The sequence below is a fragment of the Ruegeria sp. genome (assembly GCF_040830605.1).
GTDB lineage: Bacteria > Pseudomonadota > Alphaproteobacteria > Rhodobacterales > Rhodobacteraceae > Ruegeria.
Genome location: NZ_JBFOMD010000018.1, coordinates 1 through 49,836, shown reverse-complemented (window position 1 = coordinate 49,836; position 49,836 = coordinate 1). Strand labels below are relative to the sequence as shown.

The 49,836-nt window shown below is 62.9% G+C and carries 42 protein-coding genes; 8 read left to right on the top strand and 34 right to left on the bottom strand.

All coding sequences use genetic code 11. From position 1 onward, the window contains the following. Window positions 1-448 precede the first annotated feature (448 nt). The 13 genes from AB3N21_RS21275 to AB3N21_RS21215 all read right to left on the bottom strand — a co-directional run bounded on the left by AB3N21_RS21275 (window position 449) and on the right by AB3N21_RS21215 (window position 12,498). Window positions 449-1,225, bottom strand: coding sequence for a DeoR/GlpR family DNA-binding transcription regulator (locus AB3N21_RS21275; RefSeq protein ID WP_367937082.1), 777 nt, complete (start codon window positions 1,223-1,225; stop codon window positions 449-451). Between the two features lie 28 nt (window positions 1,226-1,253). Next, window positions 1,254-2,144: an HAD-IIA family hydrolase gene (locus AB3N21_RS21270; RefSeq protein ID WP_367937081.1), complete on the bottom strand. Its 891-nt coding sequence runs from the start codon at window positions 2,142-2,144 to the stop codon at window positions 1,254-1,256. Window positions 2,145-2,201: 57 nt separating this feature from the next. Next, complete coding sequence (ugpC, locus tag AB3N21_RS21265) at window positions 2,202-3,281, bottom strand: sn-glycerol-3-phosphate ABC transporter ATP-binding protein UgpC (protein ID WP_367937080.1); 1,080 nt, start codon at window positions 3,279-3,281, stop codon at window positions 2,202-2,204. A gap of 3 nt (window positions 3,282-3,284) precedes the next feature. Beyond that, the gene (ugpE, locus tag AB3N21_RS21260) at window positions 3,285-4,133 is read right to left on the bottom strand and encodes a sn-glycerol-3-phosphate ABC transporter permease UgpE (RefSeq protein WP_171180568.1); all 849 of its coding nucleotides are present in this window, start codon (window positions 4,131-4,133) and stop codon (window positions 3,285-3,287) included. Next, window positions 4,133-5,014 (bottom strand): sn-glycerol-3-phosphate ABC transporter permease UgpA, encoded by an 882-nt coding sequence (gene ugpA, locus AB3N21_RS21255; protein WP_171180570.1) that lies wholly within the window; start codon window positions 5,012-5,014, stop codon window positions 4,133-4,135. Before ugpA ends, ugpE begins: the two co-directional genes overlap by 1 nt. A gap of 98 nt (window positions 5,015-5,112) precedes the next feature. Continuing rightward, on the bottom strand, window positions 5,113-6,429 hold the full coding sequence (ugpB, locus tag AB3N21_RS21250; protein ID WP_171180572.1) for a sn-glycerol-3-phosphate ABC transporter substrate-binding protein UgpB: 1,317 nt from the start codon (window positions 6,427-6,429) through the stop codon (window positions 5,113-5,115). 335 nt (window positions 6,430-6,764) lie between these two features. Then, on the bottom strand, window positions 6,765-7,130 hold the full coding sequence (locus tag AB3N21_RS21245; RefSeq protein WP_367937079.1) for a cupin domain-containing protein: 366 nt from the start codon (window positions 7,128-7,130) through the stop codon (window positions 6,765-6,767). 29 nt (window positions 7,131-7,159) lie between these two features. Beyond that, window positions 7,160-8,563: an NAD(P)/FAD-dependent oxidoreductase gene (locus AB3N21_RS21240; RefSeq protein ID WP_367937078.1), complete on the bottom strand. Its 1,404-nt coding sequence runs from the start codon at window positions 8,561-8,563 to the stop codon at window positions 7,160-7,162. Window positions 8,564-8,592: 29 nt separating this feature from the next. Beyond that, window positions 8,593-8,979, bottom strand: a complete 387-nt coding sequence (locus AB3N21_RS21235) for a nuclear transport factor 2 family protein (protein WP_367937077.1) — start codon at window positions 8,977-8,979, stop codon at window positions 8,593-8,595. A 26-nt stretch (window positions 8,980-9,005) separates the two neighbouring features. Then, window positions 9,006-9,500, bottom strand: a complete 495-nt coding sequence (locus AB3N21_RS21230; protein ID WP_171180576.1) for a universal stress protein — start codon at window positions 9,498-9,500, stop codon at window positions 9,006-9,008. Between the two features lie 18 nt (window positions 9,501-9,518). After that, on the bottom strand, window positions 9,519-10,859 hold the full coding sequence (locus tag AB3N21_RS21225) for a TRAP transporter large permease (RefSeq protein ID WP_171180577.1): 1,341 nt from the start codon (window positions 10,857-10,859) through the stop codon (window positions 9,519-9,521). Between the two features lie 17 nt (window positions 10,860-10,876). Then, a complete protein-coding gene (locus AB3N21_RS21220) occupies window positions 10,877-11,413 on the bottom strand; it encodes a TRAP transporter small permease (RefSeq protein WP_171180578.1) in 537 nt (178 codons plus the stop codon). Between the two features lie 71 nt (window positions 11,414-11,484). Then, on the bottom strand, window positions 11,485-12,498 hold the full coding sequence (locus tag AB3N21_RS21215) for a TRAP transporter substrate-binding protein (RefSeq protein WP_367937076.1): 1,014 nt from the start codon (window positions 12,496-12,498) through the stop codon (window positions 11,485-11,487). Window positions 12,499-12,655: 157 nt separating this feature from the next. Between AB3N21_RS21215 and AB3N21_RS21210 the strand changes: the two genes are divergently transcribed. Further along, window positions 12,656-13,576 carry a LysR family transcriptional regulator gene (locus AB3N21_RS21210; RefSeq protein WP_367937075.1) on the top strand — a complete coding sequence of 307 codons (921 nt, stop codon included), beginning with the start codon at window positions 12,656-12,658 and terminating at the stop codon, window positions 13,574-13,576. 12 nt (window positions 13,577-13,588) lie between these two features. On the opposite strand, the gene AB3N21_RS21205 is transcribed toward AB3N21_RS21210, so the two are convergent. The 9 genes from AB3N21_RS21205 to AB3N21_RS21165 all read right to left on the bottom strand — a co-directional run bounded on the left by AB3N21_RS21205 (window position 13,589) and on the right by AB3N21_RS21165 (window position 23,468). Next, window positions 13,589-15,139 carry a polyamine aminopropyltransferase gene (locus tag AB3N21_RS21205; RefSeq protein ID WP_367937074.1) on the bottom strand — a complete coding sequence of 517 codons (1,551 nt, stop codon included), beginning with the start codon at window positions 15,137-15,139 and terminating at the stop codon, window positions 13,589-13,591. Between the two features lie 75 nt (window positions 15,140-15,214). Further along, window positions 15,215-15,841 carry a hypothetical protein gene (locus AB3N21_RS21200; protein ID WP_367937073.1) on the bottom strand — a complete coding sequence of 209 codons (627 nt, stop codon included), beginning with the start codon at window positions 15,839-15,841 and terminating at the stop codon, window positions 15,215-15,217. A 106-nt stretch (window positions 15,842-15,947) separates the two neighbouring features. Further along, on the bottom strand, window positions 15,948-16,535 hold the full coding sequence (locus tag AB3N21_RS21195; RefSeq protein WP_367937072.1) for a hypothetical protein: 588 nt from the start codon (window positions 16,533-16,535) through the stop codon (window positions 15,948-15,950). A gap of 29 nt (window positions 16,536-16,564) precedes the next feature. Further along, window positions 16,565-17,857 carry a GNAT family N-acetyltransferase gene (locus AB3N21_RS21190; RefSeq protein WP_367937071.1) on the bottom strand — a complete coding sequence of 431 codons (1,293 nt, stop codon included), beginning with the start codon at window positions 17,855-17,857 and terminating at the stop codon, window positions 16,565-16,567. A gap of 7 nt (window positions 17,858-17,864) precedes the next feature. Then, window positions 17,865-18,251 carry an adenosylmethionine decarboxylase gene (speD, locus tag AB3N21_RS21185; protein WP_367937070.1) on the bottom strand — a complete coding sequence of 129 codons (387 nt, stop codon included), beginning with the start codon at window positions 18,249-18,251 and terminating at the stop codon, window positions 17,865-17,867. 512 nt (window positions 18,252-18,763) lie between these two features. Next, the gene (katG, locus tag AB3N21_RS21180; protein ID WP_367937069.1) at window positions 18,764-20,971 is read right to left on the bottom strand and encodes a catalase/peroxidase HPI; all 2,208 of its coding nucleotides are present in this window, start codon (window positions 20,969-20,971) and stop codon (window positions 18,764-18,766) included. A gap of 364 nt (window positions 20,972-21,335) precedes the next feature. Continuing rightward, complete coding sequence (locus AB3N21_RS21175; RefSeq protein WP_367937068.1) at window positions 21,336-22,055, bottom strand: hypothetical protein; 720 nt, start codon at window positions 22,053-22,055, stop codon at window positions 21,336-21,338. A gap of 39 nt (window positions 22,056-22,094) precedes the next feature. Continuing rightward, complete coding sequence (locus tag AB3N21_RS21170; RefSeq protein ID WP_367937067.1) at window positions 22,095-22,874, bottom strand: hypothetical protein; 780 nt, start codon at window positions 22,872-22,874, stop codon at window positions 22,095-22,097. Between the two features lie 42 nt (window positions 22,875-22,916). Next, window positions 22,917-23,468, bottom strand: a complete 552-nt coding sequence (locus tag AB3N21_RS21165) for a hypothetical protein (RefSeq protein WP_367937066.1) — start codon at window positions 23,466-23,468, stop codon at window positions 22,917-22,919. Window positions 23,469-23,801: 333 nt separating this feature from the next. On the opposite strand from AB3N21_RS21165, the gene AB3N21_RS21160 reads away from it, so the two are divergent. Next, complete coding sequence (locus tag AB3N21_RS21160; RefSeq protein ID WP_367937065.1) at window positions 23,802-24,590, top strand: thioesterase II family protein; 789 nt, start codon at window positions 23,802-23,804, stop codon at window positions 24,588-24,590. Further along, window positions 24,556-29,850 (top strand): beta-ketoacyl synthase N-terminal-like domain-containing protein, encoded by a 5,295-nt coding sequence (locus tag AB3N21_RS21155; protein WP_367937064.1) that lies wholly within the window; start codon window positions 24,556-24,558, stop codon window positions 29,848-29,850. The genes AB3N21_RS21160 and AB3N21_RS21155 overlap by 35 nt, the downstream gene beginning before the upstream one ends. On the opposite strand, the gene AB3N21_RS21150 is transcribed toward AB3N21_RS21155, so the two are convergent. From AB3N21_RS21150 to AB3N21_RS21115, 8 genes are all read right to left on the bottom strand, one after another. Then, the gene (locus AB3N21_RS21150; RefSeq protein ID WP_367937063.1) at window positions 29,843-30,634 is read right to left on the bottom strand and encodes a hypothetical protein; all 792 of its coding nucleotides are present in this window, start codon (window positions 30,632-30,634) and stop codon (window positions 29,843-29,845) included. The two genes, AB3N21_RS21155 and AB3N21_RS21150, sit on opposite strands and share 8 nt — an antisense overlap. Before the next feature lie 55 nt (window positions 30,635-30,689). After that, on the bottom strand, window positions 30,690-31,805 hold the full coding sequence (locus AB3N21_RS21145; protein WP_367937062.1) for a radical SAM protein: 1,116 nt from the start codon (window positions 31,803-31,805) through the stop codon (window positions 30,690-30,692). Window positions 31,806-31,894: 89 nt separating this feature from the next. Continuing rightward, window positions 31,895-32,752, bottom strand: coding sequence for a fumarylacetoacetate hydrolase family protein (locus tag AB3N21_RS21140; protein ID WP_367937061.1), 858 nt, complete (start codon window positions 32,750-32,752; stop codon window positions 31,895-31,897). Window positions 32,753-32,820: 68 nt separating this feature from the next. Further along, on the bottom strand, window positions 32,821-33,765 hold the full coding sequence (locus tag AB3N21_RS21135; RefSeq protein ID WP_367937060.1) for an ABC transporter substrate-binding protein: 945 nt from the start codon (window positions 33,763-33,765) through the stop codon (window positions 32,821-32,823). A 93-nt stretch (window positions 33,766-33,858) separates the two neighbouring features. Further along, window positions 33,859-34,866 carry an ABC transporter permease gene (locus AB3N21_RS21130; RefSeq protein WP_171180611.1) on the bottom strand — a complete coding sequence of 336 codons (1,008 nt, stop codon included), beginning with the start codon at window positions 34,864-34,866 and terminating at the stop codon, window positions 33,859-33,861. Window positions 34,867-34,869: 3 nt separating this feature from the next. Beyond that, on the bottom strand, window positions 34,870-36,390 hold the full coding sequence (locus AB3N21_RS21125; protein WP_367937059.1) for a sugar ABC transporter ATP-binding protein: 1,521 nt from the start codon (window positions 36,388-36,390) through the stop codon (window positions 34,870-34,872). A gap of 18 nt (window positions 36,391-36,408) precedes the next feature. After that, complete coding sequence (locus tag AB3N21_RS21120) at window positions 36,409-37,152, bottom strand: SDR family oxidoreductase (RefSeq protein WP_367937083.1); 744 nt, start codon at window positions 37,150-37,152, stop codon at window positions 36,409-36,411. Further along, window positions 37,152-38,678, bottom strand: a complete 1,527-nt coding sequence (locus tag AB3N21_RS21115) for a UxaA family hydrolase (RefSeq protein ID WP_367937058.1) — start codon at window positions 38,676-38,678, stop codon at window positions 37,152-37,154. Before AB3N21_RS21115 ends, AB3N21_RS21120 begins: the two co-directional genes overlap by 1 nt. A gap of 111 nt (window positions 38,679-38,789) precedes the next feature. Here AB3N21_RS21115 and AB3N21_RS21110 point away from each other — a divergent pair, with 111 nt between their 5' ends. The 5 genes from AB3N21_RS21110 (at window position 38,790) to AB3N21_RS21090 (ending at window position 43,464) form a co-directional block, all read left to right on the top strand. Beyond that, on the top strand, window positions 38,790-39,518 hold the full coding sequence (locus tag AB3N21_RS21110) for a GntR family transcriptional regulator (protein ID WP_367937057.1): 729 nt from the start codon (window positions 38,790-38,792) through the stop codon (window positions 39,516-39,518). Continuing rightward, window positions 39,518-40,570, top strand: a complete 1,053-nt coding sequence (locus AB3N21_RS21105; protein ID WP_367937056.1) for an aldo/keto reductase — start codon at window positions 39,518-39,520, stop codon at window positions 40,568-40,570. The genes AB3N21_RS21110 and AB3N21_RS21105 overlap by 1 nt, the downstream gene beginning before the upstream one ends. Continuing rightward, window positions 40,560-40,991, top strand: a complete 432-nt coding sequence (locus AB3N21_RS21100) for an RbsD/FucU family protein (RefSeq protein WP_367937055.1) — start codon at window positions 40,560-40,562, stop codon at window positions 40,989-40,991. Before AB3N21_RS21105 ends, AB3N21_RS21100 begins: the two co-directional genes overlap by 11 nt. Then, a complete protein-coding gene (locus AB3N21_RS21095) occupies window positions 40,988-41,818 on the top strand; it encodes an amidohydrolase (protein ID WP_367937054.1) in 831 nt (276 codons plus the stop codon). The genes AB3N21_RS21100 and AB3N21_RS21095 overlap by 4 nt, the downstream gene beginning before the upstream one ends. 110 nt (window positions 41,819-41,928) lie before the next feature. Next, window positions 41,929-43,464 carry an alkaline phosphatase family protein gene (locus AB3N21_RS21090; RefSeq protein ID WP_367937053.1) on the top strand — a complete coding sequence of 512 codons (1,536 nt, stop codon included), beginning with the start codon at window positions 41,929-41,931 and terminating at the stop codon, window positions 43,462-43,464. A 50-nt stretch (window positions 43,465-43,514) separates the two neighbouring features. Here AB3N21_RS21090 and AB3N21_RS21085 read toward each other — a convergent pair whose 3' ends face one another. From AB3N21_RS21085 to AB3N21_RS21070, 4 genes are all read right to left on the bottom strand, one after another. Further along, window positions 43,515-44,153: a 2'-5' RNA ligase family protein gene (locus AB3N21_RS21085; RefSeq protein ID WP_367937052.1), complete on the bottom strand. Its 639-nt coding sequence runs from the start codon at window positions 44,151-44,153 to the stop codon at window positions 43,515-43,517. A 93-nt stretch (window positions 44,154-44,246) separates the two neighbouring features. Next, on the bottom strand, window positions 44,247-45,188 hold the full coding sequence (locus AB3N21_RS21080) for a peptidoglycan-binding protein (RefSeq protein ID WP_367937051.1): 942 nt from the start codon (window positions 45,186-45,188) through the stop codon (window positions 44,247-44,249). A 50-nt stretch (window positions 45,189-45,238) separates the two neighbouring features. Next, the gene (locus AB3N21_RS21075; RefSeq protein WP_367937050.1) at window positions 45,239-47,557 is read right to left on the bottom strand and encodes a hypothetical protein; all 2,319 of its coding nucleotides are present in this window, start codon (window positions 47,555-47,557) and stop codon (window positions 45,239-45,241) included. A 9-nt stretch (window positions 47,558-47,566) separates the two neighbouring features. Beyond that, complete coding sequence (locus tag AB3N21_RS21070; protein WP_367937049.1) at window positions 47,567-49,483, bottom strand: cytochrome P450; 1,917 nt, start codon at window positions 49,481-49,483, stop codon at window positions 47,567-47,569. Window positions 49,484-49,836 lie beyond the last annotated feature (353 nt).

Below are 49,836 nucleotides of genomic sequence, written 5' to 3'. Positions count from 1 at the left end.
TGCGCCAATACCCTCAGCGCGCCCGCCTAACTCCGTCCCAAGATGCCCCCAGTCTCTCCTGAGCGTCCCAACCGTCTCTCCAGTGTGTCCCGCCGTCTCTCCAGCGCGCCACCAGCAAACCCTCAAGCGCCGGTGAAGGGCGTTCTAAGACTAACTGCAAACCACCGCAAGCGGAAAATTCGAAATCGGCGCTTTTTTTTGCAAAGTCGCGCTTTTTCTTTTAAAATCAAGCGACTAACTCCGATCTGACCAATCGTCCAATACCCCAACACCCACCAAACCCGTAACCCCTCCTAAGTCCGAACCTGAGCACGTCGAGTCGTGCCACAACATGTTGTTGGCGAACTTTCGGATTCCACAAGCCATCAGACCCCACAGCGCACAGAAACGACTCGCCGCGCCCAGAGAGACCCGCTTTCAGGCCACAACTATCACGAAGCGGAAACCTTCAGACTCCGTTAAAGGCTTCGATCAACTCAACATCGTCCGGGAAACCTGGCGAGCCGGTTGCTTCGGCCTCAGGCAATCTGTCGGTCACGAAACTGTCGAACCGCCCCCAGCCTGCGACCGTGCATTTCGCGGTCTTGGCCCATTTGCTCTGATCGGCAACCAGAATGGTGTGGCGGGCGTGATCCAGCAGCACCCGACCGATCTCGGCATCAAAATGCTTGAAATCCAGAACCCCGTGCACAGCGTCCAGCCCGCCGGCACCGATCAGGGCGAAATCGGCCAGAAACCCGGAAAAACCGCGCAGCGTTGCCGGGCCGGCGACGTCGCGATCCTCAGCCCGCAACTGGCCGCCGACCAGATGCACGTCATGGTCGGTCCCGCTGCACAGCAGCCGCGCGACTTCGAGGTTGTTGGTCACGATCGTCAGGTTGGATTTGTCCAACAGCGCCTCGGCCACATATTGCACCGTCGTGCCGATGCCCAGCAGCACGGTGGACCCATCGGGAATACGCGCGGCGGCGTATTGGCCGATGCTGCGCTTGGCCTCTTCGTTCAGGATGCGCCGGGCCGAGAAGGTCAGGTTCACCGGGTTGCTCGGCGGGGCCACGCCGCCGTGCACCCGCCGCGCCACACCCTGTTCGCACAGCGCATTTATGTCCCGGCGAATGGTTTGGGTCGCGACGCCGAAATGACTGGACAGCGCGTTGATCGACAACAGGCCGGATCCGCGGATCATCTCGACGATCTGCCGTTGCCGGTCGTTCAGCTCCATCATCTCTTTCTCCCTGCGCCGAATGACGGCGCTAAATGGACGGCACGATCCAGTCCGGAGACAGGCCGCTGCGCCCGATGAACGCATCCACGTCGAGGCCGGCAAAGAGCCCGTGCGCGCTGACGAGGACTGAGCTCCAGCCGCGCGCGTTGGCACCCAGCACATCCGTGTGCAGCGTGTCTCCGATCATCGCGATGCGGGCACGCGGCACGCCGTCCAGCCGCCCTTCGATCTCTTCGAAAACCGAAGGAAACGGCTTGCCATGGTACTCCGCCTCGATCCCCAGCCTGTCTTGTAAGGCATGCGCAAAATAGCCGGGCTCCAGCGTCAGGCCCGTCTCGCGCGGGGCCACCAGATCGGGGTTGGCAACCACCACCGGGCGAGGGCGGGCGCGTAGGCTGTGCTCCAGCAGGGTCTGCCGGGCTTCGGTCCAGATTGCCGAGCTGAGCAGCAGGACACCGTCGACCCGGTCATAGTCGGCCCGCGCATCGCCCAGAGGCAGGTTGGTCACGCCCAATTCGGACGGATCGAAACCCGGCGGCGCGGCCACGCCCCAGAGCGAAACGGCCCGCCGAGACAGGTGCGCCTCGCACACGTCGCGGCTGGAAATGATTTCGGCGGGCGTGAAATCGAACCCGAGGCCGCGGAACTTGGCCAGTGTGGCGGGGCGGTCATAGCTGGCGGCGTTGGTCAGAACAAACAGCCGCTTGCCCGCCGCGCGCAGCATCGCCACACGCTCGGCGGCGCCTTGGATCGGGCGTTCGCCCACGTTCAGAACCCCGAAGGCGTCGAAGACAACGGCGTCGAATTCGCCGGCCAGGTCCCCGAGATGAGCCGCAGACCGCGCCGCACCGGGCCGCCGCATATCGGGCAGGCGATGGCGGATGGCCTCGTACCGGTCAAAGGCGGCTTCGGGTGTCATCGTCCACCTCACTGTCTCGCACGCCATTGCCATTTCCGGGTTCCGATCCTTTCGCGCTCAGTTCAGCCGGGCACCGTTCTGCGCGTCGAACAGGTGCACGTTCTCCATCGCGAAGGTCAGCGGCAAGCGGGTGCCAGGGGCGCTGGTCTGCACCCCGTGCAGGCGGATCGACAACACGCTGTCGCCACCGTTCAAAGTGCCGTGCACCACCGTGTCGGCGCCGAGCTGCTCCAGAAAGCCCACGGTCAGGTCCATCTGGCCCTGCCCCTCGGCGGCGTGTTGCAGATGTTCGGGGCGCACGCCCATGATCACCGATTGCCCGGCGGACACCGGCAGTTCGGCGGCGAAATGCACCTGCTCGGCGCCGTGATAGACCAGCGACTGGCGGTCCTCGCCCACTGTGCCCTCGAACATGTTCATGGCGGGGCTGCCGATAAAATCCGCCACGAACCGGGTGGCGGGGCGCAGGTACAGGTCCATCGGGGTGCCGATCTGTTCGACCCGGCCCGCATTCATGATGATGATCCGGTCGGCCAGGCTCATCGCCTCGACCTGATCGTGGGTCACGTAGATGAAGGTGGCGCCCAGCCTCTGGTGCAGCGCCTTGAGTTCGGCACGCAGCTGGGTTCGCAGCTTGGCATCAAGGTTCGACAGCGGCTCATCGAACAGGAACACCTTGGGATCGCGCACGATGGCGCGGCCCATGGCGACGCGCTGACGCTGACCGCCCGAGAGCTGGCGCGGCTTGCGGTCGAGATAGTCCTCGAGCCGCAGGGTCCGCGACGCCTCGGCAATACGTTTCGCGATCTCGGCCTTGGGCAGGCCCTCGTTCTTGAGCCCGTATTCCATGTTCCCGCGCACGCTCATATGCGGATAGAGCGCGTAGTTCTGGAACACCATGGCGATGTCGCGGTCGCCCGGCTCCAGCTCGTTCACGCGGCGGTCGTCGATCTGCAACTCGCCCTCGGTTATGGTTTCCAGCCCTGCGATCATCCGCAGGATGGTGGATTTGCCACAGCCCGAGGGGCCCACCAGCACGATGAACTCGCCATCGTCGATATCCATATTCACGTCCGATACCGCGGTCACCCCGCCCGGATAGACCTTGCCCAGCGATGAGATATTCAGAGTGGCCATTTATTACTTCTCGCTTTCAACCAGCCCTTTGACAAAGAGCTTCTGCATTGCAACGACGACCAGCACCGGCGGGATCATGGCCAGCACGGCGGTGCCCATGATGTAGTGCCAGACCGGCAGGCTCTCGCCCGAGTTCACCATGCGCTGGATGCCCATGACGACGGTGTAGAGCCCTTCGTCGGATGTGATCAGGAACGGCCAGAGATACTGGTTCCAGCCGAAGATGAAGAGGATGATGAAGAGCGCGGCAATATTCGTCCGGCTCAGCGGCAGCAGGATGTCCCAGAAGAACCGCAGCGGCCCTGCCCGGTCGATCCGCGCCGCCTCGACCAGTTCGTCGGGAATGGTCAAGAAGAACTGCCGGAACAGGAAGGTGGCGGTGGCCGATGCGATCAGCGGCACGGTGAGGCCCGCATAGGTGTTCAGCATCCCCATCTTCACCACCACGTCATAGGTGGGCAGGATCCGCACCTCGACCGGCAGCATCAGGGTGATGAAGATCATCCAGAAGAACCCCATGCGGAAGGGGAAGCGGAAATAGACGATGGCATAGGCCGAGATGATCGAGATGGCGATTTTGCCGAAGGTGATACACAACGCCATGATCAGGCTGTTGAACATCATCCGCCCGATCGGCACGCCGCCCGCCTCGGGCAGGCCGCCAGCCAGAAGTTGCGAGTAGTTCTCCCACATCTGGCCACCGAACCACATCGGAATCGGCGACCGGCTCAGCGCCTCGGGGCCGTGGGTCGAGGCGACCAGCGCCATCCACACCGGAAAGCACAGGAACACCACGCCAAGGATCAGAACCGCATGGGTGAGGAAGGTCAGGAAGGGGCGATTTTCAACCATCAGTACTGCACCTTGCGCTCGACATAGCGGAACTGGACGAATGTCATCGCGATCACCAGCCCCATCAGGATCACCGACTGGGCAGCGGACGAGCCATAGTCCTGCCCGATGAAGCCGGTGTTGTAGACACGGAAGACCAGGATCGAGGTCGCATCGACCGGCCCGCCCTCGGTGGTGGCGTGGATCAGGGCGAAGGTGTCGAAGAAGGCGTAGACCAGATTGACGACCAGCAAAAAGAATGTGGTGGGTGTCAGCAGCGGGAACACGATGGTCCAGAACCGGCGCACCGGGCCCGCGCGGTCGATGGCGGCGGCCTCGATCATGGATTTCGGGATCGATTGCAGCCCGGCCAGGAAAAACAGGAAGTTATAGCTCACCTGTTTCCACGCCGCCGCAACGATCACCAGGAACAGGGCTTGATCGCCATTTACGTAGTGGTTCCACTCAACACCCACACCGCTCAGCCAGTAGCTGACGATGCCCAGGCTGGGGTTCATCAGAAAATACCAGATCACCCCGGCCAGCGCGGGTGCAACCGCATAGGGCCAGATCAGCAATGTCCGGTATCCGGTGGCCGCCTTGACCACACGGTTCGCCGCCACCGCCAGACCCAGCGAGATCGCCATGGCCAGAAACGCCACCGAAATGCCGAAGATCAGCGAGGTGCGGAAGGATTTCAGATATCCAGGGTCCTTGAACAGTTCGAAGTAATTCGTCAGCCCCACCCACTCGCGGGAAAAGCCGAACGCGTCCTCGATGAAGAACGAGCTTTCCAGCGCCTGATAGGACGGCCAGAAGAAGAAGATCACCGTGATCGCGATCTGCGGCAACACCAGAAGATAGGGCAGCAGCCGGGACCGAAAGACGACACGCTTTTGCATTCATGTCCCCATGTGGAAGCGGCAGAGCAGGCTCTGCGGAGATGGATGCGGAGGCCCCGTATGTCACAGGACCCCCAATCAACATGGATCGAAACCGATCAGCTATTGGCGTTTTCGAACTTGCGTAGCAGGGCGTTGCCGCGCTCGACCGCTTCGTCCATCGCCTCTTTGGCGGTTTTTTCGCCGGACCAGACGGCCTCGAGCTCTTCGTTGATGATGTCGCGGATCTGCACGAAGTTGCCGAAGCGCAAGCCCTTGGAGGCCGGGGTCGGCTCGTTCAGGCTCAGCTGCTTGATCGCGGTGTCGGTCATCGGATCGCTTTCATAGAACCCGTCCGCCTGCGACTTTTCATAGGCCGCCGTGGTGATCGGTACATAGCCGGTCTGCTGGTGCCAATAGGCCTGTTGCTCCTGGCTGGACAGGAACTGGAAGAAATCGGCCACACAGGCATATTCCGCCTGCTCCTTGCCATTCAGCACCCACAGCGTCGCGCCACCGATGATCGAGTTCTGCGGCGCTTCGGCCACGGCAGTGTCCAGCGGCAGCATGGTCTGGCCGAACTCGAACTCGGTGATGTCCTTCTTGAACCCGCCGTAATAGGCCGACGAGTTGATCCACATCGCGGTTTCGCCGTTCACGAACTGCCCACGCGAGTCGCCCCGGCGGCCGCCATAGACAAAGAGACCTTCCTTGCCCATGTCCCCGATGCGCTGGATGTGGTTGACCACCGCGTCATTGTTGAAGGTGAACTCGGTCGAGAGCCCGGCAAAGCCGTTCTCTTCGGTGCCCAGCGGAATGTTGTGCCAGGCTGAGTAGTTTTCGATATTCGACCACGACTGCCAGCCGAACGAGAACGGCTTGGGCACGCCGTTTTCCTTGAGTTTACGCGCGGCTTCCTCAACCTCGTCCCAGGTGGTCGGCACGGCCACACCGGCGGCGTCCAGCGCGGTCTTGTTGTACCACAGAACCGGGGTCGAGCTGTTGAACGGCAGCGACAGCAGGCGGTTCTCGGTGTCGGTGTAGTAAGAGATCACGGCAGGCAGATAGACCGACTGATCGAAATCGATCCCGGCATCTTCCATCAGCTTGTAGACCGGATAGATCGCGCCTTTGTCCCCGGCGGCCATCATGGTGGCGGTGCCAACCTCGAACACCTGCACGATATGCGGCTGCTCACCGGCGCGGAAGGCGGCGATGGCGGCGGTCATGTTCTCGGTATAGTTGCCCTTGTAGACGGCGTTGATCTGGCAGGTCTCGCTGCCGGCATTGTAATCGGCGGCGAACTTGTCGGTGATCTCGCCCAACTGACCGCCCATGGCGTGCCAGAACTGGACTTCGGCCTTGTCAGCGGCAAAGGCCGCGCTGGCCGCGACGGATGCGATGGCAGTCGCGGAAAGAATGGATTTAACGGTCATTTCGGTCTCCCCAGAGCCTGAAGGGCCATGTTCCCAGCACGTCAGGCGCCTCTTGTTGGATCATTGCGATGCGCGATTCGAACGCGCACTGTGGCAATAATAGTCCCTTGTAACGTTCATATGAATAAAATTTGCGGTTCATATGAACATTCGCATGCGTTTACGCCTGCGATCCGGTTCAGGCGGGCCCATGCCACGGGACGCGTTGCTGCCGAGGCCGTGGCACAGCGGTGTCGCCCGCTTTGCGGGCAGCTTTATGGCGTGGAACAATGGCGAAAAATGGCTGGCACGGCGATGACGCCCAGCCAGCCTTTCAGACGCGCGCGAGGGGCGTGTTAAGCCGACGTGTCCCGGATAACGAAATGCTTGGTGGTGGTCTCGATCACTTCCCAGAACCCGCGAAACCCGTCGGGGATCAAAAAGGACGCGCCGGTGCGGAACTCTTGCCGGGTGCCGTCCTCGTGGATCAGCGCGCAATGGCCCGAGATGATGTAGCAATACTCATCCTTGTCAGTGAACGCGTGCCACTTGCCGGGGGTCGAGGTCCAGGTTCCGGCGGACAGGCGGCCATCGGGGCTGGTGAAATGCATGCCGACCTTGTGGTGCGGGTCACCTTCGACCACGCGGTCCGGCAGATCGGCCAGACGCCTTTCGCTTTGCTTTTCGGCTTCGCCGTTCAGATCAATGACATGGGTGGTCATTCGGTGTCTCCGTGAGTGCAGTGCGCCATTCAGGCCACTTCGTCCTTGAGGTAGTACCAGACATAAGCGATGCGCTGGCCGAGCCGCCGGAAGGGTGTGAGCAGTCCGTGGCTGGGCAGCGGCGAGGTGAAGATGGGCAGGTTGAACACCTCGTCCTTCACCCCGGCGATCTGCTGAGCCATGCGGCGTCCGGCTTGCGCCGAATACATCACCCCGTTGCCGCCATAGCCCATCGCGTAAAAGATCCGTTCGTCCGGATTCGGCTGGAAAATGCGGGGCATCATGTCGTGGCTCACGTCGACCCAGCCCCACCAGGAATAATCGAGGTTGATATCCTCAAGTGCCGGGAATTTTCGCGCAAGCCCCTTCCTCAGCTGAGCCAGATGCTTGTCATTCTCGGCATCGCGCCCGGTCACCGCCGAGCGGCTGCCGATCTGCATCCGGTTGTCGGGCAGCAGGCGGTAGTAGTGGCGCAGGGTGCGGGTGTCGGTCAGCGGCGATTTGGTCTGGATGCCGCATTCCGCCAGCTCATCCTGCGTCAGCGGGCGAGTGACGATGGAATTCGACAGGATCGGCATCAGGCGATGCTTGGTCTTGCTGTTGAGCCCCGGCGGCGTGTACCCGGCGGTGGCGAGCGCCACCGTCTTGGCCCGCACGATGCCGCCCGGGGTGCGCAGGTGGTGCACGCCGTTCTTGGTCTCCCACCCCATCACCGGGCTGCCGGTGTGGATCTTGACGCCCAGACGGCGGGCCATGTTGACATAGCCGAAGGCCAGTTTGCCTGCGTGGATGCAGGTGCCGTCAGGCTCCCACAGCGCGCCTTGCGCCTCTTGATCGCGAACATGTTCGGCGTGCAGTTCGTCGCGCGAGATGATGCGCGAGGCATATCCGAAGGTCTCGTTCAGCAGCGCGCTTTCTTTCTCCAGCCCCGGCATCACCTTGGCGCGGTGGGCGATGTAATAGTGCCCGCCCGGCTGCGGATCGCAGTCGATGTCGTCGCTGGCGATCAGGTCGTTGAACAGCTCGAACGCCTCGGAGACCTCGCGGTGCATGCCCTTGGCGGCCTCGACGCCCCAACGCTCGATCCATTGCGACCGCTTGAGGCGCCCGGACGAGATCTGGGCCTGCCCGCCGTTGCGGGTCGAGCAACCCCAGGCCACGGTATTTGCTTCCAGAACAATGGCTTGGATGCCGTGTTCCTTGGCAAGGTGAATGGCGGTGGACAGGCCGGTATAGCCCGAACCGACGACAACGACATCCGCGTCCATGTCACCCGACACGGGACCGTCATCGGCGGGCGGCTGGCCCGCCGTGCCGATCCAGTAGGTCGGGGCATGGTCGCGGTTATGACCGGGACCCGCATCCATGATCGGGTCGTATTTGGGGTCATAGCTGGCCTTGGGCCAGTGCCGAGGGATGGAGTTGTCCACCATTCTTGTCTCCTCCGGTCGCGCGTGGCGGATCAGGCTTTGAACATCGGGCGCGTCTTTCGAAGCGCCTGTTTCACAACGATTTTTCCGTCCCGAAGGGTGAAGAGATCGGCCCCCTCGGCCTCGATCCGCATGCCGTTTGCGTCGGTGCCCGAGAAGATCCATTCCGACACCGCGCGGTCACCATGCACGAAGTGGCTGTGGTGATCCCAATGGGCATCCTTCATGCCCGCCCACACGCCCGAGAACGCGGCGGCGATGGCCTCGGCGCCTTCGACCTTGTTGCCGTATTTCTCGTCACCGGCGACGGTGTAGAACACGCAGTCGTCGGCGAAGTGGGTCATCACACCGTCAATGTCATGACGGTTGAACGCGTCGAACGTGTCGGACAGGTCCTGCGCGGTCAGGGTTTTGTTCATTTTGTACGTCCTTTTGAGGGGGGTTGTTACGTTTTGTCCTGATGTGGAACGATCAGTGTCGGGATCTTCGAGCGCCGCAGAACGCGCTTGGCCACGGTGCCCAGGAAGGTGTGCGAGAAGCCGTGGTCATGCGCGCCCAGCACGATCAGGTCGCAGCCCAGTTCGGCCGAGCGGCGCAGGATCACCTCGGCCGGGTGGCCGTCGGTGACCTCGACCGAGGTCACCTGTTCGCGGATCTTTTCGTCGTCGCCTTCGAACTGCGCCCAGAACTTGGCCTGCCGCTCGGCCAGCACCTTGCGCACCATCTCGTGACGGCGTGCAACGGCGGTCTTGCGGGTTTCCTCGTTCAGGATGAACATCTCCATCGTGATCTTGGCATCGTCCGACAGCGGCTCGTTCACGTGCAGCACGTGAATCTCCGCCCCGGTGGCCTGCGCGATGCTGGCCGCGTGGCGCATGGCGTGACCCGAGTTCTCTGACAGATCGGTCGCAAACAGGATGTTCGTCACCAGCTGTTTCATGTCGTCATCCTTTCCGGGTCAGTAGCCAAAGACGCGTGGCAGCCACAGCGACAGTTCAGGGAAGAAGGCGATGATGAAGATCGCGATCGTGTTGGCCGCGGCAAACGGCAGGGCGCGCAGCGAGATTTGCTCGATCGAGATGTTCGATATCCCCGAGGCGATGAACAGGTTCTCACCCAGCGGCGGCGTCTGGAAGCCGATGCCGAGGGTACAGACCATCACCACGCCGAAGTGGATCGGGTCGATGCCCACCGAATAGGCCACCGGCAGCATCACCGGTACCAGGATCAGGATGGTGGCCAGCGTCTCCATGAACATACCGACAAACAGCAGGAAGAAAATGATCAGCGCCCAGATCACGTAGAGGTTCGAGGTGAAGCTGAGCATGCTTTCCGCGATGATCGCCGGGATCTGGTTTTCAACCAGCAGACGCCCGAACACGGTTGCGGTGAACAGGATCAGCAGCACGCGTCCGGTCAGCCATGTGGTCGCTTCAAGGGCCTGGAACAGCGAGTTCCAAGTCAGTTCGCGGTAGATGACGACGCCCACGACCAGCGTGTAGAAGATCGCCACGATGGCGGCCTCGGTCGGAGTGAAGAAGCCGGTATAGATACCGCCCAGGATCACCAGCGGCGCCATCAGCGACCAGAAGCCGCGATACATCTCGCACATCACATGGCGGAAGGACCAGCCATCGGCAACGCCCTTGTAGCCGCGCTTTTTCGACATGATGAAGTTCAGGATCAGCAGGCTGGTGGCGATCAGGAAGGCCGGGACGAAACCTGCGATGAACAGTTTCGAGATCGAGACCGACTGGAAGGTGCCGAATTTCTCGACCGCTTCCGGCGGCGGCGCCATGCCGAGCGCGGCGATGCCGAAGATCACCATCGGGATCGAGGGAGGAATGATGATCCCGAGGCCGCCCGAGGAGGCCGTGATCGCAGAGGCATAGCCGCGCTCATAGCCGCGGTCGATCATCGCGGGGATCATCAGCATCCCCACAGCCGCGGTTGTTGCCGGGCCCGAGCCCGAGATGGCGCCGAAGAACAGGCAGGCCATGACCGTGGCCGCCGAGATACCGCCGGTGAACGGCCCGGCCAGACTTTCGGCCACGTTGATCAGCCGTTTCGAGATGCCGGCGGCCTCCATCAGCGCGCCGGCCAGAATGAAGGCAGGAAGCGCCATCAGCGGGAAGGCCCCCACCGAGGTAAAGGCGATCTGCACGAATTTGATGGGGTTCTCGTCCAGATAGAGGAACGAGACCAGCGATGCCACACCCAGCGCCACGGTGATCGGTGCGCCGATGAACAGCAAGAACAGAAAGGATCCGAACAGGATGCCTACGATTTCCGTTTCCATGATTTCTACTCCCTACCTCAGTTGTGCTTTGCCGCTTCGGTGGCGGCTTTGATCTCGTCCAGGTCGATCTGGTCGGGATCATGGATGTCCTCGCCCTTGACGAGCTTGAGGTAGTTCACCTGAATGATGCGGATGGTCATCAGCGCAAAGGCGATGGGGAGCACCATGTAGATGTATTTCATCTCGATGCCCAAGGTCTGGGATTTCCAGAACTTGTTCATCTTGTTGAAGACGAAATCGGTGGCCAGGTAGAGGAAGTAGACGTTGAAGAAGAGCCAGAAGAGATCGGCGAAGGCTTCGATGTATTTGATCGCGCCGTCCGGCAGGAACTTGAACTGGAAGGTCACCCGGTTATGCGCGCCTTTGAGCGCTGCGTAGCTGGCACCGAAATAGACGAACCAGACGAACATGTAGACCGACAGTTCCTCGATCCAGCTGATCGAAAAGCCAAACACCTCGCGCGCGATGATCTGCACGAACAGCAGGATGACAAAGCCGGACAGCAAAATCCGGCAGATGATACTTTCTATATTGTCCAGGAATTTCCAGAACATGATGATTTTCCTCCTCCCTAGGGGGGAAAGAGCGCCGGAGCGCTCTTTCCAATCTTTTTGTGTTCCGGAAGTTACTGGACCGGGTCGCGGCCGATGGCGGCCAGAACCGCATTCAGCTTTTCAACACCGCCGATGGACTCGTAGAACTGCGGCCAGACGGCATCGGTGGCGAGCTGGATGAACTCGGCCTCGTCGTTTTCAGGATCGACGATTTCCATGCCCTTGGAGGTCAGCTCTTCCTTGATCGCGGCCTCACTGTCGCGCAGGAACTGGGCCGAGGCGAGGGTCGCTTCCTGACCGGCGTCGAGGAACATCTTCTGCTCGTCTTCCGAGAGATCCTGGAAGACCGCCTCGGAGACGATCAGCGGCTCGATGGAGAAGATGTAACGCAGGTTGGTCACGTGGTTCTGGACCTCGTAGAACTTCATCGCGTTGATGGTCAGGTACGGGTTGTCCTGACCGTCGACCACCTTGGTCTGCAGGCCGGTGAAGGTTTCCGACCAGGCCATCGGCGTCGGGTTGATGCCCCAGGCCTTGTAGGTTTCGATCATGATCTCGTTCTTGGGAACGCGGATGATCAGGTCCTGCAGGTCGGCGACCGTTGTGACCGACTTTTTCGAGTTGGTCAGGCGGCGGAAGCCGGTATAGGTCCAGCCGATGATGCGCACGCCGGCGTCACGGATGGTGTTTTCAACCAGTTCCTGGCCGATGGGGCCTTGGGTCAGGGTTTCGGCGTCTTCCAGGCTGAGGATCACGTAAGGCAGGGTGAACACGCCAACGCTGGGCGAAAACGGCGTGATGTTGTTGATCGCCAGCAGCGACATGTCCAGCGTACCGATTGCGGCCTCGTTGACGGTGTCCTGCTCTGAGCCCAACTGACCGTTCAGAAACAGGGTTGCGGTGTGTTCGCCGCCCGACTTCTCCTCCAGTGCCTTGACGAAGGCCAGACCAAGAGCTTCCTGTGCGCTGCCCGCGCTGTCGCCTACGGCGATCTTGAAGTTCTTTGCGTCTGCTGCGCCCGCACCCATCAGCGCCGCCACGGAAACGGCGGCGGTGAAGGTGCCGAGCTTTTTGATGAATGACATGGATGTCCTCCCATTTGTCGGTTTTTCGAGGTGCGCGCTGCCCTGGGGAGAGGTGGGGCAATCCGATTCTACCTCGGCGGCGCAAACCTACATTGCGGATAATGTTTCAAGAATGTAATCTTGTGCGCGTTAGGTTTCACAAATAGCGAACCTTGGAATGAATCAGAGAGCCCTGGTCGCGCGCATTGGCGACGCCGATATCAAGCTGTTGCGGATCTTCAAATCGGTGGTCGAAAGCGGCGGGCTGTCGGCGGCCGAGGTGGACCTGAACATCGGCAAGTCCACCATCTCGAAACATATCGCCGATCTGGAGCATCGGCTGGACCTGAAACTGTGCAACCGGGGACCGGCGGGGTTTTCACTGACCGAGGATGGCGACAAGGTGCTGCGGGCGGCGGAGAACCTGCTGGCCTCGGTGTCGCATTTCCGGACCGAAGTGAATGATATCAAGCAGAAACTAGTCGGCACCATCCGCGTTGCCTTGTTCGACCAATGCGCGTCGAACCCGGAATCCCACCTGGCGCAGGCGATCCACCGCTTCAACAGAGCGGCCCCCGGGGTCGAGATCGAGCTGTCGCTGGAGCCGCCCAATATCATCGAAACCATGGTGATCGGCGGACAGCTCGACCTTGGGATCGTGGCGCTGCACCGGCCCTCGTCGAGCCTGGATTACGCGCCGCTTTATGGGGAGAACATGTACCTCTATTGCGGCAAGGGGCACCGGTTCTTTGGCGACCATCAGACAGAGCTGGGGATGCAGGATGTGCGGGCCGCGAACTATGCGGGCATCAGCGTAAATTCGCCCAACCTCTATATCGGTCAGAAACTGGGCCTGCGCCGGGCGGCCAAGGTGCAGAGCGAGCAGGCGCTGGCGATCCTCATCATGTCGGGCCGGTATCTGGGATTCCTGCCGGATCATCTGGCCAAGGAGTTCGTTCGGAGGGAGCTGATGCAGGCGGTGCTGCCCGATCACATCCACTATCGCACGCGGTTCGCGGCCATTACCCGCAAGCGCCCGGTGCCAACGCGGACCACGAAACTGTTTCTGGAAACGCTGCTGGATCAGCACGCGGGCTGAGTGCGCCGGGCTTCAGTAGCCGGACACGTCGCGGGCGTATTCCTGGTAGATGCCGGGGTTGAAGATCGAGTTCACCGCCAGTTCGCGCCGCGGCAGCAGGTCGTCGGGGAACACCCGGGCCGAGGCAAAGACCTGCGTGGTGAGGAACCGCAGCCCCTCGGGCAGGTCGCCCAGTTCGGTGCCGGCGCGGTTGCTGGCCAGGTTGAAGCCCCAGACCCCGAAGGAGGGGATCGGCATCTGATAATTCACCACCTGCGGGAAAATCTCGGACAGGGTTTCGGACACGGTCCAGTAGGTGTGGGGCGAGAAAAACGGCGAGCTGCTTTGGGTCACCAGCACGCCGTCCTCGGCCAGAATGCCTTGGACCATGGCGTAGAACTCGATGGCATAGAGCTTGGACAGCGCCTCGTTATGCGGGTCGGGAAAGTCGATGATGATCCGGTCATAGGTCCGGTCGGTGGATTTGACGAAGTTGAAGGCGTCGGTGTTGTGCACGGTCAGCGCTGGCGAGGCCATGGAGTTGCCGTTGAGCTGCACGAGCGGGGCGAAGTCTCGGCCCAGATCGGTCATCGCCGGGTCGAGATCGACCAGATCGATGCGCGTGACACTGGGGTGTTTGAGAACCTCGCGCACGGCCAGACCGTCGCCGCCGCCCAGCACCAGCACCGTCTCCGGCGCGTCCTCACCCCAAGACAGGACGGGATGCACCAGCGCCTCGTGATAGCGGTATTCGTCCACTTCGGCGAATTGCAGATGGCCATCGATGAACAGGCGCACATCGTTTTTCTGCCAGGTGTTGGTGACGACCAGCGACTGGTATTGCGACTGCTTGCGCCACACGATGCGATCGAAATAGAGGTGATCCTGCGCAAAGGCTGTGATGCGGCCCGCCAGCAGGGTCAGCACGAACAGCAGGACGATGGTGCCCACCGCGCAGGCCAGCATGCGCTTGGGTGCATCCAGCCGATCCCACAGCCAGAGCACGCTGAGCAGCCCCACCATGGCATTGGTCAGCCCGATGGCAAATGAGGACGAGATCAGCCCCAGCGACGGCAGCAGCAGGATCGGGAACAGGACCGAGCCGCCCAGCGCGCCGATATAGTCGAGCGACAACACATCCGAGATGGATTCGCGCGTCGTCGTGCGCTCGGACAGAACCCGGGTGAGCAGCGGAATCTCCAGCCCCACCAGAAACCCGATGGCCGAGATGAAGGTGAACATGCCCACCGTGTAGAACCAGGGCGCGAAGGGAAACAGCAGGAACAGCGAGATGCTGCACAGCCCGCCGATCAGCGCCAGCACCAGCTCGACCCAGATGAAGGCCTGAATCAGATTGCCGAAGATAAAGCGCGAGACATAGGAGCCCACCCCCATGGCGAACATGAAAAAGCCGATGGTCAGCGAGAACTGATAGACCGAGTTGCCCAGCAGGTAGCTGGATACGGTGCCGATGATCAGCTCGTACACGATCCCGCACAGGGCCACGACCAGGATGGCGCCCAAGAGAACCGCCGCCTGTTTCTGCGGCAGATCGGCGTAGCGGAGCGTTTGGGTTTCGGTCATCTTGGTGTCTCTGAGTGCTTCGGGCCTTGCGGTGTCTGCAATTCGGCCCGGGTTTGGAAGCTGCGTCGTGACAGGTTACTTGCCCGCCCGCAATCCCCCCGACCGCAGCCGGGCCCAGATGCCTGTGCGGCTGCCTTGCGAACCGGTCGCCTTGGGGGCGACATAGCTGCTTCGGGGTGTGGTCGAGCGTTCCTGAAAGCTGGAGGCCGCGATCCCGGCTGCCCGTTGCCGGCCGATCAGGTGGCCCAGCAAGGCGCCTGCGATAAATCCGGAGCCGGCAAAGCGTTTGTCCGCGGCCCAGCCGGTGACGTCGGTGGCGATCAGCCGGTTGTCGGCCTCGTCGATCTCGACGGTAAAGACGTCGCGCTCGCCGGTGTCGCGGTTTCCGTTGGCGTTGCCGTCGGCGTAGCCGGTGAACTTGGCGTCAGTCCCGATCTCGATCCCCAGCTGCTTGTCGTAGAACCGAGGCTCATTGTTCAGAACCTCGGTCAGAAAGACGGCAAACTCGTCGAGCTGCGCGTCCGAGGCTTCTCTGATCTTCGCTTTGGACAGTTTCTGCTGGTACTTGACGATGGCAAACTCGGTCCGGTCCAGAACCTGACCCAGATCTACCCTCTGCTCTCCTGCCGGAGCGTCCGGGCCGGGCAGCAAGACCCATCCCAGGACCAGAACAACGATTATCGTCGCTATTACGCGCAACATGCGAAAACCCCTTTTGGTCAGTGCTCCCTGCCCTTTTTCATCTTATGCGGGGGTGCGCCAGACCCGATGCACCCCCGCTGGCATTGCTGCCGTCACGTCCGTCGGATCACTTGCCCGCGCGCAGACCGCCCGAACGTGCGCTGCGCGGTGCGGTGTAGCTGCTGCGCGGCGTGACGGAGCGGTTGTTGAAGCTGGCGGCCGAAACCCCGGCCGAGCGCTGGCGGCCGATCAGGTTGCCCAGCAGCGCCCCGGCCAGAAAGCCCGCGCCCGAGAATCGCAGACCCGCCGAGGACCCGGCGGTGTCGGTGGCGATCAGGCGGTTATTGGCCTCGTCGATCTCGATGGTAAAGACATCACCCTCGTCGCTGTCCTTGATGCCGTTCGTGTTGGCATCGGCAAAGCCCAGGAACTTGGCGTCGTTCTGGATCTCAAGCCCCAGTTGCTTGTCGTAAAAGCGCGGATCCGAGTTCAGGATCTGGGTCAGAAAACCGGCGAACTCGTCCACCTCATTGTTGGTGGCTTCGGCGATGCCGTTCTGGTCGAGATATTCCTGATACTTGACGATGGCGAACTCGGTCCGGTCCAGAACCTGTCCCAGATCGGCGGTCTGCTCGGACTGGGGCGCCAGAAAGATCGAATAGGCAAAATATCCAAGAACGCCGAGGATGACGATCCCTTTGAGTTTTCCGAACATGTAATACTCCTACTAATTCAGGTCCGTTTTCATTTTTGGATCAGGTCGCAGGTCCACCAGTCCTGGTGCAGCCCGGTTCCGTAATAGTCCTTGAGGTGGCCGCAGCGGCGAAAGCCCTGCGTTTCCAGCGCGGCGCTGTTGGCCGCCGACAGGTCCGACGGGATGGCCAGAACCGCCATGCGGAATTTCTGTGTCCGCGCCTGTGTCAGTTGCTGCTCCATACCGGTCAGGCCGCCGGGGGTTTCGGTCCAGTGCAGCCCGGCCACGTCCTCGGTCTCGGCGGCCTTGTGCAGTTCGGTGATGGCCAGCCCGGTGGATTGGCCCGGTTCCGGTGCGGGGGTGGCGGGAGCTTCGGGGTTGTCGAGCCCGTAGATGATCTTGGCCTCGCGGGGGCCGTGATAGGCGGGCACGGTCAGTTCGACGCTGGCGCCGAATTCTTCGTAGAGCTTGTGGGCATTGGCGTAGATCTTCTTGCCGAATTCCTCGTAGTCGCTGGTCTCGATAAAGATCTTGCGGATGCCCTTCTTTGCCAGCTTGCCCAGCAGGTCGTTGAGCATCTGCCCGCCCAGCCCCTTGCCGGTCTGCGCCTTGTCCAGATAGGTCCAGGACAGCCAGGCGAGATCCGGCACCTGCTCGTCGAGGCCGAAGCCGATCACGCCCAGCACTTCGCCCCGGTCCTGCAGGACGAACATGTTGTCCATGCCGTCGTCCAGAAAGGTGCTTTCGGCCTCGATGGCGTCGTCCTCATCGGTCTGCGCGATGATCTCGATGACGCGGGTGGTATGGCGCCATTCCATGGGTTTCAGCGACGGGCCCTTAGTGCCGAACAGTGAGCCGAACATGGCAAACCCTCCTCCGATGGCAGCTGCTGTGATGTGGGTGAAGACGGCGATCTGGGGCCGCAGAAAGAAGACCTCGGCGGTCAGCGCCAGCGCGATCAGGACGACCGTGTAGCCGCGCCGGTCGGGCGGGGTCGAAGCGAGGATGCCATAGGCCGCCAGCCCGTAGGCGATGGCGGAAAGGCCGACGAAGCCCGGACCTGCAAGCGTGAGTTCCGCCACCGTGCCCAAGATCGCGCAGAGCGCGGCCAGCAGCGCGGTTCCGGCCGGTCCGAGGCGCGGTTCGGTCAGCGCGCCGCCGATGCCGATCAGTACGCAGTTGAGCGCCAGATGCCCGGCATTGCCGTGCCGAAAAACCCCGATCAGATGATCGGTCAGGGACAGGACGCTGCCCGCGCCCCGCGCAGGTCCCCAGACCGCATAGACCGCGATCCCGAGGAGGATGAGTGATACCGTGACCGGACATCTCGATAGCTCTCTCATTCCCCGTTCAGAAACCCGCGGCGAGCCGACGCTCGGGCTGGCCGAGCAGGCCGCGCGAGATCACCTGCACGTCCGTGCGGGCGGGCGCGAAGTAGGATTCCAGCACCTTAAGGCTGGCCTGCGGGTTGGCATCGCCGCACATGAAGATGTCGATGGCGGCATAGTCGTGTTCCGGCCAGGTGTGTACCGAGATATGGGACTCGGCCAGCAGGGCAACGCCGGTAAAGCCCGCGCGGTCGCCGAAATCGTGGGTGTTGACCTCAAGCAGGGTGGCGCCAGCGGCATTGGCGGCACGGGTCAGGGCGTCTTGTGCGGGGAGTGGGTCAAAAAGGGCGCTGGCATCGAATAATTCAGCTATTAAGTGCAATCCCAACGGGGATGGAGAGCTATACATGCGAACCCGGCTTCTCGGTAACGGTACTGATATGGGAACGCTGATAACAGACTGGTTTGGCGGGGCAATGCGGAAGTTTCGGGATGAGACGCGCGCGTGTGGCCTGTGGCAGAAATGCACAACCTTACCGTGAGTCCCGCTGGTTTCGGACCGATCGCTTTTCTGTGCCGTCAAGCGCTCAGCAGAGGGCCGCGCCCTCCCTCGGGTGGGCGCATGGTCGGCATGTGGTCAGCGGTTTATCTCAAAAGTTCCGGACGACGGATGGGCGGCGCGCAGCATCGCCAAGGCGCCCTCCGTCACGCCGGAGGCGTGCCAAACATAAAGTGGCGCACCTTCGGTGCGGCGGGGAGGGAGGGCGCGGCCCGGCGGCACTGCGTGCCTTTGTTCCGGGCCATGGGGTCAGATATGAAAACGGGCTGCGCGATCCTGACGTGAGGGCGCGCGCGCACCGTGTTCCGAACAAAAAAAGCGCGGCCCCGTCGGGCCGCGCCTTGGTCATTGCTTCAAAAAGATCAAGCCAGATCGAAGCGATCCGCGTTCATGACCTTGGTCCAGGCGGCCACGAAGTCCCGCACGAACGCCTCTTTCGAGTCGTCCTGGGCGTAGACCTCGGACAGCGCCCGAAGCTGCGAGTTCGAGCCGAACACCAGATCAACACGGGTCGCGGTCCACTTGACCTCGCCGGTGGCGCGGTCGCGGCCTTCGAACACATCGGCGTCGTCCGAGGTCGGTTTCCACTCGGTGCCCATGTCCAGCAGGTTGACGAAGAAGTCGGTGCTGAGCGTGTCGGACTGCTTGGTGAGAACACCATGCGCAGACCCGTCATGGTTGGCGCCCAGCATCCGCAGACCGCCGATCAGCACCGTCATCTCGGGCGCGGTCAGGGTCAGCAGCTGCGCGCGGTCGACCAGCAACTCCTCAGCCGAGACGGCGAACTGGGCGCGCTGGTAGTTGCGGAACCCGTCCGCTGCGGGCTCCATCACGTCGAAGTTCTCGATATCGGTCTGATCCTGCGACGCATCCGTGCGGCCCGGGGCAAACGGCACTTCGGCCGCGTGACCCGCGTTCTTGGCGGCCTGCTCGACCGCCGCCGAGCCCGCCAGCACGATCAGGTCGGCCAGCGAGACCTTCTTGCCGGATTGCGCGTCGTTGAACTCGGCCTGAATGCCTTCGAGCACGCCCAGAACCCTGGCCAGCTGATCGGGCTGGTTCACGGCCCATTCCTTTTGCGGGGCCAGACGGATGCGCGCGCCATTGGCGCCGCCGCGATTGTCCGAACCGCGGAAGGTCGAGGCCGAGGCCCAGGCGGTCGAGACCAGTTCCGAGACCGACAGCCCCGAGGCCAGTACCTTGGCCTTGAGATCGGCGATATCGCCCGCGTCGATCAGCTCGTGATCCACCGGCGGCAGCGGGTCCTGCCAGATCAGGTCTTCGGCGGGAACCTCGGACCCGACATAGCGGGATTTCGGCCCCATGTCGCGGTGGGTCAGCTTGAACCAGGCGCGGGCGAAGGCATCGGCGAACTCGTCGGGGTTCTCGTGATAGCGCTTGGAGATCGGGCCATAGATCGGGTCCATGCGCATCGCCATGTCGGCGGTGGTCATCATCGTCTTGACCTTTTTCGACGGATCGTGCGCCGCCGGGGCCATGTCCTCTTCCTTGACGTCCACCGGCTCCCAGATCCAGGCGCCTGCCGGGCTTTTGGTCACGTTCCAGTCATAGCCGAACAGAAGGTCGAAATAGCCGTTGTCCCATTGGGTCGGGTTGGCGGTCCAGGCGCCTTCGATGCCGCTGGTCGTGGTGTCGTCGCCCTTGCCGCTGCCATGGGCGTTGATCCAGCCCAGGCCCATGGCCTCGATCGGGGCGCCTTCGGGTTCGGGGCCCACCAGTTCGGGATTGCCCGCGCCATGCGCCTTGCCGAAGGTGTGTCCACCGGCCACCAGCGCCACGGTGTCCTCGTCGTTCATGCCCATGCGGCCAAAAGTGTCGCGGATGTCGCGGCCCGAGGCCAGGATGTCCGGCTCGCCATTGGGACCTTCGGGGTTCACGTAGATCAGGCCCATCTGCACGGCGGCCAGCGGGTTTTCCAGATCGCGCTCACCGCTGTAGCGGGCGTCACCCAGCCAGGTATCCTCGGCGCCCCAATAGATGTCTTCCTCGGGCTCCCACACATCGGCGCGGCCGCCGGAAAAGCCAGCGGTCTTGCCGCCCATCGATTCAATGGCGCAGTTGCCGGCCAGGATCATCAGGTCGGCCCACGAGATCTGATTGCCGTATTTCTGCTTGATCGGCCACAGCAGGCGGCGCGCCTTGTCGAGGTTGCCGTTATCGGGCCATGAGTTCAGCGGCGCAAAGCGCTGCGTTCCGGTCGAGCCGCCGCCACGCCCGTCGCCGGTGCGGTAGGTGCCCGCGCTATGCCATGCCATGCGGATGAAGAGACCGCCGTAATGTCCGTAATCCGCCGGCCACCAGTCCTGCGAATCGGTCATCAGTGCGTAGAGGTCCTCTTTCAGCGCCTTCAGGTCGAGTTTCTTGAACTCTTCGGCGTAGTTGAACCCCTCGCCCATCGGGTCGGACAGGTTCGAGTTCTGGTGCAGAATCCGGAGGTTCAGCTGGTTCGGCCACCAGTCGCGGTTCGACCGGACACCCGAGACCGTGTTCCGCGCGGTTCCGTGCATCACCGGGCAACCGCCTGATTTGTCGATATCATTTCCGTCCATAGTGCTCTCCGATCATGGCTGTGTTGGCTGAATGGGTTGAGTTCTGAAAAGACGTCAGACCGGATCGTGATCGATCCGGCGACCCGGGCTGGGCGGTTCTGCGCCCGTTCTGTGCACGTGCTGTGCAACCCCTATGGGTCGTGGCATCGGCCGGTCCTCATCTTCGCTGATGCAAAGGTAACGAATGCGCGCCATTAGTATAAGTTTTGTTTTCTAATGGCTGCGATAGGATCGGATTATGAAGGCGCGCTTATTGGGCGCTGTCCGTTTTTTTGCCCCGGAAGCGGGCGTTTCAGCGCAAACGACTGCCGCCCGCTGAGCGGAGATCTGCGCCTCTGGGCCCTGTTTGCCGGAATGCGCCAGCCTAGCAGCAGCCGCATTTGCAGCCCGACACGTAGCTGTCGCAGTGATTGGGCAGGACGGCGACGGCGACCAGGACCGGGCGCGAGATGCATCCGTCGGCGCTGACGCGGGCATAGGCGACCTCGCAGTGATCGACACCGGTGGCGCGGTCCTGGTTCTGCCCGGTGTCATCGGGGCTGTCGGGCTTGCCGCCGCAGAAGGCCGCGCAGTCGACCTGAACCGCCAGTTGCACGGTCTTCTCGCCGCAGGGCCCGAGCTTGAACTTGGTCTCGGACAGGGATGCGGTCCAGTCCAGATCACGCCCGCTGGCGGTGGTGAAGCCGCTGAGCGACAGCGTCACCTCGCGGTCGCGGCGGGTGTCGTTGCAGAAGGTCAGCGAGATCAGGCGGCGTTCGAGGCAGCGTGCCTCGATCACCACATCGGCGTCGCAGATGCAGCAATCGCAGCAGCTGTCGTAGCCGCAGCAATGGTCGTGATGGCAGTCGCAGTCATAGTCGCACCCGCAGTCATGCGGATGGTAGCGGCCCCGCGCATGCGGCTTGCGGTGCGGCACGCCATAGAGGCGGTCGGTGTAGTCCTGTATCTGTGCATAGCCCTCGCGGATGTTGCACAGGTAGTCGTCGATATTCATCATCCGCATGCCGCCGGTCTGGTAGCTGTAGCCGTAAAAGACCTCTGGCGCAGCGGACTGCCGGGGGTGTCTTGTCTTCACGCCATGCATAATGCTCTCTCCCAATCCTTCGTCCTTTTGCCCCACGCGTCAGACCGCGAGGACACGTACTGTCACTGTCTCGGACACTATCTGAATGCTTGCGGTCGCGGGCACCCGTTTGGGTGTCTTGCTGGGTATCTGAAAGGTGAACTTCGCGCTGACCGAAGCGCCGGGGTCTACGGTCAGCGGATCGTTGGTGACCCGAAGGGGCGCAAAGCTGGCCAGTTCGGCCCTGTAGCTTTTTGCGAAGGCCGCCGCGATCTTATCCAGCGTGCAATCGGCCTCTCCCAGCGCCTTCAGCGCCGCCCGTGGCGCCCGGCAATGCAGCATGTCGATATCGAGCTGCACGGCGCCGATGGCCGGAACGTTGACGGGCACATTGCCATGGTTCTGGAAGAACAGGAGCTTTTCGAATTTCGCGCCCGGCTTGCCTTCGAGGAAGATCTCGGAGGGCTGGATTTCCAGATCCACAACCTCGGTCACCACCAGTTCGACCGCGTGCGTTTTGCCCTCAAGCGCCAGATCCAGCGCATAGGTGCCCGGTGCGGCGTTGCGGTTCAGCGCGAGGTTCAAGGCGACCTCTTTGGACGCATTCGGGCGCACGGTCACGCGGGGCAGGTCGATGGCCAGCGCCGGTTCGGGGTCGGCGGGTTGGCCTTTCTTGGGCTTGGCGCGGCGCTCGGTCAGCCGCAGGTCGCGCAGGGTCTTCTTGTCGGCGCCCGGATTGCGCAGGCACAGCCTGCCCTGCACGAACCCCGGCTCACCCACCAGAACCAGAGGTGCCGCGACTTCGAGCCCGGTGGCTGCCTCTTTCCTTGCTGGTGCCATGACGCCTGCCTTTCCCGCTGGTGCGCCGAGAGTGTTGTCAGGTTACTTGATGCGGATCTTCACCCCGCCCGAACCTTTGGGCTGCGGTTTGGTGGACTGCGGTTTTGCCTGGCTCTGTGGCGGCAACTGGACCGAGGGCCGGAACGGCAGTTCCTCGAACACCTGCTTGGCCTCGCCGCTATAGGTGATGCCGTAATACTCGACGCCAAAATAGGTCACACCGATATGGTGGTGATACGGCTGGCGGATGATGCCGGTAGGCAGCTTGCCCAGATTGACCGTGGTGCACAAATCCAGCGCCACTGGCTTGATATCCACCGACAGCGGCTTGATCTCGACCGTCAGCGCGCTTTTGTTGTCGGTCACGATGGGTTCGGAAATCTTGAAGTCCTGCAGGCTCTCCGTCTTGATCGGATCGCCGCCTTCCAGCTTGGTTTCGGTCTTGATCGGGTCACCGCCTTCGAGCGTGACGCCGATATCGTCGAGACCGTTGATGGTGACATCCGCATCCGTATCCGAGTCGATGGTGATCGGGCCGTTGTTCACGTTCACCGTGCTGCGGCTGCTGCCACCTTTGCCTCCCCCTCCGGGCATGGCTGACCTCCCCTTGGCTGGCGGTGCGGACCCCGGAAAATCAGGAACAATACCTAGGGGCACACCGGTTGCCGCGCGTGTCGCGGCGCGTCAGGACAATGGCGAAATCATAGCAGAAACGGCCTGAATCTTCATCACCTATCGGGTTTACGGCCCCGGCCGGACGGGGATCGGGCGAATTGGAGGCGTGTCGCAGTCAGTCGCGGTTCCGGGTGGAATTTCTGAAAGCGTGTTAAAATACAGGCAGAGGGGCACTCGGCATTATTCTTGCGGCTCTCCTGCGGATCAGCGGTCTGGAGAGGCTAATTCATTGACGGTGAAGGGTTCTTTGGCGTGGACAGGTCATTCGAGATTTCCATCAGCGCCCCGGATGCGGGCCTGGTCGATGACGCCCCCCGCCTGATCTGTTTTCCACATGCGGGCGGCAGCGCCGACAAGTTCCAGAAGTGGGTCGGCGAGTTTTCGCCGCATATCGAGCTGCGTGCGGTCACTTTGCCGGGCCGGGGCGGTCTGACCGGGCATCCGCCGATCACCGCATGGGACGGGTTGGCACAGACAGTTGCCGAGCGGATTTTGCCGCTGGCGGACAGGCCCTATGCCCTGTTTGGCCACAGCTTTGGCGCGCTTCTGGCCTATGAGGCGGCGCGCGCGATGCAGCGGCTGGGGCAGCCGCCAGCGATTTTGGCGATGGCCGGACGGGCGCCGCAATGCACAACGTCGGGACCGGGGATCTCAGACCTGCCGGATGAGGCGTTTCTGGCCGAACTGGCGGCGATGAACGGCACGCCGGACGAGGTGCTGGCGAACCGCGCTCTGACGGATCGACTGTTGCCCGCGATCCGCGCCGATTTTGCTCTGCTTGAGTGCTATGACGCGGGCGCGGCGGCGGCGCATGACCCGCTGGCCTGCCCGATACTGGCGCTGGGGTCGGATCGCGACCCGCAGGTGTCGTTCCGCGAGATCATCGAATGGCGCCACCGGACCGGCGCGTCATTCGATTGCCGTATCTTTGCCGGTGACCACTTCTTTCCTTTCACCAACCCGGGCTTTGCGGACGCATTGTTCGACTACATCGACGGGGCGCTGAATGAACAAGGCACGTATTTCGAACAGGCCGGATGACGGCGCGATTGCCATTATCGGCATGCAGGGGCGGTTTCCGGGGGCGGCCGATGTCGAGACCCTGTGGACCAATCTGAAAAGCGGTGTCGAGGCGGTCAGCACCCTGACCGAAGAACAGATGCAGGGCGCGGGCGTTCCCAAAGACGTCTATTCGCTGCCCAACTACGTGAAGGCGGCCACGATCCTCGACGATGTGGACAAGTTCGATGCCGAGTTCTTTGGCTTCAGCCCCCGCGACGCCGAGCTGACCGACCCGCAGCACCGGCTGTTTCTGGAATGCGCGTGGCACAGTCTTGAGGATGCGGGCTATGTCCCCGGCACTTACGAGGGCGATATCGGCGTGTTCGGCGGCTGCGAGCTGAGCGGGTATCTGTATCTGATCAACCGCAATCTGGACCGGCTGGGATTCCTTGACGGGATGCAGCTGATGATCACCAACGACAAGGATTACATGGCCACGCAGGTCGCCTACAAGCTGAACCTGACCGGGCCTGCGATCACGGTGCAGACCTCATGTTCGACCTCGCTGGTGGCGATCTGTCTGGCCTGTCAGAGCCTGATCGAGGGCAGTTGCGACATCGCGCTGGCCGGGGGGGTCACGGTCAAGGTGCCGCAACGGCGGGGGTATCTGTTCACGCCCGGGGGAATTCTGTCCCCCGACGGCCGTTGCCGCCCGTTCGATGCGGCCGCGCAAGGCACCATCGTCGGCAGCGGCGTGGGCTTGGTGGTGCTGAAACGGTTGAACGCGGCGCTGCGCGACGGGGACCGGATCAGGGCGGTGATCCGTGGCTTCGGGCACAACAACGACGGTGCGAACAAGGTCAGCTATGCCGCGCCCAGCACCGAGGGGCAGGCCCGCGCCATCGAAACCGCTTATGAGATGGCCGGGGTCGAACCCCGCAGCGTTGGCTATATCGAGGCGCACGGCACCGCCACCATGCTGGGCGATCCCATCGAGGTGTCGGCGCTGACACGGGTGTTTCGCAAGCAGACGCCGGACCGTCAGTTCTGTGCCTTGGGTTCGATCAAGGGCAATGTGGGCCATCTGAGCTGCGCCGCCGGGGCCGCCGGGTTGATCAAGGCCGCGCTGGTGGTCGAGCGGGGAGAGATCCCGCCAAACGCGCATTTCAACGTGCCCGCGCCGGGGATCGATTTCGCCTCGGGGCCCTTTTACGTGAACCGCGATTTGGCCTTGTGGGACAGCAATGGCGGGCCGCGCCGGGCGGGTGTCAGTTCGTTCGGGGTGGGAGGCACCAATGCCCATGTCATTCTGGAGCAACCGCCACGGCAGGCAGGCAGCGGCTCCGGACGCAGGCGACAACTGCTGGTGATGTCGGCCCGCAGCGAGGCGGCGCTCGAGCGACTGTCGCAGGCCTATGCGCGCCGGATGTTGGGGGCGACGGGCACTGAGTTTGCCGATATCGCCTATACCGCCCGGATCGGGCGTGCACGTTTTGCGCATCGGCGGTTCGTCGTGGGGGACAGCGACAATCCGGCGGGCACGGCGCTGGCTTTGCTGTCGCGAAACCCCGACCGGCTGCGCACGTTTCAGTCGGCGGGCGACGACCGTCCTGTGGTCTTCATGTTCTCGGGCCAGGGCGCGCAGTATCCGGGCATGGGGCGTGATCTTTATGCGCAGGAGTCGGTGTTCCGCGACGCTTTCGACACCTGCCGCAAAGCATTCCGCTATGAAACCGGTGTGGACCTGAAACCGATCGTGTTTCCCGCCAAGAGCAGGGCCAAAAAGGTGGCGGAGAAACTGAGGCAGACCGAGATCACTCAGCCCGCGCTGTTCTCGGTCGAGTATGCGCTGGCCCAGCTTTGGATGTCGTGGGGGGTGACGCCGCAGGCGATGATCGGGCACAGCATCGGCGAATACGTGGCCGCCACGCTGGCCGAGGTGATGTCTCTGCCGGATGCGGCCAGGCTGGTGGCGCGGCGCGGGGCGCTGATGGCGTCCTGCCCGCGCGGCACGATGCTGGCCATCCCTAAACGTGAGGCGGATGTGCGCCCGTTGCTGCCGCCCGACATCGCCGTGGCCGCCGTGAACGCGTCGGGCATGACGGTGGTTGCGGGGCCGACGCCTGCGGTCGAGCGGCTGGCGGAGCGGCTGGAAAAGCAGCGCATCGTGCCGACGCGGCTCAGGACCTCGCACGCGTTTCACTCGGCGATGATGGACCCGATCCTCGACCCGTTCATCGACGCCTTCGAGGGGATCACGCTGAATGCGCCTACCATCGACGTGATCTCGAACCTGACCGGAGAGGTTCTGACCGCCGAGGCCGCCACCGACCCGGCCTATTGGGCGCTGCATCTGCGCAGCGCGGTGCGCTTTGCCGATTGCGTGCGGACCTGCCTGAAGGCGCCCGAGGCGGTGCTGCTGGAGGTCGGGCCGGGGCGCAGCCTGTGCAATCTGGCCGGGCTGCAAGTGGGATCGGCGGGGGAGAACGCGGTGCTGGCCTCGATGGACAGCAGGTCCGGCGCGGTGGATGAGGGCGATCTGCTGACGGAGTGTCTGGGCCAGCTCTGGGCCCATGGCGCGCGGATCGACTGGGACAGGTTCCATTCCGGTGAGGGCCGGCGCCGGGTCAGCCTGCCGGGATACCCGTTCGAGCGCGACAGCTATTGGGTGGACGGCGCCGAGGACCCCAGCATTCCCGCCGCCGCGGCCCGTCAGGCGATGGCGCACTGGGCCTATCTGCCGAAGTGGAAAGCCGCCGATCTGCCGGACGACCTGCCCGCCCTGCCCAAGGGCGCGCGGGTACTGATCCTGACCGACAACGGTCCGGCTGCCGCCGCGCTGGAGGCCGGTTTGCGCGAGGATGGGGTGCAGACGGTCATGGTGCGCACCGGGAAACGGTTTGCTGCGCGCAGTGACCGGGGTTTGACCCTGAACCCAAGCGATCCCAAACATATCGCCCGGCTGTTCGAGGCTGTCGCTGAGTCCGAACAGCCCTTGACGCATGTGGTCTGCCTTTGGCCGCTTGCCGCGCGCGACCCCGAAGATGCCGCACTGATGATGCAGCAGCTTGCTTTGGCGCTGTCCAAAGCCAACGGTTTGACCAAGGTGCGGATACTCTGCGTCACGCGTCAGAGCCAGCCGGGGCGGGCGGATGGCACGAAGAGGCCCGAGGCCTCTCCTGCCCTCGCGCTGATGAAAGTGATCAATCAGGAGTTTTCGAACCTGCGCGGCACCTGCCTCGATATGGCAGCGTCCGATCTGACCAAGGCCAAGGCAGCGCGATGTGCGGGGATCTTGCGCAACGAGTTGCGCGCGCCGGGTTTTGCAGCCTCGGTCGCCTATATCGGTGGCAAACGGCATGTGCTGGGGTTCGAACCTGCCGGCCTCGATCCGGTCGAGACCTGCCCCCTTTTGCGCGATCAGGGGGTCTATGTGATCACCGGCGGGCTGGGCAATATCGGGCTGGCGGTGGCCGAGATGCTGGCCAGCCGCTACCGGGCGCGGCTTGCGCTTGTGGGGCGTTCAGGGTTCGCGCCCAAGGAGGAATGGCCGGATCTTGCGGCGAGCAAGGACGAGTTCGACGCCACCGCGAAACTGGCGCGGCGGTTGCTGGAGATCAACAAGGCAGGGCAGGTCATGACCGTTGCGGCGGATGTGGCCGATGCGGAGGCTCTGCGCGTGGCACTGGGGCGGGCTGAGGAGAAATTCGCGCCCATAAACGGTGTCTTCCATCTGGCCGGAAACGTGTCCGAGGGGTTTGGCCCGCTGAAAAACCTGACCGAGGCGGAGTTGCACCAGCAGTTCCGACCCAAGATCGGCGGCGTGCAGGCATTGGCCGACGCGCTTGCGGGGAAGGAGCCGGATTTCGTGATGCTGGGCTCGTCGCTGTCGGCGATGCTGGGGGGCCTGAACCTTGGGTATTATGCGGCGGCGAACCAGTTCCTCGACAGTTTCGCAGCGCCGCAACGTCCAAAGTCAAAGACACGCTGGATGACGGTCAACTGGGATCAATGGGCCTTTGCCGGGCAGCAGCACGGTGAGAACGCGATCTCCCCGGCGCATGGGGCCGAGGCCTTGGAGCGGCTGATGTGTCTTGGGGTCGATCAGGTGGTGATCTCGACCACGCCGCTGAGAAAGCGGCTGGCGGAATGGGTGGATTTCACGGTGACACCCGAGGCGACGGAGAAAGCCGCAGGCCACAGCCGCCCGAACCTGTCGAACCCGTTCGAGGCGCCCAAGAGCGATATGGAGAAGATCCTGGCGGAGATCTGGGAGGATCTGCTGGGCCTCAGCCCCGTCGGCATCCACGACAAGTTCTTTGAGCTGGGCGGGCACTCGCTGCTGGCCATCGAGATGACGATGAAGATCGAGGAACAGTTGGGGCATGCGATGGAGGTCGGGCAGATCTTCGACACGCCGACGATTGCGGGTCTGGCGCCGCTGATCGAGGCCGAGGTGCAGAGCGGACCGGCGCCCAAGGAGCAACCCGCCGCGCCCGCGCCGGAGGAACCCGAACCCGAGCTTGATCTGGACGGCACCAAGCAGAGCTTTCAGGACATGTATGACGGGGTCACCCGGCAGTTGGACGGCTCGGCCTTTGGCGCGTTTGCGCATTTCCTGAACTACGGATATGTGCCCAATGGCGCGCCGGAGGCGTCGTCGGTGCGGCTCGACGACAAGATGCTGAACCGCAACTCGGTCAAGCTGGCGCTGGAGGTGATCGGGGCCTATCCGGTCGCGGGCAAAACCCTGCTGGATGTCGGCTGCGGTCGCGGCGGGACGGCGCGAACGCTGGTCGAGTTCTTTGATCCGGCGGCGGTTACCGGGCTGGATCTGTCGGGCGTGGCCATCGAGTTCTGCCGCAAGACCCATACCGATGCGCGGCTGCGTTTCGTGCAGGGCGATGCCGAGGATCTGCCTTTTGAGGACGCCAGTTTCGATGCGGTGACCAATATCGAATCCTCGCACACCTACCCCGCGATCCAGCGGTTTTATGCCTCGGTGAAACGGGTGCTGAAACCGGGCGGGCACTTCCTTTACACCGATCTCATGCCGGTCGGAAAAATGCACCAATGCATGGAGCTTTTGCGCGAGCTGGGGTTCGAGCTGCATCAGGACCGGGACATTACGCCGAACGTTCTTCTGTCCTGCGATGAAATCGCGGCTTCGCGGCTTGGGGCGTTCGAGGGGGATCAGGCAGGGTGGAGCAATTTTCTGGCCGCCCCGGGATCGGCGGTCTACGAGTCGATGAAATCCGGCGAGTGGACCTATCGCATCCTGACGCTGACGGTCACGTGACCTCGATCTGCATCGAGATCAGCTGGTCGCGCCCATTGCCCAGCCCCACGATCACCAGCGCGCTGGAATAGGTGTTGCCAGCCTCATAGAGCTCGGCATCGAGCGGGACATGCACGGTGACGGTCTGTTTCTGACCGGGCGCGAGGTTCAGCAGGTCGGGGATGATGTCGACCATGGCGCCATCCAGGCTGTTCCCGTCGGCATCCAGTATGGGCGTCGGTGACACCCGGGGGCTGACGCTGGTCGCCAGGCTGTTTTCCACATCGAAACTGGTGGCGAGCGTCGATCCGGCCTCGCCCCGCAGGATCAGGCCATTGCTCTGCTGCGGTTCCTCGACCGTGGGGTCCTTCAACCCCTTGTGTTGCAGGAAAAAGAACAGCTCATCGGTGTAGCGCTTGGACAGCGCCTGCGCCGAGGCGGCGTAGCGGATGGCGAGTTGCAGCCCCTCCTGCGCGATTTCCGCGCCACGGGTTTCGGTGAACTCACGATAGAGATCCGCCAGTTCGGGGCGATAGCCCTGTTCCGACAGCCGCTGATACTGCGCTCCCGCGTCGGTGTAATGCCGGGTGAAGGCGTCGTAGATGCTCTGGAGCTGGCGATAGCTCTCCTCCATCGCGGCGTTGAGGTCGGGTTTCGGCGGCGGTGTGTGCGGGGGCATTTCCGGCGCCGCGGGCGCTTCGGTCGGCGGTGGCGTGGGTGCGGCTGTTTTGCGCGCCTTGGCCGCCGGGCGTTTGGCGCGGGTGGTGGTCGTCTTTTTGGGCTGCTTTCGTGGTGTCCGGGCCATGGGTGCCCCCCGATGAATGGCTAAACCGCAATACCGGCCAATGGTATATCAAAGCTCAGGAAATCGCTACGGCAGCGTCCTGTTCGCGGCGAAGCGCCGCCTGATGCCAGGTGCCCAGCAAAGCGATGAAGCCCGCCAGATTGGCCGTGCTCGCCGCTTGCGCCCGCCCGTGCGTGGCGGCGGAAAGGCCCCGGTGCAGCGCCAGCACGCCGTAGCGCTCGGCGACCTGTTGGATCAGGGCTGGCTGGCTGTAGGCGAGCGACAGGTGCCGCGGTTCCCATACGGTGTTGAAGTACAGGACCGCGTCCAGCTCATCGGCGAAATCGAGCAGTTCGGGCAGTTCCTGCCAGTTGGTGGTCATCATGCAGGCGGAGATGCCGAACGACCGGCCGTGGTGGCGGGAGTAATCCGCCATCCAGCGAGTATTGGCGATCACCGCGTCATAATCCGCGTTGCGCCGGATCGAGGCGTAGGTGGCGGGGTGCACGCTGTCGAGCGACACGCCCAGATGGAAGTTCCCCCGCTTCAGAAAATCGTGGACGCGGTCGGAGAGGATCGAGGCGTTGGTCTGCACCGTGATCTCGCACTCGGGGTTCAGCACGATCAGGCGATCCCAGATCCGGTAATAGAGCCGCATCAGGAAGGGCTCTCCGCCATAGAATGTGGTGCCTTCGAGATGAGGAAGGAAGTCTTCAAGCTGTTCGACAAAGGCGGCGTCGTAGACGTTGCGCTTGGCGGGCAGCCGGTCGCGGTAACGGCGGATGCGCGAGGACAGATCACCGTTGCACATGATGCATTCGAGGTTGCAGGTGTTGTGCAGCTCAAAGGAAAACGAGGTCGGATGGTCCGGATCGACCGACCAGCGGTCGGAATGCTGCGCCACCACCGCGCCGTAGTTGCCGACCTCGATCTGAGAGCCGCAGCCGACACAGCCGCCGGAAAGATCATTTGCCGCGATGCTCTGGCACAGGGCCTGGCGGGGCCGCCCCTGCCAGATCTCGCGGATGGTGTTTTTGGGGTAGCGGCCCAGAACCGTCTCGCGGTTGTAGCAACAGCTTGTCACCTTGCCGTCGGTGCCGAAGAACAGGCTGGTCGAGGGGCTGTAGCACAGGTGCTCGCGCGGGCCGCACCGGCGTTGCAGGTTGTAGAGATATATCTGGAGGGCGTTCAACAGGTCCTCCCGTCCCGGGCCCCGTGCCGATGCAGCCTAGCACACTGGCGGGCTGTTGGCACGGGCAGGGCTTAGGGGACCCGCTGGCGTCAGTTGGCGCGGCGCACATTCTGGGTCTGAACACCGAGGCCCTTGATCCCCAACCGCATCACTTCGCCACCTTTCAGATAGACCGGCGGTTCTTGCCCCATGCCGACGCCGGGCGGGGTGCCGGTCGAGATGATGTCGCCGGGCTGAAGGCTCATGAACTGGCTGCAATAGGCGATCAGGTGCGGCACCTTGTAGACCATGGTGGCGGTCGAGCCGTCCTGATAGCGGTGCCCGTCTACCTCAAGCCACATGGGCAGGGCGTCGTAGTCGCCCACCTCGTCCGGGGTGACCAGCCACGGGCCGGTTGGGCCGAAGGTATCGTTGCCCTTGCCCTTGTCCCAGGTACCGGCGCGGTTGAGCTGGAAGTCGCGTTCGGACACGTCGTTGACCACGCAGAAACCCGCCACGTGGCTCAGCGCGTCTGCCTCGTCGATGTAGCGGCCGCCTTTGCCGATCACCACGCCCAGTTCGACCTCCCAATCGGTTTTCTCGGAACCGCGCGGGATTTCCACGTCATCGTCGGGGCCGGTGATGGCCGAGGTCCATTTGCCGAAGATCACCGGTTCGGGCGGGATGTCCATGCCCGCCTCGGCAGCATGGTCGGCATAGTTAAGGCCGATGCAGATGAATTTGCCCACCTGCCCGACGCAAGGCCCCAGCCGCAGGTCCTGTTGCGGAGTGCCGTCGACCACCGGCAGTGTTGCGGGGTCCAGCGCCCTGAGCCGGTCGATGCTGTCGGGCAGCAGCGCCGCGCCCGCGATATCGGCCACATGCCCCGACAGGTCGCGCACCTGTCCGTCGTTATCCAGCAATCCCGGTTTTTCGGCACCGGCGGGCCCGTAGCGCAGCAGTTTCATCCTGTCTGTCCCTGTTCATGAATCGGCCCGGCAAACACCTGCCGGGCCAAGGGTTACCCTGCCTGCGTTCAATCGTACAGAACGGCGGCAATCTTGGGGTCGTCGATATTCGACGCATCGTAGTAGTAGAACCCGGTGTCGATGAGCGCCGGGACCTCTTCGCCCTTCACCGCGGCCACGGCGGCCTTGACGGTTTCATAGCCGATGCCGACCGGGTTCTGCGTAATCGCACCCGCCATCAGGCCGCTCTTGATCGCGTCCTTCTGGGCCTTGCCGCTGTCATAGCCGATGATCGTCAGCCCGGTGGTGCCAAGCTCCTGCACGCCGTTCACCACGCCGATGGCCGAGCCTTCGTTGGTGCCGAAGATGCCCTTGAGGTCCGGGTTCGCCGTCAGGATGGCCTTGGTGACCTCGGTCGATTTCAGATGGTCGCCCTGACCGTACTGGACCGTCACCACCTCGATATCGGGATATTTCTCGGCGATGCGGTTCACGAACCCGTCGCGGCGGTCGATGCCGGTGCGGCTGGTCTGGTCGTGGGCAACAACGGCGACCTTTCCGGTGCCCCCGATCAGCTCAGCCATCTTGTCGGCGGCCAGTGATGCGGCGGCGAGGTTGTCGGTGGTGGCGGTCGAGACGGGGATGTCGCTGTCCACGCCGCTGTCGAAGGCGATGACGGGAATGCCCGCATCACTGGCCTGACGCAGCAGCGGGATCGCGGCCTGGCTGTCCAGCGCGGCAAAGCCGATGGCGGCAGGTTTGTTGGCCAGCGCGGCGGCCAGCATGTCGATCTGGCGGTCCACCATGGTCTCGTTATCGGGGCCTTCGAAGGTGATGCGGATCCCCATCTCGTCAGCGGCCTGTTCGGCGCCGAGCTTGACCGCCTGCCAGAACTGGTGCTGGAATCCTTTCGACACCAGCGGCACATAGAGATCCTCGGCCGAGGCGGTTGTTGCGGGGGCGGCCAGCGCCAATGCGCCAAAGGCCCCCAAAATGAAACGACGTGAAAGCATTTCTTCTCCTCCTGTTGGATGCTCGGATCGGTTGCCTGCCGGTTCGGAACGTCCCCCGTTCTCTTGTTCAGTTGGCCAGTTCAGTTGGCCCGTTCAATTGGTCTGACGGCGGCGGACCATGTCCGCGTAGACCGCCAGAATGATGATCGCGCCGGTGACCACGGTCTGCCATTCCTGCGCCACGGACAGCACCCGCAGGCCGTTGGTCAGCACCGCCATGATCAGCGCACCGATCAGGGTGCCCAGAATGGTGCCGCGCCCACCCGAGAGCGATGTGCCGCCGATCACCACGGCGGCAATCGCCTCAAGCTCGTATCCCAGCCCCAGCGCCGGTTGCGCCGAGTTCAGGCGCGAGGCGATCAGGATGCCGGCGATGCCGCAGATGCCGCCCGCCAGCGCATAGATCCCCATCTTCCAGGCGTCGGTGTTGACGCCCGAGAGGCGCACCGCCTCTTCGTTCGAGCCCAGCGCAAAGGTGTAGCGGCCCAGCACGGTGCGGCCCAAGATGTAGGAGGCCGAAAGCGCCACCAGGAACAGGATCAACACGCCGTTGGGGATGGGCAGCGCCGGGATGATCTCTCCGATCAGCGAACCGCGCGAGATCTGGTCAAAGCCGGGCGTGTCGTTGAAATAGATCGGGCGCGTGCCGGAAATGACCAGCGACAGCCCCTTGAGGATCAGCATCATGCCCAGGGTGGCGATGAAGGGCGGGATTTTCATCTTGGCCACGAACGTGCCAGAGCAGAGGCCGCAGAACGCGCCCGCCCCGATGGCCGCCGCCACGCCCAGCGGCAGGGGCATCCCGGCATAGGTCAGCACCACCCCGGCGATCACCGCGCAGAAGGTCATCAGCGTGCCCACCGACAGGTCGATGCCGCCGGTGATGATCACCAGCGTCGCCGCCACCGCCAGCACGCCGTTCACGGATGTCGCCTGCAGGATGGCGATCATGTTCGAGGTCTGCATGAAGTTCGGAGACGCGATGGAAAACCCGATCAGCAGCGCGATCAGGCTGGCGAAAGCCAGCAGTTTCTGATGCGCGCCGGTATCCACCAGATGCGAAAGCAGGGTCTTCGATTTGGTCTCGGTCGCCGATGTCATGGTTCAGGTCCCCGTCGGTTGCATCGCCGCCTCGCGTTGGGTCGCGAGTTTCATGATGTCTTCTTGTGTGGTCTCGGTTCCGCCCGGCAGGATGCCGGTCAGCCGCCCCTCGCACATCACCGCGATGCGGTGGCTGAGGCGCATGATCTCGGGCAGTTCGGATGAGATGACGATGATCGTCTTGCCCTGCGCGGCGAGTTCCTCGAGCAGCTTGTAGATCTCGGATTTCGCGCCCACGTCGATGCCGCGCGTGGGTTCGTCAAAGATCAGGATGTCGCAATCGCGCAGCAGCCATTTGGCGATCACCACCTTTTGCTGGTTGCCGCCTGAGAGCAGCCGCACCTCCTGCGTGTCCGACGGCGTGCGGATGCCGAGCTGACGGATATAGCCCTGCGCGGCATCCCGCATTGCGCCATCATCCAGCGCGCCGCCGCGGCGGGTGAACCGGTGCATCGAGGCCAGCGCGATGTTGTCGCGCAGGTTCATGCCGGTGGCGAGGCCGAAATGTTTGCGATCCTCAGACAGGTAGCCGATCCCGGCGCGCACCGCGTCGGAGGGGCTGCTGATCGGGACCGCCCGCCCATGCACCCGGATGTCTCCGGCGTCACGCGGGTCGGCGCCGAAGATGGCGCGGGCGACCTCGGTCCGGCCCGCGCCCATCAGGCCCGCAAAGCCCAGGATCTCGCCGCTGCGGACCGAGAAACTAACATCCCGGATCTCGCGGCCTCGGGACAGATCCCGAACCTCAAGCGCGATTTCGGCCTGCGACAGGTCGGGTACGTCCAGCGGGTCGTCCTTGACCTCGCGGCCCACCATCATGGCGATGATCTGGTTGATCGGCGTCGCGGCGGCATCCACCGTGCCTACATATTCGCCGTCCCGCATCACCGTGACGCGGTCCGCGATACGCTTAAGCTCATCCATCTTGTGGCTGATATAGACGATGCCCACGCCCTCGGCGCGCAGGCGGCGGATGATCACGAACAGCTCGGCAATCTCGGCATCGTTCAGCGCCGCCGTGGGTTCGTCCATAATCAGAACCTTCGAGCGGTAGGAGAGCGCCTTGGCGATCTCGACCATCTGCTGCTTGGCGATGGTCAGGCTGCCGACCGGCGCCCTGGGATCGAGGGTCAGGTTCATCGAGGCAAAGATCTCGGTGGTTTGCGCGTTCAGCGCCGCCTCGTCCAGCCGCCCGAAGCTTTTGCGCGGCTCGCGGCCGATAAAGATGTTCTGGGCCACGGTCAGATCGTTCATCAGGCTGAGCTCCTGATGGATGATGCCGATCCCCAGATCCTGCGCCGCGCGCGGACTATCGGGACTGACACTGCGTCCTTCGATCTGCAGGTCACCTCCGTCGCGGCTGTAGATACCGGACAGGATCTTCATGAGTGTCGACTTGCCAGCGCCGTTTTCGCCCATCAGGGCGTGAACCTCTCCAACCTCGAGATCGAACTGCACGTTCTTGAGCGCATGGACGCCCGGAAAGCGCTTTTCGATGCCGGTCATGCTGACGATGGGTGCCATCTCCTGTCCTCCGGCCCGTCAGATCGTTACGCCGCCATCGACCAGCATGGACTGGCCGGTGACGAAACGGCTTTCATCCGAGAGCAGGTAGACGACCATGGGCGTGATATCTCCGACCTCGGCCAGACGGCCCATGGGTTGGCGGGCGATGAAGTCCTTTTCCGCCTGCACCGGATCAGCCGCCGCCGCGATCCGTCCGCGCAAGGAGGGCGTGTCCACGGTGCCGGGGCACAGGCAGTTGCAGCGGATGCCCTGGGTGACGAAATCGGCGGCAACGCCCTTGGTCAGGCCGATCACCGCCGCCTTGGTCGCCCCGTAGGCGGTGCGGTTGACGAAGCCTTTGATCGAGCTGGCCATCGAGGACATGTTCAGGATCGACGCGGTACCGGTCTGTTCAGCGCGGCGCAGCATGCCCGGCAGCAGGGTCCGTGTCAGCCGCATCATCGAGGTGACGTTCAGGTCGAAGCTGAACGCCCAGTCGTCGTCGGAAATCTCAAGAACCGTGCCGTGATGGACAAAGCCTGCCACGTTGAAGAGCCCGTCGAGATCCGGCAGTTCGTCCGCCAGTGCCGCAACCGCCGCCGCATCGGTCACGTCGAGATGCCGGGTTTCGATCCCGTCCGCCGCCAGCGCCTCCAACGCCTCGGTGTTCACATCCGTCGCGATCACCCGGGCCCCTTCGGCGGTGCAGGCCGTTGCACTGGCGAGGCCCATCCCCTGCCCCGCCGCCGTGATCAGGATGGTCTTGTCCTTCAGTCGCATCACATCACGGCTCCTATCTGCCACGGCACGAATTCCACGCCGCCGAACCCCAATTCCTCGCTTTTGGTCTGCTGGCCTGAGGCCACGCGGATCAGCATCTCGAACAATTCCTCGCCTTTGGCCTCGATGCTGACCCCATCGGTCACGATGTCCCCGCAGTTGAGGTCCATGTCATCGGCCATCCGCCCGTACATCTCGGAATTTGTCGCCAGCTTGATGCAGGGGGTGGGCTGATAGCCCGAGACCGAGCCGCGCCCGGTGGTGAACACGATCAGGTTCGACCCCGAAGCCACCTGCCCGGTCACCGAGCACGGATCAAAGCCGGGGCTATCCATGAACACGAACCCTTTCTTGTCGACGATCTCGCCGAACCGATAGACATCGCGCAGCGGTGCGGTGCCGCCCTTGGCGACCGCGCCCAGCGATTTTTCCAGGATGGTGGTCAAACCGCCGCGCTTGTTGCCGGGGCTGGGGTTGTTGTCCATCTCGCCGCCGTTGCGGGCGGTATAATCCTCCCACCAGCGGATGCGTTCGATCAGCTTTTGACCCACTTCGACCGTCTCGGCCCGGCGGGTCAGCAGGTGTTCGGCGCCGTAGATTTCCGAGGTTTCGGACAGGATCGTGGTGCCGCCGTGCCGGACCAGCAGGTCGGAGGCAAAGCCCAGCGCCGGGTTTGCGGTGATGCCGGAATAGCCGTCCGAGCCGCCGCATTGCATGCCCACGGTGATCTGCGACACCGGGGCAGGTTTGCGTTCGGCGCTGTTGGCCAGCGCCGCAATGCCGCGCAGTTCCTGCAGGCCGCGTTCGATGGTGCGTCGGGTGCCACCCTCGTTCTGGATTGTCATGTAGCGCAGGGCGCCGTCAGCGCGGATCGGGCGACCGCCGACCAGGTCCGAGACCTGCATCACCTCACAGCCGAGGCCGATCAGCAGGATACCTCCGAAATTGGGGTGCTGCGCGTAACCGGCCAGCGTGCGGAACAGGGTGGCATAACCCTCATCCTTTGCGGACATACCGCAGCCAGTGCCGTGCACGATGGGCACGATCCCGTCCACGTTCGGGAAATCGTCCAGCAGGCCGGAACGCTCCGCCGCCTCGGCAATGAAACGCGCGACCGAGCCGGAGCAGTTCACCGAGGTCAGAATGCCGATATAGTTGCGCGTGCCGACCCGCCCGTCAGCACGGTGGAAGCCCTGAAAGGTGCGGTCGCTGTCGATGGCGGGCAGCGGGGTGTTCTGGCAGGCGAACCCGTAGTCCTGCTGATGCGCGCCCATGCCCAAATTGTGGACATGCACATGCTCGCCCGCCGCGATATCGGCTTTGGCCTGCCCGATGATCTGGCCGTAGCGCAGAACGTTCTGCCCGGCCCCGATCTGTGTGCAGGCAATCTTGTGCCCGCGTGCGATGTCGGAGACCAGCGGTGCTGGTATCCCCGCCAGTTCCGTCCCCGCAGGCAGATCCCGCAGCGCAATCGCAACATTGTCGTGCGCATGCAGGCGAATGATGTCGCTTGCGGGGTCTGTCACGCTGGGCCTCCCTTGCCTGGCGTCTCAACATTCTGGGCTGAGCGTTGTAGAGAGTGCTAGCTTGACTCGCGGCATGTGTCAACTAACATGTTAGTATGAATGGAGGAGCCCATGGCCCCAATCGCGGACATCGACGCAACCCGGCTGAAGGATATCGGCGCTTTTGAGGGGTCTCTGGCCCAGAGGGTCTATCTGTCCCTCAAGGAGGCGATCCTGTCGCTGGAGTTCCCGCCGGGATCGGTGCTGCGCAAGGGCATGATCTGCGACACGCTGGGCGTCTCGCGCTCGCCCGTGTCCGAGGCGATTGCCCGGCTGGCCGCCGAGGGGCTGGTCGAGGTGATCCCGCAATCGGCCACGCGCGTGTCGCATTTTTCGATGTCGGAGATTCGCGAGGGCACCTTTCTGCGCGAGGCGCTGGAACTGGCCACCGTGGCCAAGGTGGCGCGGGACCGCACCGAGGAGCAGTTGGCGCAGCTGACCCGGAACGTGCGCCTGCAAAGCCTGCTGGTGGAGGACGGGGATTTCACCGGCTTCTATCAGGCGGACGAAGAGTTTCACGCCATGCTGATGCAGTTCACCGGCTATACGCGGCTGATCACTGTCGCGCGCATGGTGTCGCTGCAGGTCAGCCGGGCGCGGATGCTGCTGTTGCCGACCCCGGGTCGTGCTGCCGAGACGCTGGAAGAGCACCGCGCCATCGTCGAGGCGATCCGGGATCAGGATCCGGTGGCCGCTCAGACCGCGATGCGTCACCATCTGGGCCAGCTTCTGCCGCGGATCGAGCCGCTGGAACAGGAACGGCCCGAACTGTTTTCCCCCTGTGATGCAAGGAAACGCTGATGAAAGCTGCCGACACCGCCCCGCTCAACCTACGCACCACGCGCCCGGTTCCGCTGACCCGCATGGGGTTTGGCGGGGCGCCGCTCGGCAATCTCTATCGCAAGGTAAGCGACGAGGATGCCCAAGCCGCCCTACAAGCGGCTTTTGACGCAGGCATCCGGTATTTCGACACCGCCCCGCAATACGGGTTGGGCCGGTCTGAGGAGCGGTTCGGCATGGCAATCCGGCGGTTCGGCCGCGACAATATCCAGCTTTCGACCAAGATCGGTCGTCTGCTGCTGGATTGCGAACCGCATGAGGTAACGCCCGAGGCGTTTGTCGACGTGCCGCAGAAGCGTATCGTTTTCGACTACACCTATGACGGCGTGATGCGGTCGTATGAGGCCAGCCGGCAACGTATTGGGGTGACCAATGCGGATATCCTGTTGGTGCATGATGTCTGCGTGTTTTCTCAGGGCAGCCAGGAGGTCAGCGATGCCAAGGTGCGCGAGTTGTTCGACGGGGGCGGCTACAAGGCCCTGACCGAGCTGCGCGAGGCAGGGGAAATCGCTGCCGTCGGCGCGGGCGTCAACGAATGGCAGGTCTGCGAGAAACTGCTTGGGCTGGGGGATTTCGACGGTTTCCTGCTGGCGGGCCGCTATACGCTGCTGGAGCAGGAGGCGCTGGAGACCTTTCTGCCGCTTTGTGAAAAGCGCGACGTGGGGATCATCCTTGGCGGGCCCTACAATTCCGGCATCCTTGCCACCGGCGCGGTACCCAGTGCGAAATACAATTACGCGGACGCGCCGCCCGACATTCTGGACCGAGTGCGCCGGATCGAGGCGGTCTGCGCCGCCCACGGCACGCCCCTGATCGCTGCCGCTTTGCAATTCGTGCTGGGGCATCCATGCGTCAAAACCGTGGTGCCCGGCGCGGTCAGCGGGGCTGAGGTTGAGGCCAATGTCCAATTGCTGGAAACCCCGATCCCGGCCGGGCTGTGGTCGGATTTGAAGAGCGAAGGGCTGATCCGTCCGGATGCGCCCCTGCCGTCGGAGACTGCCGATGCTGCGTGATATCGACCCGATCCTGTCGCCCGATCTGCTCCACGCCCTGCGCGCGATGGGGCATGGAGACGAGATCGTCATTGCGGATGCCAATTTCCCGGCAGAAGGCCTTGGCCCACGCTGCATCCGCGCTGATGGGTCCTCGGCCAGCGACATGCTGCGGGCGGTGCTGTCGGTCCTGCCGCTGGATACCTTCGTTCCCGACCCGGCGCACAGCATGGCGGTGGTGGATGATCCGGATGCGATCCCCGAGGCCGTCGCCGATTTCCAGCGCATCATTGACGACACCGCAGATCATCCCGCCCGGATCGTACCGCTGGAGCGGTTCGCGTTTTATGAGCGTGCCGCCAGCGCCTTTGCCGTTATCCAGACCGGCGAGCGCAGGCTCTATGGCAACATCATCCTGAAAAAGGGCGTCATCGCACCATGAGGCTCGACGCCCACCAGCATTTCTGGACCCTCGCGCGCGGCGATTACGGCTGGCTGACGGCGGATCTGGAGGTGCTCTATCGCGATTATGGTCCCGAGGATCTGACCCCGATGCTGAAGGCCGCCGGAATCGAGGGCACCGTTCTGGTGCAGGCCGCGCCGACGGTGGCCGAAACCGAATTCATGCTGGGGCTGACGGATCGGAATTCGTTCATCAAAGGCGTTGTTGGATGGGTCGATTTCGAAAGCCCGGGCGCACCTGACGAAATCGGACGTCTGGCACAGCATCCGGCCCTCGTGGGATTGCGCCCGATGATTCAGGACATCGCCGACCCCGACTGGATGTTGCGCGGCGACTTGGCGCCTGCTTTCGCGGCCCTCATCGGTCAGAATTTGACCTTTGACGCGCTGGTATTGCCGCATCACTTGTCCAACCTGCGCCGCCTGCTGGAACGCTATCCGCAGATGCGGGTGGTGATTGATCACGGGGCCAAGCCCCGCATAGCCGATGGGGATTTCCGGGACTGGGCCACGGATATGGCTGCACTGGACCGCGACACATCCGCCTTGTGCAAGCTGTCCGGCCTTGTGACCGAAGCCGCAGTCGGCTGGACCGTCGATGACCTGAAACCCTATGTCGCCCACCTGCTCGACACGTTCGGCGCCGAACGGTTGATCTGGGGCAGCGACTGGCCGGTCTGCACCCTGGCCAGTTCCTATGAACGGTGGCTGGAAGCGACCGATATCCTGCTGGCGGATCTGGATCGCGCCGCCCAAAGCGCCATCCTCGGTGGAAACGCCACGCGTGCCTACCGGCTGCGGGAATGAGCCATTCCGCGCAAAAGCGGCACCGATTGTCGCCATCCGAATAGCAAGGCTGGACGGGTCTGGCAGGTTTTCCTAAGAAAACAGTTGAGCTTAGCCGAAGGACCCTGCGGATGCCTCAGACGCGCAACGTTCTGTTTATCATCATTGATCAACTCCGGGCCGACTGCGTTTCCGGTGCGCTTGCGGATCATGTGGACCTGCCGAATCTGCGCGCGTTCATGGATGATGCCGTCACCTTTTCGCGGCATTTTTCAGTCACGAACCCATGCGGCCCCTCGCGCGCGTCGATCCTGACCGGGCAATACGCGATGAACCACCGCTCGGTCCGCAATGGCACGCCGCTGCGTCACGACACGCCGACGCTCGCATCCGAGATGCGCAAGGCGGGCTATCTGCCGATGCTGTTCGGCTACACCGATACATCCGCCGACCCGCGTGTGCATCACCCCAACGATCCGTCGGTGCAGACCTATGAGTACCCGATGGCCGGGTTTCACGAGGTCACCGAAATGCGGCTCGAGATGTCCTATCCTTGGCAGTCGCATCTGATGAACAAGGGGTATGAGTTCGAGGAGTACTGGGACGTCTACAAACCCGTCTCCCCGACGGGTAACGCTCCCCGTTTGAACGACCCCGCGCTCTATTCGGCCGAGGACAGCGATACGGCGTTTCTGACCAATTCGTTTCTGGGCACGATGCCCGCCTATCACAAGCAAAGCTGGTTTGCGCATCTGACCTACATCCGACCACACCCGCCACTGGTCGCTCCATCCCCCTACAACGACATGTATGACCCGGCGTCCCTGCCCTTGCCCCAGCGGCTGGAAACGCCCGGGCAAGAGGAGGCGCAGCATCCGTTCTTTGGGCCGATGCTGCAAAGCGCGTCTGCGGCCAGCTTTGTCGAAGGGTTTCCAGATCTGGAACCGACGGACGAGAATATTCAGACCCTGCGCGCGGTCTATCTGGGGCTGGCCACCGAGGTCGATCACCACATCGGGCGCGTCGTCAGCTATCTGAAGGATAGCGGGCAATATGACAACACGCTGATCGTGATCACCGCCGATCACGGTGAGATGCTGGGCGACCGGCATGCGTGGGGCAAGATGACGGTCTTTGACGCGGCCTATCACACGTCGCTTATGATCCGGATGCCGGGCAACGAGACGCGCGCGGGCTCGGAGGTCGCGCTGCCCACGGAGTCCATAGACATCACGCCGACCATCCTCGACTGGGTGGACCAGAAGGCCCCGAACTCGATGGACGGGCGGTCATTGATACCGCTCTTGCGCGGTACGCCGCCCGAGGACTGGAGGGCTTATTCGTTCAGCGAACTGGATTTTTCCGACCCCGAGGGCCCGACCATCTGGGAGAGAACCCTTGGCACCGGCCCCAGCGATTCCAGCCTTTGCATTCTTCGGGACGCGCGTTTTACGCTGGTTGAGTTTGCCGCAGATCTGCCGCCGATGCTGTTCGATCATGACAATCGTGGCGAGCTTGAGAATGTGGCAGACAACCCGGAGCTTGGGGAGGATCTGAACCGGTTGACCCGTGAGATGCTGCGCCACCGGATGCGCAATATGGATCATACCCTGTCGCTGGACACTATCACTAACGAAGGCCCCCGGCGTCAGGATCGATTTGGATAGTTTGGCGTACTGAGGTTCTTCGCGGCCTCAGTCGACCTTACCCGTTCGTATCAATGGGTCGGGCCGCCACCCGCCTGCCACCGGTCGAGCGGGATATAGCGCGTCTTGCCCTGAAGGCTCTGGATCAGAACGAACTCGGTCACGCGCCATCTGACCGGTTCGATCCTGCGTTCGCCTTCAAAGCCCGATCCGTAAGTGAGCGTGATGTGAGAAGTGAATTTCGGCACCGGGCCCGGATTGAACCCCGCATCAAACAGCGCCGAAATTATCGAGAGCCGCAGGTTTGACAGCGGCACGTTTTCGCCCTGCGACAGCAATACGACAGGGCTGGATCGCGGCCGACCCCTGAAGGTCAAAGCGCGGTCAAAGCACACTTCGAACGGTTCGAAAGCGACCGTGGACGCCGCCTTGCAGGCCGCGTTCACAAACCACTGAGGCACATCCTTGAAACGCTCTACGAAATGGAGGGTGACATGCAGGCGGTCCGGTCTGAGCTCACGCAAATCCGGGCCGGGCCCGCCGCGCAATCTTCGGCGGCGGTCGACTATGGCGTCGACTGCCGCCTTTGGAGGAAAAAGCGCAAAGAACAGGTGGTGCTGTCCCCATCGTGTTGACGGCTGCGCCCGATTGGGCCGGTGGGGCCGGTGGCCTAGGGGAAGCCGGTCAAACAGCGGGAGTTGCTTCGCCATGCGCCTCTCCGGGTACGATGGCGCGGTTTGCATCCCGCGCCCTGACTGATGTTATTGATGCCGCGAAATGTTGCGGCCATGTTTGGCAGCACCCTAGCGGGAGCGGCCAACGAGCTTTCGGTTCATCTCCTTGTCGACCAGACAATGCGTACCGTTGCTCGGGTCTTCTGTCCGTTGAGGGCGCTTCGCGGTGCACTCGTTACGGTTGGTCGGGTCCTCGACGCCATAGAACGCATTGATGATCGCCTGCTCCTGTTCGTGGTCGAACGCATGTGTCTGCGCGAACATGAGATACTGGAAGATCTCGGGCTGAGTTGTGGTCACGAAACGAAAATCACCCGCGTCGGCCAGTCGGCCGTTGCTGCAGCCCTCATAGGCCACGGGACGCGCCAGCCTGCGACCGCCGGTCGATTTGCCCGCCAGCGCGTTGGTGAAGCACCGGCGCGGCAGAGACATCTGGCAGTAGTAGTGAATGGTGATATCCGACCAGTGGTCGGGGAAATGCGTGGTCCGCAGGCACCCGATCAGAGCTTTCAGGCCCTGTTGCGTGTGCTTGGGATGATTGGGCGGGCGGCCGCCATAGGTGTCGGCGCTGAGGTTCATGGCCGCAAGTATGGACTTGCCCGGCAGGCCCAGCTTTGCCCCGGGCGCCCGGGGGCGATAGTCGGCATAGGGATTGCTCGGGCTGTTGATCGGCTCTTTGAGTTCGTCGATTTCGGCCTGAGTGGGAACCGCCTGCCAATCCTCGACGTTCCTTGCAAGATCGACCGACACGCCAATGGACAGGCTTTCCAGGGTTGCGCTATCCAGTTCGCCGGTCGGGGACAGCCCCTCCTGGGTTTGATAGGACACGATGGCCCGCCGTGTATTCGGGCCCATGAACCCGTCCAGCACACCGGGGTCGTGCCCCTGTGCCGCCAATTGGGATTGCGCCTGATGCACAACAGCCGAGTATCTGGCCTCGGCCGGGACCGCGATCATGGTCAAAATGGTGAGGGCGACAATCGCTGTCCAGGTTCTGGTTGGGTTCCACATGGTGAACTCCCTGTTGCTAATAGATGATAAAAAATAATTCACTATGTGTATCAGAAAGTCTTCAAATATTCCAGAAGATCGCCGATTTCGGAGGCCAGAACCCGCCGGGCTATCTCGTCACGATCCGCCACGGGATCGAGACCGCTGGTATCCGGGCACAGGTTGGCGGCAAAGTCATGGCCGCCGTTGCTGCGGCCAAATTCGGCGGTATCATAGCCCTTGATCGACATCGTATCATGCGGGCTATAGCGTTGTTGCGGCACGATATTCCATTCGAAGCCGACCATCGCCTGATCGTAGTAGATGTTGCCGCGCGTGAATTTCGCGGGCCGTGTCTTTGGGCACATCAGGTGCATCAGCGTGGGAACCGAGCCGTTGTGCAGATAGGGCGCCCGGGCCCAGATCCCGTGCAGCATGTCGGCCTTGTAGCCGTTGGAACCCGCCCTGACCCGTCCGGGAATATCCCTGAAATAATCGTCATAGGCGGCAGCCGTATCGGTGATCACATTGCCGTCGCCGTCACGCGGCAGGCACCAGTCATTGCCGGGATATTTGCGCATGAAGACGCGGCAGGCCTCCATCACAAGACCGGCCAGACCGAAGCGCGCGACCTCGCTTGTGACGCGCGAGCGGTTTTCGTCCACGCCCAGTTCTGCAACGGGGTAGATCTTGTCGTTGTGCGGCTTGTGGCAGCTTGCGCAGTTCTCGCGCTCATAGACCTCCATGCCCCTGCGGGCCTTTTCCTTGTCGATCTCGAACGGATAGGGTGGTGGCGGCAGGTTGTTGATGAACGGGTTGAGCGGCTCGTGAATCCGGACATTGGTTTCCAGCGGATTGCCGGTTGCCGAGGTTCCCGACGCCAGCGCGCGGGCCGCGGCCCCCTGATTGCCGTCCCAGTTGGCGTGAACGCGATGCACTGACCAGTTCAGGCTCTTGATATCGATCGGGGCCGGGACCGACGGCGCCCAGCTTTCGACATTGGCAAATATCCGTTCGCCTGCCGCGTCCGCATCTGCCGGTGTTTCAAACCCGGGCAGCGTGGCAATGCCGGTGAACAGCGGATTGTCCGGAAAATCATCCTGCATGAACCTGACATAGGTGTTGTCCGGACGCTTCGTGTGGAGCGCGACCAGCCCGGCGGCAACGCCGAAGGCATCCATCTGCCCGGGCCGGTTGTTCATCATGTCCGGCACCTTCTGATCGGGCGTTACTTTCTGCGGATTGTTCGCGTCATAAGCGTATGTCTTGCCGACCTGATGATAGATGTACTGGGTCTTGACGGCGGTGCCGATCAGGTTAGCGACATGGGTGGCGAAGTCCTTAGCGACCCAATAGGTCTGCAGCTTGGCGCGCCGTATCTCCTCGGGTGAGGGGCCATAGATAGTACCTACGGTGTCATCCTTGCGCGCGCGGTCGATCATCCGAACGAGCAATGCCTTGACCACATCGCGGTTCGCCTCGATGTCGTCGGGATCGGGGAGGGTCTGGCTGTCCATCGAGAACCCGGATTCGACCAGCGCCAGGCCGGTTGCCAACAGCAATTCGGAGTAATGCTGCGCCTCGATCTCGGTGTTGGGCATCCCGTGCAGGAACCTGACCTGGCCCTGCTGCACCATGTTGCCGGAGTTGTCGATTTCGCCGCCAACCACGACCCGCCCGGTATGGCAGGCCGAACAAGCGAAGAATACGGCGTCATGGTTTGGCGCCGTCTGGTACTTTTCAGGCTCGGTCTGATAGTCGATGTCGTCTTCGTAGATCCGCTTGCGCAGGCTGCTTCTGAGGAGCGTGGTCAGATCCAGCTGGCGCATCACGAACAGCTTGGCGTTGATACGCCGCACCTCTTCCGGCTGGACGGTGGGGTCGAACACAAAGCCATTGGGCAACGAAAACCGGCGATCCTGCGCGGGTTTCGCCGTGCCGTTGTCATAGTCTGCAGGGTGCGGACTCGAGCCCAGATGATCGAGGGTGAAAACGCCGCTCTCACCGGGAACGGGCGATGCCTGACGCCATATCCGCGCGAGCGGCAGCAGATCGGGGTCGGTTTCGGTGGCGGGGTCCAAGGACAGAAGCGTCTGAAGCAGGACCAGCGGAACGCCGCTGAACCCGACCGGGTGCCGGTCGAACCAGTTCCAGGCCAGCGCGGGGGTGTGACCGGGCGCAAAACCGTATTGCGAAGCCCTGCCCGGGTCCTGATCGTTCAGATAGGCCGCAATCTCGGCCTCGCGCCGCTGCTGCTCGTCTGACCACGATGTTGCGCTCTCAAGCCACGCATCGGAGGCATAACCGCTGTCCGGCGGCGCCACAGTCTCGGCCTTTGCCTCGGTGAGCGTGTATCCCAGGGCGAGCAGAGCGATCAAACAGGCTCTCATGGCAAACTCCTAACTGAAATACCGGTCGGTCGTGCCGCCGAGATCGAATTCGAGCGTAAAGGTTTTGGCGTAAAGATTGTTGTCGTCCAGCTGCAGCCTGCCGAACCGGCGTTCGAGCGGAAATGCGCTCTCGCCCGGTCGTGGGTCGGGCCTGCGGAGGTTGTCCAGCGCCAGCACGGCAATCAGCGTCTCCACCAGAATGACGGGCGAGATGTACTGGCCCAGACATTTGTGCCGGCCATGGCCGAATTGCAGATAGTTTTCGGCATCTCGTCCGACGATGAAGGCATCGGGCTGTTCGACATCCTTCATGGCCGAGCCATGCGCCACAAAGATCAGCGTTCCCGCGCGAATGGGCCGGCTGCCGGAAATCGTGGCCCCCTCCTCCCGGCATTCGCGCAGCAGGATTTCGGCCTGCGGCTGAAGCCTCAGCGCCTCCAGCGCGTATTGGCGCAGTTGCCACCGGCTTTCAGCCACATCCCGGTTTTCAAGGACATTGAGGGCAAGTTGCCGAGCCTCTTCAAAACTGCCATAGCGCTGGCCGTCGCACAGGGGCGCGGTATCGTCCTGTTCGAATTCCCCTTCCTTGAGCCGGAGGATCGAGTCGATCATGCGGCAGGTCGCCTCTTCCTGCCCGGCGACCGCACCGACCACCGTACCCATAACGTTCTCAACGATCCTGAGGTCGCCAACCCGGGCGGGATCAACCTCGGGATCGGGTGTCAGTTCCGGATCGGCCAGCCCCATCTGCAGTTTCAGCAAACGGCTCACCATCGTGTCGGGAACCGCATCACCCGCCGTCAGGGCCGCGCGCTGAATGTCCAGTTCGCGCAGCAGATAGACCAGCAATTCGCGGTAGGCCCGCACGCCCTGGGCCTGAACCTCGACATCCTTCTGGACGTTGTTGAAGAAGTTCTGAAACGCGGCCTTGATCCATTCATAGACCTGTGCCTCATCCGGGGTCACACCGTCTGACTGACCAAGCGCTGAATCGGGCAGGTCGACGGTGCTGCCGTCCGGGCGCGTATGGGACGTCGGCAACGGAGTGACCCCGTCTGGCCCGGCGACTTTCGTGCCATAGTAGCGGAGCATGTCCAGGGTCAGCTCGAACGCCCCCTTTTCCTCGACGGTCGGAATGCCGAAGTAGTGGTGAGACACCGTGACCGGGACAAACCGGGCGAGCGCGGTCACAACGTCGATCTGCGCCTGATCGTCCGCACGTGACGCATCGACAACCTGTTCGACGCGCCGAATGCAGTCCTGATGAACGAGCTCGGTGATTTTTGCCGGGTCATCCTTATTCACGACGGTGGTCAACAGGGTCTTGTCTTCAATGAATTTTTCGGCGTCATCGGTGCCCAGAATGAACGCGTCGAAACCGCCATTCTCGGCCGGCGTCATCGACTTGATCATCTCACGCCCATAGGGGTCCACGGTGAACGCGTCATGTCGCGTCAGCACATCGCGCACGCTACCGCCATCAACCACGAGGACGGGGCCAAGAGGGGGCTGGAACAGTTTCTCCCTGGCCCTGATTTCGGAGAGCATGGGGTAAGGTTTATATTTCAGAAAGAACCCGTAAACGCCGCCAACCGCCCGGCCCTGTCGCGTGGCTGCAACCTTGAGCGTCTGCAGTTCCGTGATTTCATCGGGCGTGACGTCCCCCGCCGCGGCCTTTGCCGCCAGCTCGGACAGGCGGGCCAGATCCACGGGATTGTCTTCAAGAATTCGGGCAATCGTGGCGTAGAATGACGCCAGCGCTTCGGCAAAATTCTGTTTCAGGTAACTGAGATCAGGCGCCGTGGGGTCCTCGGGTTGTGTTGAACTGCGTGTCCCCGGCAAAGCGGGTGTTTCGGTTGCTGAGCCCTCGTGCCCGGCCAGATTCGCCCAATTATTGGGCCAGTTTTCGTAATCAATCCTCAACATCGTCGGCACCTGCTGAGTTGTGCGTGGCAATAAAGTGTTGTGTTCAGTTCAATATCGGTCGAGGCGGAATATGGAGCTGCCTCTGGGATCTCGTAATTGCGACAGTTTAACGGAATGGCGGCGTGTCGGCTACCCTCTTGCCGTTATGGTGGGACTTGGCTGTTCTACCGCGAGGAGGAGCTGCCAGTGTAGAGGTGGTGATGGAGTGCCCTTGCAAAGAAAAAGGCCGCTCTTGTTGAGCGGCCTTTTTTGGTTTGTTTTGTTCGGCGGTGTGCCGGGCTGAAGCCCGGCCTGCCGGTTATTCGATGATTTTCGACACCACGCCGGCGCCAACCGTGCGGCCGCCTTCGCGG

Bases quoted from the DNA above. Each gene is read 5' to 3' on its own strand.
- AB3N21_RS21275 (WP_367937082.1), bottom strand. From the start codon at position 1,225: ATGATGGAGCTGAACGACCGGCAACGGCAGATCGTCGAGATGATCCGC.
- AB3N21_RS21270 (WP_367937081.1), bottom strand. From the start codon at position 2,144: ATGACACCCGAAGCCGCCTTTGACCGGTACGAGGCCATCCGCCATCGC.
- ugpC (WP_367937080.1), bottom strand. From the start codon at position 3,281: ATGGCCACTCTGAATATCTCATCGCTGGGCAAGGTCTATCCGGGCGGG.
- ugpE (WP_171180568.1), bottom strand. From the start codon at position 4,133: ATGGTTGAAAATCGCCCCTTCCTGACCTTCCTCACCCATGCGGTTCTG.
- ugpA (WP_171180570.1), bottom strand. From the start codon at position 5,014: ATGCAAAAGCGTGTCGTCTTTCGGTCCCGGCTGCTGCCCTATCTTCTG.
- ugpB (WP_171180572.1), bottom strand. From the start codon at position 6,429: ATGACCGTTAAATCCATTCTTTCCGCGACTGCCATCGCATCCGTCGCG.
- AB3N21_RS21245 (WP_367937079.1), bottom strand. From the start codon at position 7,130: ATGACCACCCATGTCATTGATCTGAACGGCGAAGCCGAAAAGCAAAGC.
- AB3N21_RS21240 (WP_367937078.1), bottom strand. From the start codon at position 8,563: ATGGTGGACAACTCCATCCCTCGGCACTGGCCCAAGGCCAGCTATGAC.
- AB3N21_RS21235 (WP_367937077.1), bottom strand. From the start codon at position 8,979: ATGAACAAAACCCTGACCGCGCAGGACCTGTCCGACACGTTCGACGCG.
- AB3N21_RS21230 (WP_171180576.1), bottom strand. From the start codon at position 9,500: ATGAAACAGCTGGTGACGAACATCCTGTTTGCGACCGATCTGTCAGAG.
- AB3N21_RS21225 (WP_171180577.1), bottom strand. From the start codon at position 10,859: ATGGAAACGGAAATCGTAGGCATCCTGTTCGGATCCTTTCTGTTCTTG.
- AB3N21_RS21220 (WP_171180578.1), bottom strand. From the start codon at position 11,413: ATGTTCTGGAAATTCCTGGACAATATAGAAAGTATCATCTGCCGGATT.
- AB3N21_RS21215 (WP_367937076.1), bottom strand. From the start codon at position 12,498: ATGTCATTCATCAAAAAGCTCGGCACCTTCACCGCCGCCGTTTCCGTG.
- AB3N21_RS21210 (WP_367937075.1), top strand. From the start codon at position 12,656: ATGAATCAGAGAGCCCTGGTCGCGCGCATTGGCGACGCCGATATCAAG.
- AB3N21_RS21205 (WP_367937074.1), bottom strand. From the start codon at position 15,139: ATGACCGAAACCCAAACGCTCCGCTACGCCGATCTGCCGCAGAAACAG.
- AB3N21_RS21200 (WP_367937073.1), bottom strand. From the start codon at position 15,841: ATGTTGCGCGTAATAGCGACGATAATCGTTGTTCTGGTCCTGGGATGG.
- AB3N21_RS21195 (WP_367937072.1), bottom strand. From the start codon at position 16,535: ATGTTCGGAAAACTCAAAGGGATCGTCATCCTCGGCGTTCTTGGATAT.
- AB3N21_RS21190 (WP_367937071.1), bottom strand. From the start codon at position 17,857: ATGAGAGAGCTATCGAGATGTCCGGTCACGGTATCACTCATCCTCCTC.
- speD (WP_367937070.1), bottom strand. From the start codon at position 18,251: ATGTATAGCTCTCCATCCCCGTTGGGATTGCACTTAATAGCTGAATTA.
- katG (WP_367937069.1), bottom strand. From the start codon at position 20,971: ATGGACGGAAATGATATCGACAAATCAGGCGGTTGCCCGGTGATGCAC.
- AB3N21_RS21175 (WP_367937068.1), bottom strand. From the start codon at position 22,055: ATGCATGGCGTGAAGACAAGACACCCCCGGCAGTCCGCTGCGCCAGAG.
- AB3N21_RS21170 (WP_367937067.1), bottom strand. From the start codon at position 22,874: ATGGCACCAGCAAGGAAAGAGGCAGCCACCGGGCTCGAAGTCGCGGCA.
- AB3N21_RS21165 (WP_367937066.1), bottom strand. From the start codon at position 23,468: ATGCCCGGAGGGGGAGGCAAAGGTGGCAGCAGCCGCAGCACGGTGAAC.
- AB3N21_RS21155 (WP_367937064.1), top strand. From the start codon at position 24,556: ATGAACAAGGCACGTATTTCGAACAGGCCGGATGACGGCGCGATTGCC.
- AB3N21_RS21150 (WP_367937063.1), bottom strand. From the start codon at position 30,634: ATGGCCCGGACACCACGAAAGCAGCCCAAAAAGACGACCACCACCCGC.
- AB3N21_RS21140 (WP_367937061.1), bottom strand. From the start codon at position 32,752: ATGAAACTGCTGCGCTACGGGCCCGCCGGTGCCGAAAAACCGGGATTG.
- AB3N21_RS21135 (WP_367937060.1), bottom strand. From the start codon at position 33,765: ATGCTTTCACGTCGTTTCATTTTGGGGGCCTTTGGCGCATTGGCGCTG.
- AB3N21_RS21130 (WP_171180611.1), bottom strand. From the start codon at position 34,866: ATGACATCGGCGACCGAGACCAAATCGAAGACCCTGCTTTCGCATCTG.
- AB3N21_RS21125 (WP_367937059.1), bottom strand. From the start codon at position 36,390: ATGGCACCCATCGTCAGCATGACCGGCATCGAAAAGCGCTTTCCGGGC.
- AB3N21_RS21120 (WP_367937083.1), bottom strand. From the start codon at position 37,152: ATGCGACTGAAGGACAAGACCATCCTGATCACGGCGGCGGGGCAGGGG.
- AB3N21_RS21110 (WP_367937057.1), top strand. From the start codon at position 38,790: ATGGCCCCAATCGCGGACATCGACGCAACCCGGCTGAAGGATATCGGC.
- AB3N21_RS21105 (WP_367937056.1), top strand. From the start codon at position 39,518: ATGAAAGCTGCCGACACCGCCCCGCTCAACCTACGCACCACGCGCCCG.
- AB3N21_RS21100 (WP_367937055.1), top strand. From the start codon at position 40,560: ATGCTGCGTGATATCGACCCGATCCTGTCGCCCGATCTGCTCCACGCC.
- AB3N21_RS21095 (WP_367937054.1), top strand. From the start codon at position 40,988: ATGAGGCTCGACGCCCACCAGCATTTCTGGACCCTCGCGCGCGGCGAT.
- AB3N21_RS21090 (WP_367937053.1), top strand. From the start codon at position 41,929: ATGCCTCAGACGCGCAACGTTCTGTTTATCATCATTGATCAACTCCGG.
- AB3N21_RS21085 (WP_367937052.1), bottom strand. From the start codon at position 44,153: ATGGCGAAGCAACTCCCGCTGTTTGACCGGCTTCCCCTAGGCCACCGG.
- AB3N21_RS21080 (WP_367937051.1), bottom strand. From the start codon at position 45,188: ATGTGGAACCCAACCAGAACCTGGACAGCGATTGTCGCCCTCACCATT.
- AB3N21_RS21075 (WP_367937050.1), bottom strand. From the start codon at position 47,557: ATGAGAGCCTGTTTGATCGCTCTGCTCGCCCTGGGATACACGCTCACC.
- AB3N21_RS21070 (WP_367937049.1), bottom strand. From the start codon at position 49,483: ATGTTGAGGATTGATTACGAAAACTGGCCCAATAATTGGGCGAATCTG.